Here is a 40623-nt window from a genome sequence, read left to right on the forward strand (position 1 = left end):
TGGTGGTCGCCACCGGGTTGCCCATCGCATCCTTCAGCACGATGGTCACGCCGGCGATCGGGGTGTCGCCCGTGTTGTTGTTGTCCAGGTCCTCACGGACGCTGCCGCTGATGATGCCCGGCAGGCGTTCGTCGATGAACACGTTGCCGCTGTTGGTCTGGCCCGGCTGCACGGTGACGCTGATCACGTTCGGGTTGCCGCCGTCGCTGTCGCCCACGTCGGTGTAGCCCGGCTTGTTGGTCTGCTCGACGGTGTAGCTGCCGGCCGGCACGTTCGGGAAGCTGTAGTTGCCGTTGGCGTCGGTGGTGGTGGTCGCCACCACGTTGCCCAGCGGGTCCTTCAGCACCACGGTGACGCCCGGGATCGGGGTGTCACCCGTGCCGTTGTGGTCCACGTCCTCCAGCACCTTGCCGGTGACCGTGCCGGGGTTGGCCACGATGCCGGCGTCCCAGCTGCGGTCGGTTTCGCCCGAGTCGAGCACGGTCTGGGCGGTCTTGCCGTCCATCGGGTTGGCGTCGCTGTCGCTCGCGTCACTGCCCACGTTGGCCGTGGTGAAGCTGTAGCCCGCCGGCAGCGTGGTCTTGTCGAACTGCACGCTGTAGGTGCCCGGACGCAGGTTGGTGAACAGGTACTCGCCGTTGGCGTCGGTGGTGACGGGGCCATCCACGAGTTCACCGGCGGCGTTGTAGAGACGCACGAGCACGCCCGGCACGCCGGCTTCGCCGCTGTCCTGCTGGCCGTTGCCGTTGGTGTCGAGCCAAACGCGGTCGCCCAGGGCGGCGGCGCGGTAGAGGCCCGCATCGACGGTAGTGTTGATCTCGCCCGCCACGACGGTCACGGGGCCGCTGTTGCCGGCGGGGTTCACGTCGCTGTCGGTGGTGTCGCTGCCCTGGTTCGGGGTGGTGACGGAGTAACCGGTGGGCGTGGCCACGGAAACGACGTAGGTGCCCGGGTCAACGGTGAAGCTGTAGTTGCCGCTGCCGTCGGTGGTGGTGGTCGCCACCGGGTTGCCCTGGGCGTCCTTCAGCACCACGGTGACGCCAGCGATGCCGGCTTCGCCCGCGTCCTGCTGGCCGTTGCCGTTGGTGTCTTCCCACACGCGGTCGCCGATCACGGCCTTGGCCGCGAAGGGGACTGTGAAAGTGAAGGTGTTGGGGGTGAGATCCAGGTCGGTGCCACCGCAGCCGTCGGTGCCACCGTCGTCGCGCACCTGGAAGTCGAAGGCGAAGGAGCCGCCAGCGTTGGCCGGGGCGGTATAGACCAGCCGTCCGGCGGCGATGTCGGAGGCCAGGATTTCCTGGCCTGCCACGACCGCGACGCCGCCCAGGGTCAGGCTGCCGCCGGTGGGCACGCTGTTCACCACCACGGACAGGAAGTTGTTGCCTTCCACCGGATCGCTGAAGCCGAAGTCACCCAGGCCAATCACGTAGCTGTCGCCATTGGCCACGGCGACCGTGTCGTCGGAGCCGGACGGAGCATCATTGACCGGCGTGACGTTGATCTGCAGGTCCAGCACGAAGGTGTTGCTGGAGCTGTCGGTGCCGAGCACGCGGACCTTCTGGATGCCGTTGAAGTTCGGCAGCAGGGACATGTCCACTGCCAGGGTGTCCAGGTCCACCGAGGAGAAAAAGCCGCTGGTGACCTCGACGTACTTGTTGGTGGCCGGGTCGAGCACGTAGAGCTTGATCCGCGCCGGGGCCGTCTCGACGTAGTTCGGATCCGCCTGCCGGAGCAGGTCGTAGAGCTCGTAGTTGCTGCTGGTGTCTTCGCAAAGGGTGACGCTGGTTGAATACCGTGTGGTAGCCATGAACGACCTCCGTTCTTCGTTTTTAGGTTCCGCCTGGGGGACTGAGCCCAGGTCAGATCGACAAAATCGAAGAATCAACTGCAATTTGCGGGCCAGGACACACTCTCAAATCGATAAAAACATCAAATACATCTCAGCTCAATGACTTACCCCTCCCTTTACCTGTTGACCGGTCTGTGAAAAATTACAAACCATTATCATGTGTAAAAAAAACCGACACCTCTAATTGAAAATCGGTTTCCGGGAAAAGTTAAACCGTGCGGGACACACCGTTTAAAACCCTGCCCACACAAAAATCAAGCATATGATTTGTATGGATTTCATTTCCTGAAAAGGCCCCCATAAAATCATATGACATCAAATTGCCAGCCGGCTGAACGGCGTTTCCAGGTAGCAAAAATATCCGACAACAACTAATCCACACCTCGACACGGTTTTGCATCGGGATTTCAGCCCCTGCGGAGAGGCGCTGCAGAAAGCCCGAAAATGCCAATCAACCCAATGTTAAATACATTTAATTTGTTAATTTTTGTTCAAAAACACATCGGAAAATGAACTCATCATTCGTGACAAAATTCACTTTTGATGATTTTTGAGTTAATAAAAAATAAGCGCGTGACTTTTTAACATTTGTCATTTAGAACCTTGTGGCACCATCGGCCTTCAGAGCTTCCGGAAGGGACGCCACGCGGGCCCAATGCCCCGCCTCCGGCCCACAGAATGGCGCCCCGGCAGCTCGCACCTTGTAGAATCAACAGCCCCCGAGCCCCCAGCCCATGCGCGACACAGCCCCCCCTACTCCCGCTGATGCATCGGTCGATGCGGTGATCGACCAGCTGATGTTCCTGGCGCATTTCTTCGGAAAGCGTGCCGACCCCATCCAGCTGCTGGCCGACACCCCGGTCACCGACGGGCACATCAGCGAAGCCCAGATCCTCGAATGCGCCCGGCGGGGCGGCCTGAACCTGAGCCGCGCCCGCAAGCCCGTCGAAGCCTTCAAGGCATCCGAGCTGCCGGCGCTGGTCCTGGACGGTGGCGGCGAGCCGCTGGTGCTGCTGCGGCGGGACGGTGACGCCTTCGAGTGCGTGCAGCCCGGCATCCAGGGCAGCGTGACGATGAGCGCCGCGCAGGTGACGGCGGAATATCCGGGGGCAGCCTGGTTCGTGCGGCCGATGGTGTTCTTCGACACCCGCAGCCTGCTCTACCACCTGCCCCGGCCGCGGCGCTGGTTCTGGGACACCCTGGGGGCCAACAAATCGATTTATGGCTGGGCGCTGCTGGCCACCGTGCTGACCAACGTGTTCGCCGCGGTGATCCCGTTCTACACGATGTCGGTGTACGACCGCGTGGTGCCCAACAACGCCCTCGACAGCCTGTGGGTGCTCACCGGCGCGGTGGTCGTGGTGGCCCTGTTCGACCTGGTCATCAAGATGCTGCGCAGCTACCTGCTGGAGGCGGCCGCCCGCAAGGCCGACGTGGCCATGTCGTCCCACGTGTTCGCCCAGGCCCTGCGCCTGCGGGCAGCCTCGCGACCGGCTTCGGGCGGGGTGCTGGCCAACATCGTGCGGGACTTCGAGTCGGTGCGCGAGTTCGTCACCTCGTCCACCCTCACCGTGCTGGGTGACGTGCCCTTCATGCTGTTCTTCCTGGTGCTGATCGCGATCATCGGGCACTGGCTGGTGTTCGTGCCCCTGCTGCTGATCCCGCTCACCGTAGTGGCCTCGATGCTGATCCGCCGTCCGCTCACCCGCATCCTCGGCGCCAACATGCAGGAGTCGGCCCAGCGCACGGCCCATCTGTTCGAGACCATGAACGGGGTGGACACGCTCAAGTGCCTCGGGGCCGAGGCCTGGGCGCGCCGCCAGTGGGAGATGCTGACGGTCAAGATCTCCGAGAACTCGGTGCAGATGCGCGAGTGGACCTCCTTCGGCACCTATCTCTCGCTACTGGTCACCAACCTGAGCTCGATCCTGATCGTGATGTTCGGCGCCCTCCTGATCGGCGCCGGCGACCTGACCATGGGCCAGCTGATCGCCGTGTCGATGCTGGCCGCCCGCGCCATCACCCCGGCCACACAGATCGCCGCCCTCATCGTGCGCTACGAGCAGACCCGCCAGGCCCTCCAGGCCCTCGACAAGATCATGGAGAGCCCCACCGACGACAGCACCGACAGCCTGCACCTGCCGCAGATGGCGGGCCGCATCGACTTCCGCGACACCCACTTCGCCTACCCCGACTCGCCGCCCCTGGTGAAGGGGCTCAACCTGACGATCCGCCCCGGTGAGCGGGTCGGCTTCATCGGGCGCATCGGCTCGGGCAAGAGCACCCTGTTCAAGCTGCTGCTCAACCTCTACAGCCCCGACCAGGGCGCGGTGCTGGTCGACGGCATGGCCGTGGGCCAGCTCGAACCCCAGAGCCTGCGCCGCCAGATCGGCTACGTGCCCCAGGAGGTGGTGCTCTTCCACGGCGACATCCGCGAGAACATCCTGCTGGGCAGCAGCCAGCCGAGCGACGCGCAGCTGCTCGAGGCCCTGCGCCTGTCCTGCCTCGACGAGACCCTCTCGCAGATGCCCAACGGCCTCGGCACCCAGGTTGGCGAGCGGGGCGACCGCCTCTCCGGCGGCCAGCGCCAGGCCGTCTCCATCGCCCGCGCGCTGGTCCGCAAGCCGCGCATGCTGCTGCTCGACGAGCCGTCCAGCATGATGGACCCGGCCACCGAAGCCCGCCTGATCGACAACCTGCGCAGCATCAAGGACGTCACGATGCTGCTGGTCACCCACCGGATGGCCATGCTGCCGCTGGTGGACCGCCTCGTCGTGCTCGACAACGGCCGCGTCGTGATGGACGGCCCGCGCAACGAAGTCCTCCGTAAACTCCAGGGCCCGCCCGGCCCCAGCGGCGTGAGCGCCGCCCCCCGGGAGGCCGCGGCATGAAACTCGCCATGAAACCCACTCCGCCCCGCGTCCAGGCCGAGGCCCTCAGCCGCCACCCGGACTTCGATCGCGGCCCCCGCAAGGCCGTACACATCCTGCTCGCCACCACCGCGCTGTTCTTCGTGCTGCTCTTTGCGTGGATGAGCTTCGCGGCCCTCGACATCTCGGTCAATGCCCAGGGCGCGGTGATCCCGTCGAGCCGGGTGCAGCAGATCCAGAGCATGGAGGGCGGCATCCTGCAGGCCCTGCAGGCCCGGGACGGCGCCCAGGTGAAGAAGGGCGACGTGCTCGCGATCGTCCAGAACCTGCAGTTCAACGCCGAGCAAGGCGAAGCCCAGCAGGGCCTGTGGGGCGCCCAGGCGGCCCTGGTGCGCCTCGATGCCGAGGCCCGCAACGTGGCCCCGGCCTTCCCCGCCGAGCTCGAGAAGAACGCCCCGGACATCGTCCGCGAGCAGCGCAACCTGTGGCAGACCCGCCGCCAGGAGCGCGAGAACACCCTCGAAACCCTCGCCCGCCAGCTCGCCCAGCGCCAGCAGGAGCTGGCCGAAGCCCGCGCCCGCCACCAGGCCGCCAACGAAGCCATCGGCCCGGCGCGGGAAGCCCTCGCCATCGAGGAGAAGCTGGCCGCCGCCAACGCCGGCGCCCGCGCCGACCTGCTCGCCGCCCAGCAACGCTACACCGGCCAGAAGGGCGAACTGGAGACCACCCGCATCGCCATCGGGCGGATCCAGGCCGCGGTGGCCGAAGCCCAGGCCCGCCTCTCCGAAACCCGCGCCCGCTTCCTCACCGAGACCAGCAAGGAAAAGAGCGAGGCCGAACTGCGCGCCGCCCAGCTCGCCGAGCAGCTCACCGGCCGCAACGACAAGGTCGCCCGCCGCGAGCTGCGCGCGCCGATGGACGGGGTCGTCAACCGCCTGCTGATCAACACCGTGGGCGGCGTGGTGAAGGCCGGCGAAACCATCATGGAGATCGTCCCTGCCGAAGACCGCCTGCTCATCAACGCCCGCGTGAAGCCCGCCGACATCGCCTTCCTGAAGCCCGGCCAGGACGCCCGCATCCGCATCAGCGCCTACGACTCGTCGATCTTCGGCACCCTGCCCGGCAAGGTGCTGCGCGTCGGCGCCGACGCCATCACCGACCCGGAGCGCAAGGAGAGCTTCTTCGAGGTGCTCATCGAGTCCCGCCAGAACTTCCTCGGCGACCCCTCCGAGCACCTCACGATTTCCGCGGGCATGGCCGCCGACGCCAGCATCCAGACCGGCAAGCGTACGATGATGGAGTACATGCTCAAGCCCATCGTCAAGACCCTCGACAAATCCCTCCGCGAACGCTGATGAGATCTCCCCTCCGCCCCACGCGGCTCGCCGCCCTGCTGCTCGCCCTCGGTTTCGCCGCGGGCGTGCAGGCCGAGGCGCTGCCGGCCGTCGTCGACAAGGTGCTGCTGCAGCAACCCAGCGTGCGCTCGGCCCAGGCCCTGCTGCGCGCCGCCGATGCCCAGATCACCCAGGCCCGCTCCGACTTCCTGCCCAGCGTCGGGCTGAGCTACCGCAACGCCGACTCCCGCGACGAAACCCAGGGTCGGCCGATCGACCGCAACATCCGCCGCAGCGACGCCAGCCTGCGCTGGAACCTCTTCAACGGCGGCGCCGACACCGCCCGCGTGCAGGCCGGCGGCCTCTACCGGGACGCCGCCGAGGCCGACCTCGACAACGTGCTCGAGCAGGTCAGCTACGAGATCACCGAGGCCTACTCCGACATCGTTCGCCTGCGCCAGACCGTCGACAGCCTCGGCGCCACCCTGGCCCGCCAGGAGCGGGTCGAGGCCGGCGTGGCCCGCCGCGTGGACGCCGGCCGCATCGCGCCGGCCGAACTCGACCTGATGCGCGTGCGCCTGATCCAGAACCGCGCCCTCCTCGGCCAGCTGCGGGCCCAGCTCGGCACCGCCGAGTACCGCTACCGCCTGCTCACCGGCCAGGCGCCGGAGCAGCTCGAGACGCCCGCCATCCGGCCCGCCGACGGCGATGGCGACATCGACGCCCTGGTCGAGCGCATCCACGAACGCAACCCGCGCCTGCGCGCCGCCCTCCAGCGCGCCGCCGCCCGCAAGGCCGAGATCGGCGTGGCCCGCGGCAGCTTCTTCCCGGCGGTGGACCTCAGCTACAGCAAGCGCCTCGACAACACCACCATCCCGGTGCCGGTCTCCGACACCGACCGCAGCGGCCAGATGCAGGTGAGCCTCGACATCCCGCTGGGCGGCAAGAACCTCGGCCGCCACACCGAGGCCGTCGAGCGCCACCAGGCCGCCCAGGCCGACGCCGACGACCTGATGATGAAGGTCTCGAAGGACATCACCGACCTCCAGCGCCAGTACAACGAAGCGCGCCAGATCGCCCCCCAGCTCGAACAGCGGGTGATCGCCGCCCAGCGCGTGTCGGCGACCTACGAGCTGCACTTCGAGGCCGGCCGGCGCAGCCTCAACGACCTCTCGATCACCCAGGACGACCTCTTCAACGCCCAGCGCGCGCTGATCGAGAACCGCGCCCAGCAGACCACCCTGCAAGCCCAGCTGCTCGGCCTGGCCGGCGAGCTGCGCAGCGCCCTGCGCACCCGCTACCGCCCGGCCCCGATCGCCCCCGAACTGCTCGGCACCGCCTACGTGCCGGCGCCCCTGGTGGCCGCACCGGTGCCCACCGTCGAGGCGGCCCCGGCGCCGCAGGTGGAGGTCCTGACGCCAGCAAACCCAGGCTCGCCGGCGGCCGCCGAAGCCGCCGAGCCCACGCTGCGCGCCCGCCTCGACGCGTGGCAGGCCGCCTGGGTCGCCCGCGACTACGACGCCTACCGCGCCTTCTACGTGGCCGACTTCAAGCCCGGCAAGGGCCGCAGCACCGCCGAGTGGGAGGCCGAGCGCCGCCAGCGCCTGGCCGGCGCCGTCGCCCCCGCCGTACGCATCGAGGCCCTCCGCCTCAAGGCCCGCGGCGGCGAGCGCTTCAGCACGGTCTTCGTCCAGCACTACCGCGCCGGCAACTACCGCGACACGGTGAGAAAACAGCTCGACTGGGTGAAGGCGGACGGCCAGTGGAAGATCGCCGCCGAGACGGTGCTGGCCCCGCCCAAGCCGGCCCCGGCCGCGGACACCCCGCCGTCCCCGCAGGGCGAATGAAGCTCCGCCAACCATAAAAAACGGCAGCCCACGGGCTGCCGTTTTGTCTGGATCCGGCGGCGGGCTACAGCCCCAGTTCTCCCCACATCGCATCGACGCGCTGCTTCACCGCCTCGTCCATCACGATGGGGGAGCCCCACTCCCGGTTGGTCTCGCCGGGCCACTTGTTGGTGGCATCCAGCCCCATCTTGGAGCCGAGGCCGGCCACCGGGCTGGCGAAGTCGAGGTAATCGATGGGGGTGTTGTCCACCAGCGTGGTGTCGCGGGTGGCGTCCATGCGGGTGGTGAGGGCCCAGATGACCTCCTTCCAGTCTCGGATGTTCACGTCGTCGTCCACCACGATGATGAACTTGGTGTACATGAACTGGCGCAGGAAGCTCCAGATCCCGAACATCACCCGCTTGGCGTGGCCGGGATACTGCTTCTTGATGCTGACCACCGCCAGCCGGTAGGAGCAGCCCTCGGGCGGCAGGTAGAAGTCGACGATCTCGGTGAACTGCTTCTGCAAGAGCGGTACGAAGACTTCGTTGAGAGCCACGCCGAGCATTGCCGGCTCGTCGGGCGGCTTGCCGGTGTAGGTGCTGTGGTAGATCGGGTCGCGGCGGCTGGTGATGCGCTCGATGGTGAACACCGGAAACTCGGACTGCTCGTTGTAGTAGCCGGTGTGGTCGCCGTAGGGGCCTTCGAGGGCGGTCTCGCCCGGGTGGATCACGCCCTCCAGCACGATCTCGGCCGACGCGGGCACCTGCAGGTCGGAGCCGAGGCACTTCACCAGCTCGGTCTTGGAGCCGCGCAGCAGGCCCGCAAACTGGTATTCGGACAACGAGTCGGGCACCGGCGTCACCGCGCCGAGGATGGTCGCCGGATCGCAGCCCAGCACCACCGCCACCGGGAAGGGCTTGCCCGGGTGGGCCTTCTGGTGCTCCAGAAAGTCCAGCGCCCCGCCCCGGTGGGCCAGCCAGCGCATGATGACCTTGTTGGGGCCCAGCACCTGCTGGCGGTAGATGCCCAGGTTCTGACGGTTCTTGTGGGGGCCGCGGGTGACGACCAGGCCCCAGGTGATCAGCGGCGCCACGTCGCCGGGCCAGCAGTGCTGGATCGGCAGGCCGCCGAGGTCCACATCGCGGCCCTCCTTGACCACCTGCTGGCAGGGCGCCGACGACACCGTCTTCGGCGACATGTTGAGCACCTGCTTGAAGATCGGCAGCTTCTCCCAGGCGTCCTTGAGGCCCTTGGGCGGCTCGGGCTCCTTGAGGAAGGCCAGCAGCTTGCCCACCTCGCGCAGCGCGCCCTGCCAGTCGTCGCCGCTCTCGCCCATGCCCAGCGCGACGCGCTCGGGCGTGCCGAAGAGGTTGGCGAGCACCGGCACCGAGTGGCCCTTGGGGTTCTCGAACAGGATCGCCGGGCCGCCGGCCCGGAGCACACGGTCGCAGATCTCGGTCATCTCGAGGTGAGGGTCGACCTCGGCCTTGATCCGCTTGAGTTGGCCAAGGCGTTCCAGCTGGGCGATGAAGTCACGCAGGTCGGTGTAGCGCATGGTGATGGAAGCCGGGAAGTGGGGGAATGAGAACTGGAGTGTCGTAAATGAAAACGGCCGCTCACGCGGCCGTCAAGACGTCGGCGGGGCCGGCCGCTAGTCTAGCAAAGCATTGATCGCCTTGATGTCCTCGTCGCCGAGGGTGCCGGCGGCGGCCTTCAGCTTGAGCTGGGCCATCAGCGTGTCGTAGCGGGCCTTGGCGAGCTTCTGCTGGGTGTCGAAGAGCTGGCTCTGGGCGTTGAGCACGTCGATGTTGATGCGCACCCCCACCTCATAGCCGAGCTTGTTGGCGTCAAGGGCCGAGCGGGACGACACCTGGGCCGCCTCGAAGGCCTTCACCTGGGCGAGGCCGCTGGTGACGCCCAAATAGGCCTGGCGGGCATTCTGGGCCGCGGTGCGGCGGGCGTTGTCCACATCGGCGAGGGCCTTCTCGCGCAGCGCCGCGGCCTCGCGGACGCGGGAGCTGGTGGCCCCGCCCTGGAACAGCGGCATCGCCAGTTGCAGCCCGACCACGGTGGCGTCAGTGTTGTAGGCCGAGAAGGCGGTCAACGGATTGCTGGTGGCCGTGTTGCCGCGGGAGGCCACCACATCGACGGTCGGCAGGTGGCCGGCGCGGTTGCGCTCGACCTCGCGGGTGGCGACCTCGCTGGCGAGCTGGTTGGCCTGCACCGCCAGGTTGCCGCCTTCGGCCGCGGTCACCCACGACTGGATGTCGGACGGCTCGGGGCGGCTCAGCGCCACGCCCTTGCGCAGCCCCTTGAGGCTGTCGGGCTCCTTGCCGGTGAGCACCAGCAGCGCATGGCGCTTGACGGCCAGGTCGCTCTCGGCGGCGATCGTCTGGGCCGACGAGAGGTCGGCGCGGGACTGGGCCTCATGGACGTCGGTGATGGTGACGGTGCCGACCTCGAAGCTCTTTTTGGCGAGGGCCAGTTGCTGGGTGTTGGCCTCGTTGAGGGCCTGGGCGGCGGCGAGCACGTCCTGGGCGGCGAGCACATCGAAGTAGGCCTGGGCGGCGCGCAGCGTGAGATCCTGGCGGGCCAGCTCGAACTGGGCATCCGCCAGGGCCGCCTGGATCTCGCCCTGCTTGTACTGGACCCAGTTCTGCCAGCGGAACAGGGGCTGGGTGAGCTGCACCTGCCAGCCGTTGCTGTTGTAACGGCCCGAGCGGTCGAGCGTCGGGCTGTGCAGGGCGGTGTCGTTCCAGTTGGTGTTGCCGGTGAGGTTGACCGAGGGCAGCAGGCCGGCGCGCCCCTGGGGCAGCTTCTCGCGCCCGGCGTCCGCCGCAGCCCGGGCCGCGGCCAGCGCCGCGTCGTAGGCGAGCGCGTCACGGTAGACCTGCTCCAGATCGGCCGCCACGGCCTGGGCCGCCATCAGCGCCGCCGCCATCGTCACCACCACACGTCCAGCCAGCCGTTTCATTCCTGTCTCCATCCAGAGTATTGCCTCCCGAGGCCTGGCCGGCCCGGGGGGCCGGCGGCCGCTGCCGCTCAGTACTGGGGCATCGACGGGTCGACCTGCTGGGCCCACTGGGCCACGCCGCCGGCAAGGTTGATCAGCTTCGAGAAGCCCTGCCGCTCGAGGAACATCGCCACCTGCATGCTGCGGCCGCCGTGATGGCAGATCACCACGATCTCGGCGTCGGGGTCGAGCTCCTGCATGCGCGCCGGCACGCTGGCCATGGGCATCGGCAACGAGCCGGGGATGGCACAGTAGGCGAACTCGGAGGGTTCGCGCACGTCGAGGAGCACCGGCGCCGGACGCGCGGCGTCCTGCAGCCAGTCGGCGAGTTGCGGCGGGGTGATCTGCTTCATCGGGGGGACGGCCTCAAAATTTGAACTGGCTCTTCTGGGGCGCGTTGCGCATCATCGGAACCGCGTTCTCGAACAGGGATTCGGTGCGGAAGTCGCCTTCGGCCACCTGGGTGACCAGCTTGGCGGTCATGAGGTGCGGCTCGCCGACGAAGGCGAACAGGCGGCCACCGACCTTGAGCTGCTGCAGCAGGGTCTCGGGGATGTAGGGCACGCCGCCGGAGACGACGATGAGGTCGTAGGGGGCGTTGCCCGGCCAGCCGCGGATGGCGTCGCCTTCCTCTACGATGACGTTCTCGACACCGTAGCGCTTGAGGTTGTCATGGGCCATCTTGACGAGCTCGGGCTCGATCTCGACGGTGCGCACCCAGTCGGCGCGGGCGGCGAGCAGGGCCGCGAAGTAGCCGGAACCGGCACCGACCTCGAGCACCTTGTCGGAGCGCTTGACCTGGATGGCCTGCAGGATCTTGCCTTCGATCACCGGCACCAGCATGCTCGCGCCGTGGCCCAGCGGGATCTCGGCCTCGGAGAGGGCCAGCGCCTTGTAGGCTTCCGGCACGAACTCCTCGCGGCGGACGCTCATCAGCAGGTCGAGCACGTCGAAATCCAGCACCTCCCAGGGGCGGATCTGCTGCTCGACCATGTTGAACCGTGCTTTTTCGAAATTCATTGTGTGACTCCCGGATGAATATTAGCACGAGCTAATATTAAAGATCTGCATGCCTGTATTGTCTGCAAAAACTTTCCGATTCTAACCCACTCGGAGCCCGACAGAAAATTCCGGCAAGCAGCGCCCCCTCACGCCCGGCGCACCCGGTACCAGGCGGCGTAGAGGGCCGGCACGAACAGCAGGGTCAGCAGCGTGGCGACGATCAGGCCGCCCATGATGGCCACCGCCATCGGCCCGAAGAAGGTGCTGCGGGTGAGCGGGATCATCGCCAGCACGGCCGCCGCCGCGGTGAGGGCGATCGGCCGCAGCCGCCGCACCGCCGACTCGACGATGGCGTCCCACACCGACAGGCCGCGCGCCACGTCCTGCTCGATCTGATCGACCAGGATCACCGAGTTGCGCATGATCATCCCGAACAGGGCGATCGTGCCGAGCATCGCCACGAAACCGAAGGGCTGGTTGAAGAGCAGCAGGAACAGCACCACGCCGATCAGCCCGAGGGGCGCGGTGAGCACCACCATGGTGGTGCGCGAGAAGCTGCCGAGCTGCACCATCAGCACCGTGAACACCACTGCCAGGAACAGCGGGAAGCCGGCATTCACCGAGCCCTGCCCCTTGGCGCTCTCCTCCACCGCGCCGCCGGCCTCGATGCGGTAGCCGACCGGCAGGCGGGCCCGCAGCTCGGCCAGTTGCGGCTCGACCTGCGCGGTGACGGTGGGCGCCTGGATGCGGGAGTCGTAAATCTGGCCGCGCACGGTGATCGCCGGCTCACGATTGCGCCGCCACACCAGGCCCTGCTCGAAACCGTAGCGGATGTGCGCCACCTGCTCCAGCGGCACCGACCGGCCGGCGCGGGTCGGGATCGACAGCTCGGAGAGCATCGACAGCGCCTCGCGCTCGCGGGCGTCGGCGCGCAGCACCACGTCGATGGCCTCGATGCCCTCCCGGTAGCGGGTGGCGGTGAGGCCGCGCAGGGCCGTGTCGAGGAAGCCAGCCACGTCCTGGGTGGTCAGCCCCAGCTGGCGCGCCTTGTGCTGGTCCACCTCGACCCGCAGCACCTTGGACTGCTCGTCCCAGTCCGGGTGGACGTCGACCAGATGGGGGTTGGCGCGCATCACCGTGGCCACCTCGCCGGCCAGCCTGCGCACCGTCGGGATGTCCGGCCCGATCACCCGGAACTGCACCGGGTAGCCCACCGGCGGCCCGTTTTCCAGGCGGATCACGTTGGTGAGGACGTTCGGGAAGTCTGTCTTGAGGCGCGCGATGAGCCGGCTCCGCAGGGCTTCGCGGGCCTCGATGTCGTCGGTCAGCACCACGAACTGGGCGAAGTTGGCCGCCGGCAGCTGCTGGTCGAGGGGCAGGTAGAAGCGCGGACTGCCGCTCCCCACGTAGGCCACGTAGTTGGTGATGCCCTGCTCGCCGGCGAGGATCGCCTCGAGCTTCTCGACCTCGGCCTGGGTGGCGCGCAGGCTGGCGCCTTCGGGCAGGCGCAGGTCCACCAGCAGCTCGAGCCGCGTCGAGTTGGGGAAGAACTGCTGCTGCACCAGGCCGAAGCCCGCCAGCGCCGCGACGAAGATCGCCAGCGTGGCGCCGATCACCCACCCGCGCCGGGCCACGCAGGCATCCACCAGCGCGCGGAAGCGGTTGTAGAAGGGGGTGCGGAAGACCGCGTCCTCGTCGCCCTCGTAGTGCGGCTCGCCGAGGCCGATGCGCTCCTGCAGGCGCTCGAGGCGCGGAAAGCGCTTCGCCAGCCAGCTCGAATGGCGCGGCGCGCGCGGGTCGGGCAGCAGCAGGTAGCCCAGATAGGGCACCACCACCACCGCCGCCAGCCACGAGGCCAGCAGCGCGATGGCGTTCACCTGGAAGATCGAGCGGGTGTATTCGCCCACCGACGACTGGGCGGTGGCGATCGGCAGGAAGCCCGCCACCGTCACCAGGGTGCCCGACAGCATCGGGCCCGCGGTGCTGGTGTAGGCGAAGGCGGCCGCCTTCGAGCGCTCCCAGCCCTGCTCCATCTTCACCAGCATCATCTCGACGGCGATGATCGCGTCGTCCACCAGCAGGCCGAGGGCCAGGATCAGCGCCCCCAGCGAGATCTTGTGCAGGCCCACGTCGAACAGACGCATCCCGAAGAAGGTCACCGCCAGCACCAGCGGGATCGACAGCGCCACCACCAGCCCGGTGCGCAGGCCCAGCGAGAAGAAGCACACCACCAGCACGATGATCACCGCCTCGGCCAGCGAGCGCACGAACTCGGCGATCGACCGATGCACCGCCTCCGGCTGGCTGGCCACCTGGCCGAGTTCCATGCCCACCGGCAGCTGGGCCTGGATGCGCGCCGTCGCCGCCTTGAGGTCGCGCCCGAGGGCGATGATGTCGCCGCCCTTGGCCATCGCCACGCCGAGCCCGAGGGCGTCCTGACCGCCGAAGCGGAAACGCGGCGCCGAGGGCTCGACGAAGCCCCGCGACACCTGGGCGATGTCGCCGATGCGCAGCTCGCGCCCGCCGGCCCGGATGCGCGTCTCGCGGATCGCCTCGACGGTATCGTAGGCCCCCGAGGGGCGCAGGTAGATGCGCTCGTCGCGGGTCTCGAAGTAACCGCCCGGCGCCACCGCGTTCTGGCGCGCCAGGGCCTCGGTGACCGTCTGCACGTCGAGCCCGAGGGTGGCCAGCCGGCTGTTGGAGAGATCCACGTAGATGCGCTGCTCCTGCTCGCCGATCAGCTCAACCTTGGCCACGTTGGGCACCCGCAGCAGCTCGGCGCGCACCTTCTCGGCGGCGGCCTTGAGCTGGGCCTGGTCGAAGCCGTCGCCGGTGAGGGCGTAGATGTTGCCGAACACGTCGCCGAACTCGTCGTTGAAGAACGGCCCGCGCAGGCCCGCCGGCAGCTGGCCCTTGATGTCGCCGATCTTCTTGCGCACCTGGTAGAACATCTCGGGCACCTCGCCCGGCGGCGTCGAGTCCCTGGCGATGAAGAGCACCACCGCCTCGCCGGGCCGCGAATAGCTGCGCAGGATGTCCACGTGGGGCACCTCCTGCAGCTTCTTCTCGATGCGGTCGGTGACCTGCTCCTCCATCTCCCGGGCCGAGGCGCCGGGCCAATCGGCGCGCACCACCATCACCTTGAAGGTGAAGGGCGGGTCTTCCGACTGGCCGAGCTTCTGGTAGGACATCACCCCGACGATCGCCAGCAGGACGATCAGGTAGCGGATCAGCGGCTGGTGGGCCAGCGCCCACTCGGACAGGTTGAAGCGCTTCACGAGCCGGCTCCCGACCTTGCCGCCGCCTGGGCCGCCACCGGGCGCAGGGCCTGGCCGGCGACGATCTTGTGCACACCGGCGGCGGCGATGGTCTCGCCCGCCTTGAGGCCGGCCGACACCAGCACCCCGTCCTCCCGGAACTGGCGCACCGTCACCGGGCGCAGCACCGGCCGCACCAGCTCGCCCTCGGGCTGCAGCACCCACACCGAACTGGCGCCGCCCTGCTCGAACACCGCGGTGGACGGCACCAGCAGGCCGCCGGGCGCAGCGTCGGCGAGGCTCACGTTGGCAGTCATGCCCAGCTGCAGCGCCGGCGCGGGGTCGACGATGCTGACCCGCACCGCGTAGGTGCGCGAGGCGGCATCGGCGCTCGGCGCAATCTCGCGCACCCGGCCGGCCAGCGCCACGTCGGGCTGGGTCCACAGGCGCACCTCGACGCGGCCGGCCTTCTTGAGCTCGGCGATGCGCGTCTCGGGCACCGCGATCAGCACCTCCCGCTCGCCCTCCCGGGCCAGCTTCATGACCACCGTGGCGTCCTTCACCACCTGGCCCACCTCGGCAAACACCGCGGTGACGACCCCCGGCTGGTCGGCGACCAGGCGCGTGTAGCCCGCCTGACGCCCCGCCACGCCGGCCTGGGCCCGGGCCTGCTCGACCCGCGCGGAGGCCGACCGGAAGGCCGTCTCCTTGGCGTCCAGCACGCTGCGGCTGACGAAGTTCCTGGCCACCAGGTCGCGGTAGCGCAGCAGCTCGGCGCGGGCATAAGCCAGCTCGTTGTCGGCCGCCGCCAGCTGGGCCTGGGCCGCCTCGGCGTTGAGCCCGGCGTCGGCCGGGTCGAGCCGCGCGAGCACGTCGCCCGGCTTCACCACCGCGCCCACATCCACCCGGCGCTCGACGACCTTGCCGCCGATGCGGAAGGCCAGATCGGACTCGTAACGGGCACGGACCTCGCCGGTGTAGAACGCGACGGGCGCCACCTGCGCCGGCGCCAGGGTGTGGGCCATCACCGGTCGCGGCACCTCGGCGACGGGCTCGGGCTTGGAGCAGGCGGCCAGCAGGCCGGAAGCAAGAACGGCGGCAAGAACGGTATGTGTGCTCATGAGGGGTCGGGAACGGCGGCGCCCAGGCCGCGCAGGATGAAGTCGAAATAGGTGTCGAAATACGGCTCCGGCAGCGGCCGGCCCGCCGGCCCGGCGAGCATCGAGTGCTGGAGGATGGATTGCATCAGCAGGGGGTGGAAGACCATCTGGCGCAGCAGCTCCGGGCTGCCGGAGCGGAACACCCCGCGGACGATGCCGGCCTCGATGACCCGGCGGAGCAGCGCCCCCCAGCGCCCGATCACCGCCTCGTTGAAATACGCCGCCACGTCGGGGAAGTTGCCGGCCTCGGCAACCATCAGCTTGCAGGTGCCGCCCAGCGGCGTGGCGCCGAAGCGCACCCACCAGGTCGTGAGCAGCTCGCGCAACAGCCGCACCGGCTGGTCCTGCAGCGCCTCGACCCGGGCCTCGCACTCGTCGATGAGGGGCAGCACCGACTCCTCGATGACCGCCCGGAACAGGGCCTCCTTGCTGTCGAAATACAGATACAGCGTGCCCTTCGAGACGCCCGCCCGCGCCGCCACATCGTCGAGGCGGGTGGCCGCGAAGCCCCTCTCGACGAACAGGGCGAGGGCCGCCGCGGCCAGCTCGGCGGGACGGGCCTCCTTGCGGCGCTGGCGGGATGAAGTTTCGGTGAAATCCATCTGAGCTTTACTGACTGACTGGTCAGTCGGAAATTTTATCACCACACCCCATCGCGGCGGTGGCCATCCGTGGCGGCCCGGACAACAAAAACCAACCGCGAACAATGTCACACCTTGAAAAAACTACAACTTGACATGGAAAATTTACGCCATTGCGTTAATCTCGCAGAATCACTCGAATCCCGCAGGAATCCAGCCATGCACGCCTTCAAGCAGGACGACACCCCCCAACCCGCGCCGGGCCGGCGTAATTTTCTCCTCGGCGCCCCGGCCCTCGTGCTGGCCCTGGGCAGCCTGTCCACCAGCACCCGCGCCACGGCGGCGCCCTACGGCCTGCCGCCCCTGCCCTACGCCCTCGACGCCCTCGCCCCGGTGCTGTCGGCCGACACCCTCGCCTACCACCACGGCAAGCACCACAAGGCCTACGTGGACAACCTCAACCGCCTGACCACCGGCACCGACTTCGCCGGCCTGCCCCTCGACGAGATCGTGCTGCGCAGCGCCCGGCACGCGACCCATGCCGCGGTCTTCAACAACGCGGCCCAGGTGTGGAACCACAACTTCTACTGGCAGAGCCTGCGCCCACAGGGCGGCGGCGAGCCGCCCGCCGAACTGAAGCGCCGCCTGGAGGAAGCCTTCGGCAGCGTGGCCGCCTGCAAGAAGGAGCTGGCCACCGCCTCCGCCAGCCAGTTCGGCAGCGGCTGGGCCTGGCTGGTGGCCGACGGCGAGCGCCTGCGCGTCGTCAAGACCAGCAACGCCGATCTGCCGCTGACTCAGGGCCTGCGCCCCCTGCTCGCCATCGACGTGTGGGAACACGCCTATTACATCGACTACCAGAACCGCCGCGTCGACTACGCCAACGCCCTCCTCGACCGGCTGATCAACTGGGAGTTCGCCCTCGAGAACCTGCACCGCCGCGCCTGAGCCCGGCCGGGGCGTAGAATCGAGGCAGCGCCCCGGCGCCCGCCGGGCCTGCGATTCCAGGAGCCCGGCCATGGCACGGCAAGCCTACCCCCTGTCCGACGTGCACGCCCTGCTCGAACCGGGGCCAGTCGTCCTGCTGAGCAGCGCCGCGGCAGGCCGGCCCAACGTCATGACCCAGTCGTGGCACACCCTCATCGAGTTCGAGCCGCCCCTCGTGGGCTGCGTCATCAGCGCCCGCAACCACAGCTTCGCCGCCATCGACGGCGCCGGCGAATGCGTCATCAACGTCCCCGCCGCGGGGCTGGCCCCAGCCGTGGTCGGCTGCGGCAACTGTTCCGGCGCCGACATCGACAAGTTCGCCGCCTTCGGCCTCACCCCGGAGTCCGCCCACGGCGTCGCCGCGCCGTTGATCCGCGAATGCTTCGCCAACCTCGAATGCCGGCTCGCCGACCGCAGCCTGGTGGCCCGCTACGGCCTCTTCATCTTCGAGGTCATCCACGCCTGGCACGACCCCGACCTGCCCCACGAACCCACGCTGCACCACCGCAGCTACGGCGACTTTGTGCTCTCGGGCCGCCCGATCGCGCTGCCCTCGAAGGCGCGATGACCACCCCGACGATCCTGCTGGGCGCCTTCGACCGCCACAACTTCGGCGACCTGCTGCTGCCCCACGTCGTTGCCAGCCTGTTGCCGGGCCGCCGCCTGATCTTCGCCGGCCTCGCCGGGCGCGACCTGCGCCCCTTCGGCGGCCACCGCACCCACGCCCTCGCCCGCGTCGCCGCCGAGTTCGGCGACACACCGCTCACGCTGATCCACGTGGGCGGCGAGATCCTCACCTGCGAAGCCTGGCACGCCGCGCTGATGCTGCAGCCAGCCACCGACGTGGCGGCCCTCGTCGCCCGTCTCGACACCCGGCCGGCCGAACGCCTGGCCTGGGCCCGCGCGACCCTGGGCCTCCGCGGCCTCGCCCCCTACGTGGCCGGGCGGCAACTGTTCCGCCGGGCACGCCTGATCCACGCCGGCGTCGGCGGCGCCGGCCTGGCACACAGCCCGCCAGCCCTGCGGCACGAGGTGACCGAAGCGCTGCGCGAGGCCGACGCGGTCGGCGTGCGCGATCGCCAGACCCTCGCCTGCCTCGCCGCGGTGGACATCCCGGCCCGGCTGCTGCCCGACCCGGCGGCGCTGGTGGCCGACCACTTCGGCCCCGTCATCGCCGCCCACGCCGCCCGTGGCGAGGTCGCCGCCATCGGCCGGGCCTTTCCCCAGGGTTACCTCGCCGTACAGTTCAATGCCGGCTTCGGCGACGACGCGACCCTCGACACCCTCGCCGCCCAGCTCGCCCGGGCCGGCCACGGGCTGGGCATCGTGCTGTTCCAGGCCGGCAGCGCGCCCTGGCACGACGACCCTGACTGCCTCGCGCGCCTCGCCCGGCGCCTGTCGGCGGCCCGGGTGCGGGTCTTCCGCTCGCTGCAGCTGTGGGACATCTGCGCCCTGATCGCCGGCAGCCGCGGCTTCTGCGGCAGCAGCCTGCACGGGCGCATCGTCGCGACGGCCTTCGCCCGCCCGCGCCTCAACGTGCTGGCACCCCAGGCCAGCGAACCGGGCAAGGTCGAGGCCTACACGGGTAGCTGGGAAGCCCCCGGGCTGCCCGGCGCGGTACCCATCGACGGCCTCGCCGCGGCGCTGGAAAACGCCCTGGCCGCCCCGCCCGAAGGCCTGCAGGCCACCGCGCGGGCACTCGCCGGGCAGGCCCGGCGCGGACTTTCCGCCCTCCTGCCGGCCACCCGCGACCGCTAAAGATCCACCAGCCCCGACCGTTGAAGACTTGCAGTATATTCAATGACCTGCATGCCGACCCGGCGGCACCCCGCGGCGTCGGGCGGCCGAAGCAGGCAAAGCCATTACAATAAGCGCCATGAAAGCCCTCAAAGACACATCCCTCTCCATGCTCGACCTCGTGGCGATCCGCGAAGGCCGCAGCGTCGCCGATTCCCTCCACGTCGCCCTGCGCACCGCCCAGCACGCAGAAGCCCTGGGCTTCACCCGCTACTGGGTGGCCGAGCACCACAACATGCCGGGCATCGCCAGCTCCGCCACCGCGGTGCTGGTCGGCCACCTGGCCGGCGGCACCCGCAAGATCCGCGTCGGCTCGGGCGGCATCATGCTGCCCAACCACGCGCCGCTGGTGGTCGCCGAGGCCTTCGGCACCCTCGCCGAGCTCTACCCGGGCCGCATCGACCTCGGCCTCGGCCGGGCCCCCGGCACCGACGGCATCACGATGCGCGCCCTGCGCCGCGACCGCGTCGAGACCGAAGACGACTTCCCCCGCGAAGTGGCCGAGGTCCAGAAGCTCCTCGGCCCGGTGCAACCGGGCCAGCGCGTGGTCGCCATGCCCGGCGCCGACACCAACGTGCCGGTCTGGATCCTCGGCTCCAGCCTGTTCTCGGCCCGCCTGGCCGCCGAACGGGGCCTGCCCTACGCCTTCGCATCGCACTTCGCGCCGCGGCAGGTGCTGCAGGCCATCGACCTCTACCGCAGCCAGTTCCAGCCCTCCGGGCAGCTGGCCGAGCCCTACGTGGTCATCGGCGTCCCGCTGATCGCCGCCCCCACCGACGAGGAAGCCGAATACCTGGCCAGCAGCAACTACCAGCGCGTGCTCGGCATCCTCACCGGCAACCGGCGCCGGCTGCAGCCGCCGGTGGACAACTTCATGGCCGGCCTGCGCCCCGAGGAGCGCGCCGCCATCGCCGACTTCCTGGCGGCGGCGGTCATCGGCGGCCCCGCGCGGGTCCACGACGGCCTGGCCCGCCTCGTCGAGCTCACCCAGGCCGACGAGCTGATGCTGGTCTGCGACATCTACGACCCGGAGCTGCGCCTGCGCGCCCTCGACATCGCCGCCGCCGCGATGCGCGCCTGAGCGTCCCCGCGGCCCGGCCCCACCACCGGCGGGGGCCAGGCCCGGGCCGTCTACGGCCCGCTCACCCTGCGCCGCCCACCACTGCACGAGACTTCACCATGAACTCCCCGCTCTCCCGCCTGATCTGCCGCGCCACCCTGCTGGCCGCCGGCTTCATGCTGTGCCTGCAGGCCGCCTTCGCTCAGGACCTCGACGAGGTCCGCAAGCGCGGCGTGCTGCGCCACCTGGGCGTGCCCTACGCCAACTTCGTCACCGGCAGCGGCGACGGCTTCGACGTCGAGCTGATGCAGGGCTTCGCCCGCGAGCTGGGCGTGCGCTACGAGTTCGTGCAGAGCAACTGGAACGACGTCATCGGCGACCTCACCGGCAAGGAGATCCGCTACAAGCCGAGCGTCCAGGAGATCGGCTCGCGGCCGGTGCGCGGCGACGTGATCGCCAACGGCATGACCATCCTCCCGCCGCGCCTCAAGCTGCTCGACTTCTCCGAGCCCACCTTCCCGTCGGCGGTCTGGCTGCTCGCCCGCCCCGACGTGGCCGTCACCCCGATCAAGCCCAGCGGCAACCGGGAGCAGGACATCAAGGCCACCAAGGCCCGCATGGGCGTCGGCACCACCTTCGTGATGGACAACTCCTGCCTCGACCCGACCCTCTACGATCTCGAGGGCAAGGGCCTCAAGCTCAAGCGCTTCACGGGCAGCACCAACATCAACGACGTGGTGCCGGCGATGCTCAAGGGCGAGAGCGACATGACCCTGCTCGACGTCCCCGACGTGCTCGTGGCCCTCGAACTGTGGCCGGGCAAGATCAAGGTGGTCGGCCCGATCTCCGAGGAGCAGCGCATGGCGGCCGGCTTCCGCAAGGAGTCGCCCGAGCTGCGCAAGGCCTTCAACGCCTACCTGGCGCGCCTCAAGGCCGACGGCACCTACATGCGCCTGGTGAAGAAATACTTCCGCGTCGCCCCACGCTACCTGCCGGAGTTCTTCCGCGACCTGCCGCCGGCCCGCTGAGATCGGGTCGCCGATGCCCGCCGACCTGCCTCGACAGAGACTGTCCCGCAAGTACCTCGTCGCGCTGCTGCTGTTCGTCGCCTACGCCGTTGCGCTCTTCGTCCACAACCTGAGCGTGCAGCAGCGCCTCGAGCAGAACGTGCTCGATGGCGCCAGCCTCGAGCTGGCCCGTCAGGCCGAGACCCTCTCGGCCTACTTCTCCGAGCGCCACAACTCCCTGGCCAACCTGGCCGCCTCCGACGCCCTCGCCAACTACTTCGCCGGCCGCGACCTGGGGATGAGCATCGAGTACGGCCTGGGCCTGCACATCCAGAACATCGAAGACCGCTTCAACCAGCTGATCGAGCAGGAGCGCCTGGGCGAGCGGCACATCTACCGCCACCTCGTCCTCCTCGACGCCCAGGGCGAGACGATCGCCGAGGCCGGAGACGCCCCCGACACCCAGGAGGACCACGTCGCCCTCGCCCGGCTGCTGCCCCAGGCGCGCAGCGTGACCCTGCTCGACCCGCAGCATCTGCTGCGCTTCAGCCAGCCGGTGCTCATCAAGGGCCGCCTGCGCGGGCATCTGGTGGCCTACAGCCCGCCGGAAAGCGTCGAACGCCTGCTGCGCAGCACCAACGCCCAACGCCCCGAAGCCATCGTCCTCGCCAGCTCCGGCCAGCCGATCTCGCCCGTCGCGCCGCCGGCCTTCCAGCAGACCGCCCTGGCCCGCCTCCTCGCCCGCGCGGCGGACGGCGCCAGCCTGCGCGTGGACGGCCTGCCCCAGTTCGCCGACGACCCGGTGATCGCCGTGCTCAAGCAGCGGATCGAAGCCTCGCCCTTCGCCCTCGCCGCCCTCATCACCCAGCGCGAGCTCGATGCCCACGCGATCCCCACCGGCTTCCTGGCCGCGGCGGCGGCGGTCCCCTTCCTGCTGCTCTACATCGTGATGCTGGCGACGCGGGAGCGACGGCGCATCGAGCAGGCCCAGGAGGCCGCCTACGTCGCCGCGCGGACCGCCGCCCGCGCCGAAGCCGACAAGCTCGCCCAGGCCCGCAGCGAGTTCGTCGCCAACATGAGCCACGAGATCCGCACCCCGCTCCACGCCATCCTCGGCCTCGCCCAGGTGGGGCAGCGGGACTGCGTGGGGCACCAGACCCGCCAGCAGTTCATGCGCATCGTCGAATCGGGCCAGCACCTGCTGGGCATCATCAACGACGTGCTCGACTCGGCCAAGATCGAAGCCGGCAAGCTCTCCGTCGAGCAGATCCCGATCGATCCGGGGCAGGTCATCGACAGCGCCATCACCCTCTGCGCCGAGCGCGCCTTCGAGCGCGGGCTCGACCTGCGGGTCCGCGAGAGCGGGCTCCCGTCGCGCTGCCTGGGCGACCCGCTGCGGCTGTCCCAGGTGCTGGTCAACCTGCTCGGCAACGCCATCAAGTTCACCGAGCACGGCGCCATCACCCTCGACGCCCGCGCCGATCACGACAGCCTCCGGTTGAGCGTCAGCGACACCGGGATCGGCATGAGCACCGAGCAGATCGACCGCATCTTCAAGCCCTTCGAGCAGGCCGACAGCTCCACCACCCGGCGCTTCGGCGGCACCGGCCTGGGCCTCTCGATCAGCGCCCACCTGGTCCGCGCCATGGGCGGCCGCATCGACGTCTCCAGCCAGGCCGGCGTCGGCACCACCTTCGTCGTTCAGCTGCCCCTCCTCGAGGCTGCCTACGACGCGCCGCCCCCCGGCGGCCGCCTCGTGCTGGCCGGTTTCCCGCCCGACGAGACGGCCCCGCTGCGTCCCGAGCTCGAAGCCCGCGGGATCGCCGTCACCCTCCTCGAGGCCCCCGCCAGCCCGCCCCCGGCGGCCGAGCTCATCGTCATCGACGCCCGCCTCGCCGGCGACCCCGCCGCCTGGCAAGCCTGGCTCACCCGGCTGCATGCCGAGCGGCGCAGCCTCGCCATCGCCGGGCACCTCGACGAGATCGAAGCCGCCGAGCGGAGCGGCCTGCAGCTGCCCATCATCGAGCGCCCGCTGCGCAGCCGCCACCTCTGCGAGGCCCTCGCCCGCCGCGCCCAGCCGCTGCCCGCCCAGCCCCTCGTCAAGACGCGCCTCGCCGGCCTGCGGGTGCTGGCGGTGGACGACAACGAGATCAACCGCCTCGTCCTCGCCGACATGCTGACCCAGGAAGGGGCCCAGGTCACCTGCCTCTCCGGCGGCCAGGAGGCCCTCGCCCACCTGGCCGCCACCGGGGCCGATGCCTGGGAGATCATCCTCACCGACATCCAGATGCCGGGGATGGACGGCTACGCCCTCACCCGCACGCTGGCCGCCACCTGCCCGCGCCTGCCGGTCCTCGGCCTCACCGCCCACGCCGGGCCCGAAGCCCGGGAGGCCTGCCTCGCCGCGGGCATGCGCGCCCATCTGCCCAAGCCCCTCGAGCTCGACGCCCTGGTGCAGGCGATCCTCCAGCACACCACCGACGCGCCGCGCCCGCAAGAGACGCCCGCCCGCAACGGCGCGGACGGCCCCACCACCGCCAGCCTGGTGGACTGGCCGGCCCTGGAAGCCCTCTTCAAGGGCCGGCCGCAGTTCGTCGAGCGGGTCGCCCGGAAGGCGCTGACCACCTACCGCAACGAACTGGTCCAGCTCCGCGGGCTCGCCGCGGGCGAGGGCGACCTGGCCGCCCTCGCCTTCATGGCCCACGGCATCAAGGGCTCGGCGGGGGCGCTGCAGGCGCGCAGCATCCACCGCCAGGCGGCCGAAGTCGATGCCGCGGCGCGGGCCGGGCACCGCGACGCCCGCGCCCTGGCCGGCGGGCTGGCCGACCAGCTCGAGGCCCTGGTCGGCGAACTGGAGGCGCACCTCGCGACCGACGCCCCCCGGATGCCGGACTGACCCCGCCCCCCAAAAAGCAGAAGGGCGCCCACGGCGCCCTTCACGACTCAGTCTCGCGGAGTCAGCCCTCAGCTCAGCGCGACTCCTTGATCATCCGCCCGCGCACCGACTGGATCGGCCGGGCGTTCATCGGGTACAGCCGGGCAAAGATCCCGATCTGGTCCGCCGACAGCTGGGCGGGCTGCTTCATCACCATCCACAGCACCCCCTCGCTGCACGGCGGCGTGGTGAGGGAGCCCATGTAGGTGTAGTAGCTGCGGTCGCCCGGCAACAGCTGGTCGAGGTCGATGGAGACGCCGTCCGGCGCGTAATCCACGTTCTTCTCGAGGGGCAGGTTGTTCCACAGGGTCTGCACCACCGGGTTCATCTTGCCCCGCTCGATCAGCACCGCCACCACCGCCAGGCGGCCGTCGAGATCCTTGTGCACCAGATGCACCACCATCTCGAAGCCCTTGCCGTTGATGCGCTCCTCGGACGGGCGGTGGAAGTGGAACTGGACGAGGTCGAAGTAGCGCCCCATCACCGCCAGGCTGCTGCCCGGTCCCACATTCACCTGCACGGTGTGGCCGTTGTCCACGATGCGGAAGTTGGACAGCTTGTAGTCGAAGCGGATCGGTTCGAGGTCCACCCTGACCCCGTCGCGAATGTCGATCGGCGACTGGCGCTGGCCGGTGCCGCAAAGCTGCCAGTCGGGTTTCAGGAAGCCCCAGTTGGCCGGGCCGTTCTCGCCGTCGTAGCTCCAGTGGATCTCATGGTGGGCCAGCGGCGTGCCGGCGGCGGCCGGGCCGTGGGCCGCCTGGGCCTCGACATTCACCGGCGCCGCGCGAACCACCCGCGGGGCCACCCGGGGGCGCGGACGCGGCACGTAGGCCGGCACGCGCTGCACCTCGGGCGGCGGCAGCGCCTGGGCGCGGCTCTCGGCGATACGTACCGGCGGTGCCGGCGGCTCCGGCGCCCGGGCCACGGGCTCGGGTGCCCTCGGGGCCGGCGCGGGCTCGGCCTTGGGCGGCGGCGCGGGCTTGTCGATGAAGTTCTTCTTGATCGGCTGGGGCGCCTCGGCGCCGTGCTCGGCCTTGGCCTCCGTGACCTGGGTCACCGCGGCCTTCTCAACGGGCCGGGCCGGGCGGTAGTCGGCGGTGCGCACCTCGGTCCTGGGCGGCTGGACGGCCTGGGCCGCCTGGGACGCATTCTTGGCCAGCTGGGAGATGTCGGCGGGCTTGCACACGTCGCGCCACAGCTTTTCGTCGACGCTGCCGGGAGCCACCGGCATGTCCTTCTCGACCTTGACCCGCTCGTCCTTGACCACGCTGGACTCGGCGTCCAGATACACCCGCTTGATCGTCGAGTAGGTCTGGTTGCGGCAGTCGTAGCGGTTGAGCGCCTTCACCGTGGTGTAGCCGGCGGCGGCGGCCTCGCTCTCGGAGAGCACGATGCGGCCCCAGGCCACCTTGGTGCCCGGGTCGGACTGCAGGACGCTGGCCCGGTCGAGTTCGATGGTGCGCTTCTTGTCGGACGCGACGGTCTGCCAGTCGGCGGAGAGGGCGGCGGTCGAGCCGACGCACACCAGCAGGGCGACGAGGGGGCGCAGGGGCTTGCGCATGAGACTTCTCCGGGGGAAAGAGGCAGGCCGACAGGCGGCCGGATGCCTTCTATTTCGGCCCATGGCGGGCAAAGCTTTAGCCTCCCCGCCGCCAGGCGCGACATTCCTGGCGAATCTTGCGTTTATCGACGGCTTCCAGTACTTTTGCGCACGAACGTTAGGGGTGCCAGTGCGCTTGGCGCACGGCTGAGACTTACCCTCCGAACCTGATCCGGGTCGTGCCGGCGTAGGGAAACGTGGCTCCTGCCGCCTCCCCGCCCGCCGCGGCCCACCCAAGGAGCCTTCATGAACGCCAACGAAAAATTCCTCGCCTCGTCCGCCCAGGTCGACGAGGCCGCCGTCGCCCCGCTGCCCAACTCCCGCAAGATCTACGTCGAAGGCTCCCGCCCGGACATCCGCGTGCCGATGCGCGAGATCAGCCAGGCCGACACCCCCACCGGCTTCGGTGGCGAGAAGAACCCGCCGATCTTCGTTTACGACTGCTCCGGCCCCTACACCGACCCGCAGGCGAAGATCGACATCCGCTCCGGCCTGCCGGCCCTGCGCCAGCGCTGGATCGAAGAGCGCGGCGACACCGAGGTGCTGGCCGACCTCACCTCCGAATACGGCCGCCAGCGCGCCGCCGACCCGTCGCTGAACGACCTGCGCTTCCCCGGCCTGCACCGCAAGCCGCGCCGCGCGCTGCCCGGCAGGAACGTCTCGCAGATGCACTACGCCCGCCAGGGGATCATCACCCCCGAGATGGAATACGTGGCGATCCGCGAAAACGTGAACCGCCAGCAATACCTCGAGAACCTCCGCAACACCGGCCCGCAGGGCGAGAAGATGGCCAAGCTGCTGACCCGCCAGCACAAGGGCCAGGACTTCGGCGCCAGCATCCCGGCCGAGATCACCCCCGAATTCGTGCGTTCCGAGGTCGCCCGCGGCCGCGCCATCATCCCCAACAACATCAACCACCCCGAGTCCGAGCCGATGATCATCGGCCGCAACTTCCTGGTCAAGATCAACGCCAACATCGGCAACTCGGCGCTGGGCTCCTCGATCAACGAGGAAGTCGACAAGATGACCTGGGCCACCCGCTGGGGCGGCGACACGGTGATGGACCTGTCCACCGGCAAGAACATCCACGAGACCCGCGAGTGGATCATCCGCAACTCGCCCGTGCCGATCGGCACCGTGCCCATTTACCAGGCCCTCGAGAAGGTCAACGGCAAGGCCGAGGAGCTCACCTGGGAGATCTTCCGCGACACCCTCATCGAGCAGGCCGAGCAGGGCGTGGACTACTTCACCATCCACGCCGGCGTGCTGCTGCGCTACGTGCCCCTCACCGCCAACCGGATGACCGGCATCGTCTCCCGCGGCGGCTCGATCATGGCCAAGTGGTGCCTGGCCCATCACAAGGAGAGCTTCCTCTACACCCACTTCGAGGAAATCTGCGAAATCATGAAGGCCTACGACGTGGCCTTCAGCCTCGGCGACGGCCTGCGCCCCGGCTCGATCTACGACGCCAACGACGAAGCCCAGCTGGGCGAGCTCGAGACCCTGGGCGAGCTCACCGACATCGCCTGGAAGCACGACGTGCAGACCATCATCGAAGGCCCGGGCCATGTGCCGATGCACATGATCAAGGAGAACATGGACCTGCAGCTCAAGCACTGCAAGGAAGCCCCGTTCTACACCCTCGGCCCGCTGACCACCGACATCGCCCCGGGCTACGACCACATCACCAGCGGCATCGGCGCCGCCATGATCGGCTGGTACGGCACCGCCATGCTGTGCTACGTGACCCCCAAGGAGCACCTGGGCCTGCCCGACAAGAATGATGTGAAGGAAGGCATCATCACCTACAAGCTCGCCGCCCACGCCGCCGACCTGGCCAAGGGCCACCCGGGCGCCCAGATCCGCGACAACGCCCTCTCCAAGGCCCGCTACGAGTTCCGCTGGGACGACCAGTTCAACCTCGGCCTCGACCCGGACAAGGCGAAGAGCTTCCACGACGAGACCCTGCCCAAGGAGTCCGCCAAGGTCGCCCACTTCTGCTCCATGTGCGGCCCGCACTTCTGCTCGATGAAGATCACCCAGGACGTCCGCGACTACGCCGCCGCCCAGGGCATCGGCGAAACCGAGGCCCTCGAGAAGGGCATGGAGACCAAGGCCATCGAGTTCGTCAAGACCGGCGCCGAGATCTACCACAAGGTGTAAGGGCCGCGGCCGGTCGGGGCCACGCCCGACCTTCGCCCCCACGCCATACGGGCCGCGCAAGCGGCCCGTTTCCTTTGCTGCCGCCGGATAGCGGCCCCTGCCCGCGCCCCGCGCCGGTGCAGCCCGGAGGCGCCGCTCAGGCCCCGGCCGCCGCCGGAAGGGCCTCGGCGGCCCCCCGCTCGAACATCTCGCGGTACAGCCGGGCCAGCCGCGCCGCCATTTCGGCGTCCGACCACTCGGCCGCATAGACGGGCGCCTCCGCCGCCAGGCGCCGCAGTGCCACCCCATCGTCGAGCAGGCCGGCCAGCGCGTCGGCAAAGGCCGCCGGCTCCGGCGGCGGGGCCAGCGACGCGCGGCCCGGGCCGAGAATGTCCACCGTGCCCATCTCCGCCAGCGCCACCACCGGCAGGCCGGCCGCCATCGCCTCCAGCAGCACCAGGCCCTGGGTCTCGGTGCGCGAGGCGAACACGAACACGTCGGCCGCCGCGTAGCAGGCCGGCAGCGCCTCGGCCCGGTCGAGATAGCCGATGAAGCGCACCGCCTCGGCTAGCCCCTCGCGCCGCACCCGCGCCTCCAGCTCGGCCCGCGCCGGCCCCTCGCCGGCGATGAGCAGCAGCAGCGCCGGATGCCGCGCCAGGGCATGGCGCAGCGCGTCGAGCAGGAAGCCGATGTTCTTCTCGTGGGCCACCCGGCCGACGAACAGCGCCACCGGGCGTTCCGGCGCGATGCCGTGTTGGCGGCGGAACGCCGCTCCGTCGCGGCCCCGGAAGCGCTCGACGGGGATGCCCGTCGGCAGCACGTGCAGCGGCGCGTCGACGCCGTAGCCGAGCAGGCGCTCGCGCATCGCGGTGGACGGCACGATCACCCCGTCCAGCGCGTTGCACTGGCGACGTGACAGCCCCCGCGCGCGGCGCTTCAGCCAGCCCGCCGGCAGCAGCGGCGCATAGTGCTGCAGGTATTCCTCGAACAGGGTGTGATAGGTGGTGATCACCGGCAGCCCCAGCCGCCGCGCCGCCGCGAGGCCGGCGTAGTGGGCGACGAAGGGTGTCTGGATGTGCACCAGGTCGCAGCCCCCGGCGGCGGCGAGGGTGGCGCGGTGCATCGCCCGCCAGCCCACCAGGCGATCCTCCCGGTCGCCGGGCACCGGCCAGCCGGCAACCCGCACCACACCCGCCTCGTCGGGCTCGCCGCCGTAGCGGGGCGCTACCAGGCGCAGCTCGACGCCCTGGGCGGCCAGCGTGCGGCGGAAGGTTTCGATGGACGTGGACACCCCATTCACCCGGGGAAAATACACATCGGACACCATCAGGACACGCATGATCAATCCTCCCGCGGGGTGCGCCCGCCTGCTCCGGCGCGGCCGGGCTTCGTGTGTGGATGAGGCCGCCGGCCGGCGGCTCAGACCCGGGCCGTCTCGGGCTGCCCGGCCGGGTGCGTTTCGGGGTAAGGCTCGGCCTCCGGGGCGCTCGCCTGGCGGTCGCCCCAGTGGATCAGCTCGAGCCGGCCGTCGAAATGCTCGACGATGGCGGTACACGAATCCACCCAGTCGCCGCAATTGACGTACTGCAGGCCATCGATGTCGCGGATCGTGGCCCAGTGGATGTGCCCGCAGATCACCCCGTCGAGGCCGCGCTCGCGGGCCTGGTGCACCGCCGACGCCTCGAAGTCGAAGATGAAGTTGAGGGCCGTCTTGACCTTGCGCTTGGCGTAACCCGCCAGCGACCAGTAGCCCGAGATGCCCAGCTTGCGGCGCCCCCACGACAGCCAGGTGTTGAGCCGCACGAGCCAGTCGTAGGCCCGGTCGCCGAGCACCGCCACCCAGCGGTGGTGGCGCGTCACCTGGTCGAACTGGTCGCCGTGGATCAGCAGGAAGCGGCGCCCGTCGGCGGTCTGGTGAACCCGCTCGTTCGCCACCTCGATGTCGCCGAAGACCGCGCCGCAGTAGTCGCGCAGGGCCTCGTCGTGGTTGCCGGGGATCAGCACCACCTTCTCGCCGCGGCGGGCCCGGCGGAGCAGCTTCTGGACCACCGTGTTGTGGGACGGCTTCCAGCAGATGCTGCGGCTCATCGCCCAGAAATCCACGATGTCGCCGATCAGGAAGATGTGCTCCGCCGCGTGGTCGCGCAGGAACTCCACCAGGCTGTCCGCCTGGCAGGCCCGCGTCCCGAGGTGGATGTCGGAGAGGAAGATTGATCTGACCCTTGGCATGGCGACACGATCGCCAAGGGCCGTGACTCCCCCGTGACGTCCGGATTAAACCGCCATGACAGCCCGGCCGGCGGAAAGCCGGTTTTTTCTGCGCCAGCGCAACAACGACGCGCGCGGGCCGGTGCTAGGATTGACGAATCGAACCCCCTTCAGGGCCCTGTGATGAACCTCGAAAAAGTCATCTTCGGTTTCTTCATCGTCTTCGCCGCCACGCTCAACTTCGGCTTCTTCATCGGCGAGATCGACAACCCGACCCACCACGAGATCTACGAGCTGTTCGCCGCGGTGGTGGTCAACCTGATCGCCACCGTGCTCAAGTTCGGCGACCGCACCCAGATCGGCGCGATCCACCTGGCCACCAGCCTGGTGGCCGACCTGCAGCTGATCGCCGCGGCGATGGTGTGGGGCTACGCCGAGCACGTGGGCGGCGCCGGCCTCACCGGCTCCACCATGTCGAGCATCGTGTCGCTGTCAGGGGGCGCGCTGTTCGCCAACGTGGTGTCGGTGATCATCCTGATCGCCGAGACCATCATGCAGCGGCGCTGACCGCCCCTTCGCCGTGACCCACACCAGCACGATCTTCCTGGTCCTGCGGCGGCTGCGTACGCCGCTGATCGTGCTGATCACCCTCTTCGCGGTGTCGGTGCTCGGCCTCACCCTGATGCCCGGGCCGCCCGACCCCAACGGCGGCCAGATGCCGCGCATCAGCTTCTTCCACGCGGTGTATTTCATCAGCTACACCGCCACCACCATCGGCTTCGGCGAGATCCCCTACGCCTTCTCCGAGCAGCAGCGCCTGTGGACGGTGGTGTGCATCTACATGTCGGTGGTCGGCTGGGCCTACACCCTGGGCACCGTGTTCGCGATGCTGCAGGACAAGAACTTCCTCAGCGCGCTGGCGGTGCAGCGCTTCGCCCGGCAGGTCCGGCGGCTGCGGGAGCCCTTCTTCCTGGTGTGCGGCTACGGCGAGGCCGGCCACCTGATCTGCCAGGGCCTCGACGAGCTCGGCTACCGGGCGGTGGTCATCGAGAAGGACGAAGGCAGGCTCGGCGACCTGGAGCTGCAGAGCTACCAGGCCGACATGCCGGCCCTTTGCGCCGACGCCAGCCAGCCCGACACCCTGCTCCTCGCCGGCCTCACCAACCGCCACTGCCGCGGCGTGATGGCCCTCACCAACGACGACAACACCAACCTCGCCATCGCCATCGCCGCGCGCCTGCTGGCCCCCAGGCTGCCGGCCCTGTGCCGCGCCGAACACACCGACACGGTGGCCAACATGGCCTCCTTCGGTACCCGCCACATCATCAACCCCTTCGAGAAGTTCGCCGAATACATGGCCCTGGCGCTGCACGCGCCGGCGGCCTACAACCTGCTGCTGTGGCTCACCGGCCTGCCCGGCACCACCGTCGACCGTCACCGCGAACCGCCCCGGGGCAAATGGGTGCTGTGCGGCTACGGCGCCTTCGGCAAGGTGATGACCCGCGCCCTCGAGAACGCCGGCCTGCCGGTGACCATCATCGACCGGGCCGCCCCCCTCGCCCCCGACCACACCTGGTACAGGGGCGACGGCACCGGCGCCGACGCCCTCCGCGCGGCGGGCATCGACGACGCCGTCGGCATCGTCGCGGCCACCGCCAACGACGTGAACAACCTTTCAACGGTGGTCACCGCCAAGCAGCTCAACCCGGCGCTGTTCACGGTGCTGCGCCAGAACCAGGTGGCCAACCGCACCCTCTTCGAGGCCTTCGAATCCGACTTCACGATGGTGCCGGCCGAGATCGTCGCCCACGAGTGCTTGGCCATCCTCACCACCCCGCTGCTGGCGCCCTTCCTTGACCGGGTCCGCGCAGCGGACGACGCCTGGGCCGGCGAACTCCTCGAGCGCCTCACCAGCCGCTTCGGCTGGGACGTGCCATGCGTGTGGAGCGCATCGGTCAACCTGCTGCAGAGCCCCGCCGTATATCGCGTGCTGATGCGCAACGGAGCCCGGCTGCCCCTGTCTGCGCTGCTGCGCGCCCCGGTCAGCGAACGCCCGCCACTCGACTGCGCGCCGCTCCTGCTGCTGCGCGAAGGCGAGCCGCCGTGCTACCTGCCCGACGGCGAACTCGAGCTCCGGCTGGGTGACCAACTGCTCTTCGTCGGCACCGAGGAAGCCCGCCGCAACCTGAACCTGACCCTCTTCAACGGCCACACCCTGCAGTTCGTGATGACCGGCCGCGACCTGCCCGGCGGGCTGATCTGGGAATGGCTGGCGCAGCGGCGGGAAGCGCGGGGGTGAGGCGGGTTACGGCCCGCGGCCGGGTGGGCGTGGTGGTTTATTTGTCCGCCGACGGAGGACCAAGCGCTTTCCGTTGTTTGGCGTGACCTCGGCCGGGTCGTTTGCGGTTCGCTGATAGGGGACCAACGGCTTGCCGGTGTGTAGCGTTCCGTTGGCCGGGTCCCCGCCCGGCGGCCGGCGCAGAACTCGCCCGCTGCTGCGCTGCTCGGCGGTTCAGAAGGGGCTTTCAACAGACACCGAGCCTTTACTGAAACGGCTCGTGTGAGCAACGCATAAAACCGGAGCCTACTGCCGACTTTGCATTGCCCACTTCCTGCCTTTCGCTTTTGCGACGATCACACATGGCCGTGCTGCAACGCTCGGTGATTCCGGAAAGCCCCTTCCGAGCCGCCGAGCAGCGGAACAACAGGCGGGGAAGTCCGGCGCAGCTGTCTGAGCGGGCGCAGCCCGCGAGTTCTGCGCCGGCCGCCTGTTGTGAGCAGCACAGGGAAGTCGTCTGATCAAGCACAGCTTGAGCAGACGACCGGCTCGGCGGGGTCGCCTTTCTTGGTTACTTCTTTGGCGACGCAAAGAAGTAACCCGCCCGCCGGGGCGGGACCCGGCCAATGCAAGGTCAAACAACGGAAAGCCTCTGGTCTCCATCAACGAACAAAAAGCCCCCCCCACTCCAGGCACCCCACCTTGCGGCGCCAACCCCCACGGCGGCTACAATGCGACGCCGCAACATCGCCAGAACGCCCCCATGCTCCCCCTCCTCCGCCACCTTCCCCAACCCCTGCTGAAAAGCGCCTTCATCGCCGCGGTGCTCGTCGTCTTCGCGCTGACGATGATGCCGCTGCCCGAGATGACCCAGGTCGTGTCGTCCCAGGACAAGTTCGAGCACGCCATCGCGTTCTTCGTGCTGATGCTGCTGGGCGCCGGCGGCTGGCCGGGCCGGCTCGGGCGGGTCGCCGTGGGGCTCAGCGCCTACGGCCTCCTGATCGAGATCTGCCAGCACACCCTCACCACCAACCGCTTCGGCGACCCCTGGGACTGGGTGGCCGATTCGGTGGGGGTGCTGCTCGGCGGGCTGCTGGCGCGCCGAGCCGCGCGGGGAGGCGTGGCCTCCGCCTGAGGGCCTCGCCGGCCTCCGTGGAACCATGGACCGACGCGCAGGAAGCGCCCCCGCCTTGAACACAAAATTCCTGACACTCCCTGGCATTCCGCGCCGGGAGATGTCCAAACAAAGGGCCACCCGAAGGCGGCCCTCGTTGATTGCCCTGCGACCGGACTCAGGCCGCGAAGACGTGCTTCACCCGCAGCGTCTCGCCGCGCTCGACCAGCCCGATCAGGCGGTCGATGTTGGGGTGCTTGCCCGGGTTCAGGCGGGCGTCCTCGCTGTGCTCGGCGTAGATCTCGATGCCCTGGGCGGCGGCCTCGGGGGTGATCGCGCCGTGGAGCTGGCCGAGGTGGTTGTAGACCGCCAGCGAACCGGCCTGGCCGGGCTTGTTCTCGATGGTGGCGACCACCTCTCCGGCGGCGTCGAGGAGCTGCAGGGCGGCCAGGTGGGAGACGCCCGGCAGCGTTTTGAGTTTGTCGGCGAAAGCCATGAAAGATCTCCGGAGTAAAACCTGGGGGCGACAGAGGCGACCGAGGCGGCCCCTGCCACCACCGCGCTTAGATCAGATACATCAGATGCGCTTGGCCAGCTCGGCGGCCTTGCCGATGTAGCTGGCCGGGGTCATCTGCAGCAGGCGGGCCTTTTCGGCCTCGGGGATCGCCAGGGTGGCGATGAACTGCTGCAGCGCCTCCTTGGTGATGCCCTTGCCGCGGGTGAGCTCCTTGAGCTGCTCGTAGGGGTTGGGCACGGCGTAGCGGCGCATGACGGTCTGGATCGGCTCGGCGAGCACTTCCCAGCAGGCGTCGAGGTCGGCGGCGAGGCGGGCCGGGTCGGCCTCCAGCTTGCCCAGGCCGCGCAGGCAGGAGTCGTAGGCCAGCACCGCGTAGCCGAAGGCGACGCCCATGTTGCGCAGCACGGTGGAGTCGGTGAGGTCGCGCTGCATGCGGGACACCGGCAGCTTGTCGGCCAGGTGGCGCAGCACGCCGTTGGCGAGGCCCAGGTTGCCCTCGGCGTTCTCGAAGTCGATCGGGTTGACCTTGTGCGGCATGGTGGACGAGCCGATCTCGCCGGCCTTCAGCTTCTGCTTGAAGTAGCCCAGGGAGATGTACATCCAGATGTCGCGGCAGATATCCAGCACGATGGTGTTGGCGCGGGCGGTGGCGTCGAACAGCTCGGCCATCGCGTCGTGGGGTTCGATCTGGATGGTGTAGGGGTTGAAGCTGAGGCCCAGGGACTCGATGAAGCGGCCGTTGAAGCCCTCCCAGTCGAACTCGGGGTAGGCCGACAGGTGGGCGTTGTAGTTGCCCACCGCGCCGTTGAACTTGGCGGTCAGCTCGACCGCGGCGATGGCCTTGCGCACGCGGCGCAGGCGGTGCACCACGTTGGCCATCTCCTTGCCCAGGGTGGTGGGGCTGGCGGGCTGGCCGTGGGTGCGCGACAGCATCGGCAGCTCGGCGTGCAGGTGGGCCAGCTCGACGAGGCGGTTGATGATCTTGTCGAGGGCCGGCAGCAGCACGCCGTCGCGGCCGTCGCGCAGCATCAGCGCGTGGGAGACGTTGTTGATGTCTTCCGAGGTGCAGCCGAAGTGGATGAACTCGGTGACGCGGGTGACCTCGGGGTTGTGGCCGAGGCGCTCCTTGAGCCAGTACTCCATGGCCTTCACGTCGTGGTTGGTGGTGGCCTCGATGGCCTTCACCGCCTCGCCGTCGGCAACCGAGAAGTTGGCGATCACGGCGTCGAGCTCGGCGACGGTGGCGGCGGAGAACGGGGCGATCTCGGCCAGCTCGGGGGCGGCGGCCAGGGCCTTCAGCCATTCGACCTCGACCTTGACCCGGTTGCGGATCAGGCCGAATTCGGAGAAGTGCTCGCGCAGCGCGGAGACCTTGGATTCGTAACGGCCATCGAGGGGCGACAGCGCGGTGATGGGTTGCAGGTTCATGGAGAAAGCCCTTGAGGCGAAAAAACAAAGGCGCACATTTTAGCGCCTTGGCCCCCGCTTCGCCGATGATAAAATCCGGCCTCCCCCAACTGCAGTCCAACAACATGAGCAAAGGTCCGCAACAACTCGAACGCTTCATCTTCTGGAGCCGCTGGCTCCAGGCCCCGCTCTACCTCGGCCTGATCGTCGCCCAGGGTATCTACGTGTGGCTGTTCATGGCCGAGCTCGGCCATCTGCTGATGTCGGTCTTCGAATCCGGCGGCCACATCAGCGAGACCGAAACCATGCTGGTGGTGCTCGGCCTGATCGACGTGGTGATGATCGCCAACCTGCTGATCATGGTGATCATCGGCGGCTACGAGACCTTCGTCTCGCGCCTCGACCTCGAGGGCCACCCCGACCAGCCCGAGTGGCTGTCCCACGTCAATGCGGGCGTACTCAAGATCAAGCTGTCGACGGCGATCATCGGCATCTCGTCGATCCACCTGCTGAAAACCTTCATCAACGCCGCCAACATCGCCGAGCACACGATCATGTGGCAGGTGATCATCCATGTCGTGTTCCTCATCTCGGCCCTCGCCATGGCGCTGGTCGACAAGATGATGAACCAGACCGTTCTGCTGTCAAAACACTAAAGAGAGGGAGCTTCACCCATGACCGCCATCAAGCAGGAAGACCTGATCCAGTCCATCGCGGACGCCTTCCAGTACATCAGCTACTACCACCCGCTGGACTACATCAAGGCCCTGGGTGAAGCCTACGAGCGCGAGGAATCCCCCGCCGCCAAGGACGCCATCGCGCAGATCCTCACCAACTCCCGGATGGCCGCCGAGGGCCACCGCCCGATCTGCCAGGACACCGGCATCGGCATGGTGTTCATCAAGGTCGGCATGCAGGTCACCTGGCCGGACGCCACCATGAGCATCCAGAAGATGATCGACGAGGGCGTCCGCCGCGCCTACGCCAACCCCGACAACCCGCTGCGCGCCTCGGTGCTGGCCGACCCGGCCGGCGCCCGCAAGAACACCAAGGACAACACCCCGGCCGTGGTGCACTTCGAGATCGTCGAGGGCGACCACGTCGAGGTGATCTGCGCAGCCAAGGGCGGCGGCTCCGAGGCCAAGTCCAAGTTCGCGATGCTCAACCCCTCCGACGACCTGGTGGACTGGGTCCTCAAGAAGATCCCCGAGATGGGCGCCGGCTGGTGCCCGCCGGGCATCATCGGGATCGGCATCGGCGGCACCCCCGAGAAGGCGATGCTGCTGGCCAAGGAATCCATCATGGCCCCGGTGGACATCCACGAACTGAAGGCCAAGGCCGCTGACGCCGCCGCCAAGGGTGAAAAGCTGACCCGCGCCGAGGAGCTGCGCCTCGAGCTCTTCGAGAAGGTCAACGCGCTGGGCGTCGGCGCCCAGGGCCTCGGCGGCCTCACCACCGTGCTCGACGTGAAGGTGCTCGACTACCCCTGCCACGCCGCCAACCTGCCGGTGGCGCTGGTGCCCAACTGCGCCGCCACCCGCCACTGCCACTTCCACCTGGATGGCTCCGGCCCCGCCAAGATCGAGCCGCCCAAGCTGGAAGACTGGCCCGCCGTCACCTGGACGCCGGACCTCAAGTCGGCCACCCGCGTGAACCTCGACACCCTCACCAAGGAAGAGGTCGCCGCCTGGAAGCCGGGCCAGAAGCTGCTGCTCAACGGCAAGATGCTCACCGGCCGCGACGCCGCCCACAAGCGCATCGCCGACATGCTGGCCAAGGGCGAGAAGCTGCCGGTGGACTTCACCAACCGCGTGATCTACTACGTCGGCCCCGTCGACCCGGTGCGCGACGAGGTCGTCGGCCCCGCCGGCCCGACCACCGCCACCCGCATGGACAAGTTCACCCGTATGATGCTGGAGCAGACCGGGCTGATCTCGATGGTCGGCAAGTCGGAGCGTGGCCCCACCGCCATCGAGGCGATCAAGGACAACCAGTCCGCCTACCTGATGGCCGTCGGCGGCGCCGCCTACCTGGTGGCCAAGGCCATCAAGTCGGCCAAGGTCGTCGGCTTTGCCGACCTGGGCATGGAGGCCATCTACGAGTTCGACGTGCAGGACATGCCCGTCACCGTGGCGGTCGACTCCTCCGGCACCTCGGTGCACAACACCGGCCCGAAGGAATGGCAGGCCAAGATCGGCAAGATCCCGGTCAAGGTCGCCTGATCGGCAACACCACGCAGCCCGGCCCCGTGCCGGGCTTTTTTTCGTCTGGAGCAGCCCATGACTCTGCAAGAAATGCTGGGGACCGCGCTCCCCCTCCTGCAGGCCCCGATGGCCGGCGTGCAGGGCAGCGCCCTCGCGGTGGCCGTCTGCGAGGCCGGCGGGCTCGGCGCCCTGCCCTGCGCGATGCTGGCCCCGGAGGCCATCCGCAGCGAGGTGGCGGCAATCCGCGCCGGCACCCGGCGGCCCTTCAACCTCAACTTCTTCTGCCACCAGCCGCCCACCCCGGACGACGCCCGGGAGGCCGCCTGGCGCGCCACCCTCGCCCCCTATTACCGCGAGTTCGGCCTCGACCCGGCGGCCATCCCCGCCGGGCCCGGCCGCGCGCCCTTCAGCGCCGCGCTGGCCGAGCTGGTCGAGGCCCTCCGCCCGCCGGTGGTGAGTTTCCACTTCGGCCTGCCCGAGCCCACCCTGCTGGCCCGAGTGAAGGCTGCCGGCGCGCGGGTGCTGAGCTCCGCCACCACCGTGGACGAAGCCCGCTGGCTGGAGTCCCGCGGCGTGGACGCGGTGATCGCCCAGGGCCTCGAAGCCGGTGGCCACCGGGGGATGTTCCTCAGCGCTGACGTGACGACCCAGCTCGGCACCCTGGCGCTGGTGCCGCAGCTCGTGGCGGCGCTGCGGGTGCCGGTGATCGCCGCCGGCGGCATCGCCGATGCCCGCGGCGTGGCCGCCGCGCGGGCCCTCGGCGCCGCCGGGGTGCAGATCGGCAGCGCCTATCTGCTGTGCCCGGAGGCCACCACCAGCGCCGTGCACCGGGCCGCCCTCGTCGGCGACGGCGCCCGCCACACGGCCCTGACCCACCTGTTCACCGGCCGCCCGGCCCGCGCCATCGTCAACCGGCTGATGCGCGAGCGGGGCCCGCTGGGAGGCGAGCCGCCGGCCTTCCCCCTCGCCACTAGCGCCATCGCCCCCCTGCGCGCCGCCGCCGAGGCCGCCGGCAGCGGCGATTTCTCGCCCCTGTGGTGCGGCCAGAACGCCAGCGGCTGCCGCGCCGTACCGGCCGCCGAGATCACCCGGGCGCTGGCCGCGGGCCTCGCCGGTTGAGGGCGCGGCGCGTGTTCCGCACCCTGCGCATCGCGGTGCTGCTCGTCATCCTCGCCACCGTCGCCGTCGGCGCCTGGCGCAGCGGAGCGCGGGCGACCGAGTGGAAGCACACCCTGCACGCCACGGTGTATCCGATCGCCGCCGACGATTCGCCCATTACCCGGGCCGGCGTCGCCCGCCTCACGGCCGACGACTTCGCGCCGGTGGCCGAGTGGCTGCAGGACGAAGTGCATCGCTACGGGCGGAGCGTGCTGCGCCCGCTGGCGATCACCGTGGCACCGCCCGTCGCCGCGCTGCCGCCCCCCTTCCCCGCCGACGGCGGCCCGGTGGCGGTGGGGCTGTGGAGCCTGCGGCTGCGCTTCTGGGCCTGGCGCCACGACGCCGCGCCGGGGCCACGGCCCGACGTACGGCTGTTCGTGCTCTACCACGACCCGGCGCGCAGCGGGCAGCTCGACCATTCGGTTGGGCTGCGCAAGGGGCAGATCGGCATCGTGAAGGCCTTTGCCAGCCGCGACGAGGCCCCGCGCAACGCGGTGGTGATCGCCCACGAGCTGCTCCACACCCTCGGCGCCAGCGACAAGTACGACCCGCACAGCCTGGCGCCGCGCTTTCCCGAGGGCTACGCGGAGCCGAAGCGGGAACCGCGCCACCCCCAGCGCCTGGCCGAGATCATGGCCGGTCGCCTCGCGCTGGCCGATGGCCGCCTGGCGATCCCCGAGCGGCTGGCGCAGACGCGCATCGGCCCGCTCACGGCGACCGAGATCGGCCTGCTGCGGACGGAGCGGGACTGAGGGCAAGGGAGGAAAAACGAAACGGGCCGGCGCCCGGGCAGCAGCACCCGGCGCCAGGACACGCCGGCGCGGGCTTACTTGATGACTTCGATGATCTCGACGCCCATGGCGTAGAGGCCCGGCTGGGGCAGGCCATGGCAGCGGCGCACCCGCACGCGGGCATGGAGGGGCTGGTAGGCGCCGCCCGGCTCGGGGGGCAGCACGGCGAGCTCGAAGACCTCGTCCATGCGCGGGACGTGATTGGAATGGATGGTCATGCCGCCCACGCTCAGCTCGACGCAGGTCCCGATCACCAGGGCGGACTGGCCCTCGAAGCGGATCCCCACCTTGCAGCCCAGTGGGATCCGGCGATCCCGTCGTCTTTCCGTCATGCGGTCCATGCGCGTCAGCCTGTCTTGCCAATAGCGCACATTACGAAAGTCGGCCCGCCCCCGCAAGGCTCTCAAGAAACAAAAATAGCCAGGGCGGTTTTCATGCAGCGGTCCCGATGGGGTTGATCTGGAATCCGAGCGTGGCTGCTCGGCGTTTTAGCGCGGCGATGCTGCGCTCGCGTTGTTGTTCCTCG

The 40623-nt window shown here is 69.5% G+C and carries 31 protein-coding genes and 1 riboswitch; of the genes, 17 read left to right on the top strand and 14 right to left on the bottom strand.

Annotation, left to right across the window (positions count from 1 at the left end; translation table 11 throughout):
- The coding region (locus ACE3OU_RS14575; RefSeq protein ID WP_374242275.1) for an SdrD B-like domain-containing protein at positions 1-1807 on the bottom strand (1807 nt) is incomplete at its 3' end.
- A 776-nt stretch (positions 1808-2583) separates the two neighbouring features.
- On the opposite strand from ACE3OU_RS14575, the gene ACE3OU_RS14580 reads away from it, so the two are divergent.
- From ACE3OU_RS14580 to ACE3OU_RS14590, 3 genes are read left to right on the top strand one after another with little or no spacing between them, the layout of a single operon-like run.
- Complete coding sequence (locus tag ACE3OU_RS14580; RefSeq protein WP_374242276.1) at positions 2584-4740, top strand: type I secretion system permease/ATPase; 2157 nt, start codon at positions 2584-2586, stop codon at positions 4738-4740.
- A gap of 8 nt (positions 4741-4748) precedes the next feature.
- Positions 4749-6074: an HlyD family type I secretion periplasmic adaptor subunit gene (locus ACE3OU_RS14585; protein WP_374242277.1), complete on the top strand. Its 1326-nt coding sequence runs from the start codon at positions 4749-4751 to the stop codon at positions 6072-6074.
- A complete protein-coding gene (locus tag ACE3OU_RS14590; RefSeq protein ID WP_374242278.1) occupies positions 6074-7900 on the top strand; it encodes a TolC family protein in 1827 nt (608 codons plus the stop codon). The genes ACE3OU_RS14585 and ACE3OU_RS14590 overlap by 1 nt, the downstream gene beginning before the upstream one ends.
- A 64-nt stretch (positions 7901-7964) precedes the next feature.
- Here ACE3OU_RS14590 and ubiD read toward each other — a convergent pair whose 3' ends face one another.
- From ubiD to ACE3OU_RS14625, 7 genes are all read right to left on the bottom strand, one after another.
- Positions 7965-9437 carry a 4-hydroxy-3-polyprenylbenzoate decarboxylase gene (ubiD, locus tag ACE3OU_RS14595; RefSeq protein ID WP_374242279.1) on the bottom strand — a complete coding sequence of 491 codons (1473 nt, stop codon included), beginning with the start codon at positions 9435-9437 and terminating at the stop codon, positions 7965-7967.
- Between the two features lie 96 nt (positions 9438-9533).
- The gene (locus ACE3OU_RS14600) at positions 9534-10856 is read right to left on the bottom strand and encodes a TolC family outer membrane protein (protein WP_374242280.1); all 1323 of its coding nucleotides are present in this window, start codon (positions 10854-10856) and stop codon (positions 9534-9536) included.
- A gap of 68 nt (positions 10857-10924) precedes the next feature.
- A complete protein-coding gene (locus ACE3OU_RS14605) occupies positions 10925-11248 on the bottom strand; it encodes a rhodanese-like domain-containing protein (protein ID WP_374242281.1) in 324 nt (107 codons plus the stop codon).
- 13 nt (positions 11249-11261) lie between these two features.
- Positions 11262-11915 (bottom strand): protein-L-isoaspartate O-methyltransferase, encoded by a 654-nt coding sequence (locus tag ACE3OU_RS14610; RefSeq protein ID WP_374242282.1) that lies wholly within the window; start codon positions 11913-11915, stop codon positions 11262-11264.
- Between the two features lie 128 nt (positions 11916-12043).
- Positions 12044-15175 carry an efflux RND transporter permease subunit gene (locus ACE3OU_RS14615; protein WP_374242283.1) on the bottom strand — a complete coding sequence of 1044 codons (3132 nt, stop codon included), beginning with the start codon at positions 15173-15175 and terminating at the stop codon, positions 12044-12046.
- The gene (locus ACE3OU_RS14620) at positions 15172-16275 is read right to left on the bottom strand and encodes an efflux RND transporter periplasmic adaptor subunit (RefSeq protein ID WP_374242284.1); all 1104 of its coding nucleotides are present in this window, start codon (positions 16273-16275) and stop codon (positions 15172-15174) included. Before ACE3OU_RS14620 ends, ACE3OU_RS14615 begins: the two co-directional genes overlap by 4 nt.
- Positions 16272-16916 (bottom strand): TetR/AcrR family transcriptional regulator, encoded by a 645-nt coding sequence (locus ACE3OU_RS14625; protein WP_374242285.1) that lies wholly within the window; start codon positions 16914-16916, stop codon positions 16272-16274. The genes ACE3OU_RS14620 and ACE3OU_RS14625 overlap by 4 nt, the downstream gene beginning before the upstream one ends.
- Before the next feature lie 198 nt (positions 16917-17114).
- Here ACE3OU_RS14625 and ACE3OU_RS14630 point away from each other — a divergent pair, with 198 nt between their 5' ends.
- The 6 genes from ACE3OU_RS14630 to ACE3OU_RS14655 all read left to right on the top strand — a co-directional run bounded on the left by ACE3OU_RS14630 (position 17115) and on the right by ACE3OU_RS14655 (position 24639).
- Positions 17115-17840 (top strand): superoxide dismutase, encoded by a 726-nt coding sequence (locus ACE3OU_RS14630; protein WP_374242286.1) that lies wholly within the window; start codon positions 17115-17117, stop codon positions 17838-17840.
- Positions 17841-17910: 70 nt separating this feature from the next.
- Entirely contained in the window at positions 17911-18447 is a 537-nt protein-coding gene (locus tag ACE3OU_RS14635) for a flavin reductase family protein (protein WP_374242287.1), read from the top strand.
- A complete protein-coding gene (locus tag ACE3OU_RS14640) occupies positions 18444-19637 on the top strand; it encodes a polysaccharide pyruvyl transferase family protein (RefSeq protein ID WP_374242288.1) in 1194 nt (397 codons plus the stop codon). The genes ACE3OU_RS14635 and ACE3OU_RS14640 overlap by 4 nt, the downstream gene beginning before the upstream one ends.
- A gap of 118 nt (positions 19638-19755) precedes the next feature.
- On the top strand, positions 19756-20757 hold the full coding sequence (locus ACE3OU_RS14645; RefSeq protein WP_374242289.1) for an LLM class flavin-dependent oxidoreductase: 1002 nt from the start codon (positions 19756-19758) through the stop codon (positions 20755-20757).
- Between the two features lie 98 nt (positions 20758-20855).
- Positions 20856-21764 (top strand): transporter substrate-binding domain-containing protein, encoded by a 909-nt coding sequence (locus tag ACE3OU_RS14650; RefSeq protein WP_374242290.1) that lies wholly within the window; start codon positions 20856-20858, stop codon positions 21762-21764.
- Between the two features lie 13 nt (positions 21765-21777).
- A complete protein-coding gene (locus ACE3OU_RS14655) occupies positions 21778-24639 on the top strand; it encodes an ATP-binding protein (protein ID WP_374242291.1) in 2862 nt (953 codons plus the stop codon).
- Between the two features lie 73 nt (positions 24640-24712).
- Here the strand turns inward: ACE3OU_RS14655 and ACE3OU_RS14660 are convergent, their stop codons facing one another.
- Positions 24713-26239 carry a carbonic anhydrase gene (locus ACE3OU_RS14660; protein ID WP_374242292.1) on the bottom strand — a complete coding sequence of 509 codons (1527 nt, stop codon included), beginning with the start codon at positions 26237-26239 and terminating at the stop codon, positions 24713-24715.
- A gap of 149 nt (positions 26240-26388) precedes the next feature.
- Positions 26389-26489, top strand: a riboswitch (TPP riboswitch).
- A 35-nt stretch (positions 26490-26524) separates the two neighbouring features.
- Here ACE3OU_RS14660 and thiC point away from each other — a divergent pair.
- Positions 26525-28441: a phosphomethylpyrimidine synthase ThiC gene (gene thiC, locus ACE3OU_RS14665; RefSeq protein ID WP_374242293.1), complete on the top strand. Its 1917-nt coding sequence runs from the start codon at positions 26525-26527 to the stop codon at positions 28439-28441.
- Positions 28442-28577: 136 nt separating this feature from the next.
- Here thiC and ACE3OU_RS14670 read toward each other — a convergent pair whose 3' ends face one another.
- On the bottom strand, positions 28578-29759 hold the full coding sequence (locus tag ACE3OU_RS14670) for a glycosyltransferase (protein WP_374242294.1): 1182 nt from the start codon (positions 29757-29759) through the stop codon (positions 28578-28580).
- 80 nt (positions 29760-29839) lie between these two features.
- On the bottom strand, positions 29840-30649 hold the full coding sequence (locus ACE3OU_RS14675; RefSeq protein ID WP_374242295.1) for a UDP-2,3-diacylglucosamine diphosphatase: 810 nt from the start codon (positions 30647-30649) through the stop codon (positions 29840-29842).
- Between the two features lie 162 nt (positions 30650-30811).
- Here ACE3OU_RS14675 and ACE3OU_RS14680 point away from each other — a divergent pair, with 162 nt between their 5' ends.
- From ACE3OU_RS14680 to ACE3OU_RS14690, 3 genes are all read left to right on the top strand, one after another.
- On the top strand, positions 30812-31195 hold the full coding sequence (locus ACE3OU_RS14680; RefSeq protein WP_374242296.1) for a DUF6394 family protein: 384 nt from the start codon (positions 30812-30814) through the stop codon (positions 31193-31195).
- Between the two features lie 13 nt (positions 31196-31208).
- A complete protein-coding gene (locus ACE3OU_RS14685; RefSeq protein ID WP_374242297.1) occupies positions 31209-32927 on the top strand; it encodes a TrkA family potassium uptake protein in 1719 nt (572 codons plus the stop codon).
- A gap of 742 nt (positions 32928-33669) precedes the next feature.
- A complete protein-coding gene (locus ACE3OU_RS14690) occupies positions 33670-34041 on the top strand; it encodes a hypothetical protein (RefSeq protein WP_374242298.1) in 372 nt (123 codons plus the stop codon).
- A gap of 157 nt (positions 34042-34198) precedes the next feature.
- Here the strand turns inward: ACE3OU_RS14690 and ACE3OU_RS14695 are convergent, their stop codons facing one another.
- Both ACE3OU_RS14695 and purB read right to left on the bottom strand, forming a co-directional pair.
- Positions 34199-34516: a DUF2322 family protein gene (locus ACE3OU_RS14695; protein ID WP_374242299.1), complete on the bottom strand. Its 318-nt coding sequence runs from the start codon at positions 34514-34516 to the stop codon at positions 34199-34201.
- Positions 34517-34597: 81 nt separating this feature from the next.
- Positions 34598-35965 (bottom strand): adenylosuccinate lyase, encoded by a 1368-nt coding sequence (purB, locus tag ACE3OU_RS14700; protein ID WP_374242300.1) that lies wholly within the window; start codon positions 35963-35965, stop codon positions 34598-34600.
- 104 nt (positions 35966-36069) lie between these two features.
- On the opposite strand from purB, the gene ACE3OU_RS14705 reads away from it, so the two are divergent.
- The 4 genes from ACE3OU_RS14705 to ACE3OU_RS14720 are packed head-to-tail and all read left to right on the top strand — an operon-like array spanning position 36070 to position 40058.
- Positions 36070-36600, top strand: a complete 531-nt coding sequence (locus tag ACE3OU_RS14705) for a TIGR00645 family protein (RefSeq protein ID WP_374242301.1) — start codon at positions 36070-36072, stop codon at positions 36598-36600.
- Positions 36601-36618: 18 nt separating this feature from the next.
- Entirely contained in the window at positions 36619-38166 is a 1548-nt protein-coding gene (locus ACE3OU_RS14710; protein ID WP_374242302.1) for a fumarate hydratase, read from the top strand.
- 57 nt (positions 38167-38223) lie between these two features.
- Positions 38224-39267, top strand: a complete 1044-nt coding sequence (locus ACE3OU_RS14715; RefSeq protein WP_374242303.1) for an NAD(P)H-dependent flavin oxidoreductase — start codon at positions 38224-38226, stop codon at positions 39265-39267.
- An 11-nt stretch (positions 39268-39278) separates the two neighbouring features.
- On the top strand, positions 39279-40058 hold the full coding sequence (locus ACE3OU_RS14720) for a hypothetical protein (RefSeq protein ID WP_374242304.1): 780 nt from the start codon (positions 39279-39281) through the stop codon (positions 40056-40058).
- A gap of 74 nt (positions 40059-40132) precedes the next feature.
- Here ACE3OU_RS14720 and ACE3OU_RS14725 read toward each other — a convergent pair whose 3' ends face one another.
- Positions 40133-40438, bottom strand: a complete 306-nt coding sequence (locus tag ACE3OU_RS14725) for a PilZ domain-containing protein (protein WP_374242305.1) — start codon at positions 40436-40438, stop codon at positions 40133-40135.
- Positions 40439-40623: the final 185 nt, after the last annotated feature.

Origin of the sequence: Zoogloea sp. (assembly GCF_041908905.1) — a bacterium.
Classification (GTDB): Bacteria; Pseudomonadota; Gammaproteobacteria; order Burkholderiales; family Rhodocyclaceae; genus Zoogloea.

Coding starts and splice junctions, on each gene's coding strand:
- ACE3OU_RS14605 (WP_374242281.1), bottom strand. CDS start 11,248: ATGAAGCAGATCACCCCGCCGCAACTCGCCGACTGGCTGCAGGACGCC.
- ACE3OU_RS14600 (WP_374242280.1), bottom strand. CDS start 10,856: ATGAAACGGCTGGCTGGACGTGTGGTGGTGACGATGGCGGCGGCGCTG.
- ACE3OU_RS14710 (WP_374242302.1), top strand. CDS start 36,619: ATGACCGCCATCAAGCAGGAAGACCTGATCCAGTCCATCGCGGACGCC.
- thiC (WP_374242293.1), top strand. CDS start 26,525: ATGAACGCCAACGAAAAATTCCTCGCCTCGTCCGCCCAGGTCGACGAG.
- ACE3OU_RS14585 (WP_374242277.1), top strand. CDS start 4,749: ATGAAACCCACTCCGCCCCGCGTCCAGGCCGAGGCCCTCAGCCGCCAC.
- purB (WP_374242300.1), bottom strand. CDS start 35,965: ATGAACCTGCAACCCATCACCGCGCTGTCGCCCCTCGATGGCCGTTAC.
- ACE3OU_RS14620 (WP_374242284.1), bottom strand. CDS start 16,275: ATGAGCACACATACCGTTCTTGCCGCCGTTCTTGCTTCCGGCCTGCTG.
- ACE3OU_RS14610 (WP_374242282.1), bottom strand. CDS start 11,915: ATGAATTTCGAAAAAGCACGGTTCAACATGGTCGAGCAGCAGATCCGC.
- ubiD (WP_374242279.1), bottom strand. CDS start 9,437: ATGCGCTACACCGACCTGCGTGACTTCATCGCCCAGCTGGAACGCCTT.
- ACE3OU_RS14625 (WP_374242285.1), bottom strand. CDS start 16,916: ATGGATTTCACCGAAACTTCATCCCGCCAGCGCCGCAAGGAGGCCCGT.
- ACE3OU_RS14630 (WP_374242286.1), top strand. CDS start 17,115: ATGCACGCCTTCAAGCAGGACGACACCCCCCAACCCGCGCCGGGCCGG.
- ACE3OU_RS14715 (WP_374242303.1), top strand. CDS start 38,224: ATGACTCTGCAAGAAATGCTGGGGACCGCGCTCCCCCTCCTGCAGGCC.
- ACE3OU_RS14645 (WP_374242289.1), top strand. CDS start 19,756: ATGAAAGCCCTCAAAGACACATCCCTCTCCATGCTCGACCTCGTGGCG.
- ACE3OU_RS14680 (WP_374242296.1), top strand. CDS start 30,812: ATGAACCTCGAAAAAGTCATCTTCGGTTTCTTCATCGTCTTCGCCGCC.
- ACE3OU_RS14675 (WP_374242295.1), bottom strand. CDS start 30,649: ATGCCAAGGGTCAGATCAATCTTCCTCTCCGACATCCACCTCGGGACG.
- ACE3OU_RS14660 (WP_374242292.1), bottom strand. CDS start 26,239: ATGCGCAAGCCCCTGCGCCCCCTCGTCGCCCTGCTGGTGTGCGTCGGC.
- ACE3OU_RS14725 (WP_374242305.1), bottom strand. CDS start 40,438: ATGGACCGCATGACGGAAAGACGACGGGATCGCCGGATCCCACTGGGC.
- ACE3OU_RS14690 (WP_374242298.1), top strand. CDS start 33,670: ATGCTCCCCCTCCTCCGCCACCTTCCCCAACCCCTGCTGAAAAGCGCC.
- ACE3OU_RS14670 (WP_374242294.1), bottom strand. CDS start 29,759: ATGCGTGTCCTGATGGTGTCCGATGTGTATTTTCCCCGGGTGAATGGG.
- ACE3OU_RS14635 (WP_374242287.1), top strand. CDS start 17,911: ATGGCACGGCAAGCCTACCCCCTGTCCGACGTGCACGCCCTGCTCGAA.
- ACE3OU_RS14650 (WP_374242290.1), top strand. CDS start 20,856: ATGAACTCCCCGCTCTCCCGCCTGATCTGCCGCGCCACCCTGCTGGCC.
- ACE3OU_RS14590 (WP_374242278.1), top strand. CDS start 6,074: ATGAGATCTCCCCTCCGCCCCACGCGGCTCGCCGCCCTGCTGCTCGCC.
- ACE3OU_RS14580 (WP_374242276.1), top strand. CDS start 2,584: ATGCGCGACACAGCCCCCCCTACTCCCGCTGATGCATCGGTCGATGCG.
- ACE3OU_RS14640 (WP_374242288.1), top strand. CDS start 18,444: ATGACCACCCCGACGATCCTGCTGGGCGCCTTCGACCGCCACAACTTC.
- ACE3OU_RS14655 (WP_374242291.1), top strand. CDS start 21,778: ATGCCCGCCGACCTGCCTCGACAGAGACTGTCCCGCAAGTACCTCGTC.
- ACE3OU_RS14695 (WP_374242299.1), bottom strand. CDS start 34,516: ATGGCTTTCGCCGACAAACTCAAAACGCTGCCGGGCGTCTCCCACCTG.
- ACE3OU_RS14705 (WP_374242301.1), top strand. CDS start 36,070: ATGAGCAAAGGTCCGCAACAACTCGAACGCTTCATCTTCTGGAGCCGC.